This window comes from Streptomyces sp. NRRL F-4489, from assembly GCF_001509485.1.
Taxonomy (GTDB): domain Bacteria; phylum Actinomycetota; class Actinomycetes; order Streptomycetales; family Streptomycetaceae; genus Streptomyces.
Genome location: NZ_LLZI01000101.1, coordinates 1 through 57671, shown reverse-complemented (window position 1 = coordinate 57671; position 57671 = coordinate 1). Strand labels below are relative to the sequence as shown.

Annotated in this window: 39 protein-coding genes and 1 pseudogene (1 of these 40 running past the window's edge); 24 read left to right on the top strand and 16 right to left on the bottom strand. The window is 72.2% G+C overall.

Annotated elements, in window-relative coordinates:
* From ADL22_RS10165 to ADL22_RS10150, 4 genes are all read left to right on the top strand, one after another.
* Positions 1–466, top strand: the end of a protein-coding gene (locus ADL22_RS10165; RefSeq protein ID WP_079063995.1) for a DUF4349 domain-containing protein. It extends 608 nt beyond the left edge of the window; 466 of the gene's 1074 nt are visible here — the last part of the coding sequence; its start codon lies off the left edge, out of view; its stop codon occupies positions 464–466.
* 137 nt (positions 467–603) lie between these two features.
* On the top strand, positions 604–1812 hold the full coding sequence (locus ADL22_RS10160; RefSeq protein ID WP_066975989.1) for a thiolase family protein: 1209 nt from the start codon (positions 604–606) through the stop codon (positions 1810–1812).
* A gap of 221 nt (positions 1813–2033) precedes the next feature.
* Positions 2034–3491: an aldehyde dehydrogenase family protein gene (locus tag ADL22_RS10155; protein ID WP_066975987.1), complete on the top strand. Its 1458-nt coding sequence runs from the start codon at positions 2034–2036 to the stop codon at positions 3489–3491.
* Positions 3492–3678: 187 nt separating this feature from the next.
* Entirely contained in the window at positions 3679–5064 is a 1386-nt protein-coding gene (locus tag ADL22_RS10150) for an FAD-dependent oxidoreductase (protein WP_066975985.1), read from the top strand.
* Between the two features lie 29 nt (positions 5065–5093).
* Here ADL22_RS10150 and hemE read toward each other — a convergent pair whose 3' ends face one another.
* The gene (gene hemE / locus ADL22_RS10145) at positions 5094–6161 is read right to left on the bottom strand and encodes a uroporphyrinogen decarboxylase (RefSeq protein WP_066975982.1); all 1068 of its coding nucleotides are present in this window, start codon (positions 6159–6161) and stop codon (positions 5094–5096) included.
* 102 nt (positions 6162–6263) lie between these two features.
* Between hemE and ADL22_RS10140 the strand changes: the two genes are divergently transcribed.
* The 6 genes from ADL22_RS10140 (at position 6264) to ADL22_RS10115 (ending at position 13337) form a co-directional block, all read left to right on the top strand.
* Positions 6264–6920 (top strand): DUF3000 domain-containing protein, encoded by a 657-nt coding sequence (locus ADL22_RS10140; protein WP_066975980.1) that lies wholly within the window; start codon positions 6264–6266, stop codon positions 6918–6920.
* 321 nt (positions 6921–7241) lie between these two features.
* Positions 7242–7904, top strand: coding sequence for a response regulator transcription factor (locus ADL22_RS10135; RefSeq protein WP_066975978.1), 663 nt, complete (start codon positions 7242–7244; stop codon positions 7902–7904).
* A gap of 82 nt (positions 7905–7986) precedes the next feature.
* Entirely contained in the window at positions 7987–9261 is a 1275-nt protein-coding gene (locus ADL22_RS10130) for a ribonuclease D (RefSeq protein WP_079063994.1), read from the top strand.
* Between the two features lie 227 nt (positions 9262–9488).
* Positions 9489–10706, top strand: a complete 1218-nt coding sequence (locus ADL22_RS10125) for a thiolase family protein (RefSeq protein ID WP_066975973.1) — start codon at positions 9489–9491, stop codon at positions 10704–10706.
* Positions 10703–12835: a 3-hydroxyacyl-CoA dehydrogenase NAD-binding domain-containing protein gene (locus ADL22_RS10120; protein ID WP_066975971.1), complete on the top strand. Its 2133-nt coding sequence runs from the start codon at positions 10703–10705 to the stop codon at positions 12833–12835. Before ADL22_RS10125 ends, ADL22_RS10120 begins: the two co-directional genes overlap by 4 nt.
* A 103-nt stretch (positions 12836–12938) precedes the next feature.
* Complete coding sequence (locus ADL22_RS10115) at positions 12939–13337, top strand: NTP pyrophosphohydrolase (protein ID WP_066975968.1); 399 nt, start codon at positions 12939–12941, stop codon at positions 13335–13337.
* Positions 13338–13373: 36 nt separating this feature from the next.
* Here the strand turns inward: ADL22_RS10115 and ADL22_RS10110 are convergent, their stop codons facing one another.
* The 9 genes from ADL22_RS10110 to ngcE form a co-directional block, all read right to left on the bottom strand.
* Positions 13374–14951, bottom strand: coding sequence for an amino acid permease (locus ADL22_RS10110; protein WP_079063993.1), 1578 nt, complete (start codon positions 14949–14951; stop codon positions 13374–13376).
* A gap of 239 nt (positions 14952–15190) precedes the next feature.
* The gene (dxs, locus tag ADL22_RS10105; RefSeq protein WP_066975966.1) at positions 15191–17116 is read right to left on the bottom strand and encodes a 1-deoxy-D-xylulose-5-phosphate synthase; all 1926 of its coding nucleotides are present in this window, start codon (positions 17114–17116) and stop codon (positions 15191–15193) included.
* 273 nt (positions 17117–17389) lie between these two features.
* Positions 17390–18664 carry a sugar ABC transporter permease gene (locus ADL22_RS10100; RefSeq protein WP_066975964.1) on the bottom strand — a complete coding sequence of 425 codons (1275 nt, stop codon included), beginning with the start codon at positions 18662–18664 and terminating at the stop codon, positions 17390–17392.
* Positions 18661–19467 (bottom strand): ATP-binding cassette domain-containing protein, encoded by an 807-nt coding sequence (locus tag ADL22_RS10095; RefSeq protein ID WP_079063992.1) that lies wholly within the window; start codon positions 19465–19467, stop codon positions 18661–18663. The genes ADL22_RS10100 and ADL22_RS10095 overlap by 4 nt, the downstream gene beginning before the upstream one ends.
* A gap of 108 nt (positions 19468–19575) precedes the next feature.
* A complete protein-coding gene (locus tag ADL22_RS10090) occupies positions 19576–20667 on the bottom strand; it encodes a substrate-binding domain-containing protein (protein WP_066975958.1) in 1092 nt (363 codons plus the stop codon).
* 162 nt (positions 20668–20829) lie between these two features.
* Positions 20830–22029, bottom strand: a complete 1200-nt coding sequence (locus ADL22_RS10085; RefSeq protein WP_066975956.1) for an ROK family transcriptional regulator — start codon at positions 22027–22029, stop codon at positions 20830–20832.
* A 192-nt stretch (positions 22030–22221) separates the two neighbouring features.
* Positions 22222–23100 (bottom strand): carbohydrate ABC transporter permease, encoded by an 879-nt coding sequence (locus ADL22_RS10080; protein WP_066975954.1) that lies wholly within the window; start codon positions 23098–23100, stop codon positions 22222–22224.
* Positions 23101–23111: 11 nt separating this feature from the next.
* Positions 23112–24035 carry a carbohydrate ABC transporter permease gene (locus tag ADL22_RS10075; protein WP_066975953.1) on the bottom strand — a complete coding sequence of 308 codons (924 nt, stop codon included), beginning with the start codon at positions 24033–24035 and terminating at the stop codon, positions 23112–23114.
* A 61-nt stretch (positions 24036–24096) separates the two neighbouring features.
* Positions 24097–25533, bottom strand: a complete 1437-nt coding sequence (ngcE, locus tag ADL22_RS10070; RefSeq protein ID WP_066975951.1) for an N-acetylglucosamine/diacetylchitobiose ABC transporter substrate-binding protein — start codon at positions 25531–25533, stop codon at positions 24097–24099.
* Positions 25534–26076: 543 nt separating this feature from the next.
* Here ngcE and ADL22_RS10065 point away from each other — a divergent pair.
* The gene (locus ADL22_RS10065; protein ID WP_066975949.1) at positions 26077–29463 is read left to right on the top strand and encodes a GH92 family glycosyl hydrolase; all 3387 of its coding nucleotides are present in this window, start codon (positions 26077–26079) and stop codon (positions 29461–29463) included.
* 82 nt (positions 29464–29545) lie between these two features.
* Positions 29546–30502: an FG-GAP repeat domain-containing protein gene (locus tag ADL22_RS10060; RefSeq protein WP_066975948.1), complete on the top strand. Its 957-nt coding sequence runs from the start codon at positions 29546–29548 to the stop codon at positions 30500–30502.
* Positions 30503–30618: 116 nt separating this feature from the next.
* On the opposite strand, the gene acnA is transcribed toward ADL22_RS10060, so the two are convergent.
* Positions 30619–33333: an aconitate hydratase AcnA gene (acnA, locus tag ADL22_RS10055; protein WP_066975946.1), complete on the bottom strand. Its 2715-nt coding sequence runs from the start codon at positions 33331–33333 to the stop codon at positions 30619–30621.
* Between the two features lie 563 nt (positions 33334–33896).
* Between acnA and ADL22_RS10050 the strand changes: the two are divergent.
* The 3 genes and pseudogenes from ADL22_RS10050 (at position 33897) to ADL22_RS10040 (ending at position 36722) form a co-directional block, all read left to right on the top strand.
* A pseudogene (locus tag ADL22_RS10050) lies at positions 33897–34626 on the top strand (dienelactone hydrolase family protein).
* Positions 34627–35151: 525 nt separating this feature from the next.
* Positions 35152–35811 carry a DUF1707 SHOCT-like domain-containing protein gene (locus tag ADL22_RS10045; protein ID WP_066975944.1) on the top strand — a complete coding sequence of 220 codons (660 nt, stop codon included), beginning with the start codon at positions 35152–35154 and terminating at the stop codon, positions 35809–35811.
* 260 nt (positions 35812–36071) lie between these two features.
* Positions 36072–36722 (top strand): hypothetical protein, encoded by a 651-nt coding sequence (locus ADL22_RS10040; RefSeq protein WP_079063991.1) that lies wholly within the window; start codon positions 36072–36074, stop codon positions 36720–36722.
* Positions 36723–36822: 100 nt separating this feature from the next.
* Here ADL22_RS10040 and ADL22_RS10035 read toward each other — a convergent pair whose 3' ends face one another.
* Both ADL22_RS10035 and ADL22_RS10030 read right to left on the bottom strand, forming a co-directional pair.
* Positions 36823–37182 carry a GntR family transcriptional regulator gene (locus tag ADL22_RS10035; RefSeq protein WP_066975941.1) on the bottom strand — a complete coding sequence of 120 codons (360 nt, stop codon included), beginning with the start codon at positions 37180–37182 and terminating at the stop codon, positions 36823–36825.
* A gap of 1 nt (position 37183) precedes the next feature.
* On the bottom strand, positions 37184–38179 hold the full coding sequence (locus tag ADL22_RS10030) for a DUF1648 domain-containing protein (RefSeq protein WP_066975939.1): 996 nt from the start codon (positions 38177–38179) through the stop codon (positions 37184–37186).
* A gap of 112 nt (positions 38180–38291) precedes the next feature.
* Between ADL22_RS10030 and ADL22_RS10025 the strand changes: the two genes are divergently transcribed.
* The 4 genes from ADL22_RS10025 to ADL22_RS10010 all read left to right on the top strand — a co-directional run bounded on the left by ADL22_RS10025 (position 38292) and on the right by ADL22_RS10010 (position 47908).
* A complete protein-coding gene (locus tag ADL22_RS10025; RefSeq protein ID WP_066975937.1) occupies positions 38292–39821 on the top strand; it encodes a helix-turn-helix domain-containing protein in 1530 nt (509 codons plus the stop codon).
* A 1108-nt stretch (positions 39822–40929) separates the two neighbouring features.
* A complete protein-coding gene (locus tag ADL22_RS10020; RefSeq protein ID WP_079063988.1) occupies positions 40930–45576 on the top strand; it encodes an AAA domain-containing protein in 4647 nt (1548 codons plus the stop codon).
* Entirely contained in the window at positions 45573–46412 is an 840-nt protein-coding gene (locus ADL22_RS10015; protein ID WP_066975932.1) for a hypothetical protein, read from the top strand. Before ADL22_RS10020 ends, ADL22_RS10015 begins: the two co-directional genes overlap by 4 nt.
* A 140-nt stretch (positions 46413–46552) precedes the next feature.
* Positions 46553–47908 (top strand): hypothetical protein, encoded by a 1356-nt coding sequence (locus tag ADL22_RS10010; RefSeq protein WP_066975930.1) that lies wholly within the window; start codon positions 46553–46555, stop codon positions 47906–47908.
* Between the two features lie 711 nt (positions 47909–48619).
* Here the strand turns inward: ADL22_RS10010 and ADL22_RS10005 are convergent.
* Entirely contained in the window at positions 48620–49771 is a 1152-nt protein-coding gene (locus ADL22_RS10005) for an acyl-CoA dehydrogenase family protein (protein ID WP_066975928.1), read from the bottom strand.
* A gap of 170 nt (positions 49772–49941) precedes the next feature.
* On the opposite strand from ADL22_RS10005, the gene ADL22_RS10000 reads away from it, so the two are divergent.
* Together ADL22_RS10000 and ADL22_RS09995 are read left to right on the top strand one after the other, a co-directional pair.
* The gene (locus ADL22_RS10000; RefSeq protein ID WP_066975926.1) at positions 49942–51549 is read left to right on the top strand and encodes an AMP-binding protein; all 1608 of its coding nucleotides are present in this window, start codon (positions 49942–49944) and stop codon (positions 51547–51549) included.
* Between the two features lie 4 nt (positions 51550–51553).
* Positions 51554–52423, top strand: a complete 870-nt coding sequence (locus ADL22_RS09995; RefSeq protein ID WP_066975925.1) for a PaaX family transcriptional regulator C-terminal domain-containing protein — start codon at positions 51554–51556, stop codon at positions 52421–52423.
* A gap of 208 nt (positions 52424–52631) precedes the next feature.
* Here ADL22_RS09995 and ADL22_RS09990 read toward each other — a convergent pair whose 3' ends face one another.
* The gene (locus tag ADL22_RS09990; RefSeq protein ID WP_234430625.1) at positions 52632–53393 is read right to left on the bottom strand and encodes an HAD family hydrolase; all 762 of its coding nucleotides are present in this window, start codon (positions 53391–53393) and stop codon (positions 52632–52634) included.
* Between the two features lie 483 nt (positions 53394–53876).
* On the opposite strand from ADL22_RS09990, the gene ADL22_RS09985 reads away from it, so the two are divergent.
* Positions 53877–54530: a TetR/AcrR family transcriptional regulator gene (locus ADL22_RS09985; protein ID WP_066975921.1), complete on the top strand. Its 654-nt coding sequence runs from the start codon at positions 53877–53879 to the stop codon at positions 54528–54530.
* A gap of 61 nt (positions 54531–54591) precedes the next feature.
* Here the strand turns inward: ADL22_RS09985 and ADL22_RS09980 are convergent, their stop codons facing one another.
* A complete protein-coding gene (locus ADL22_RS09980) occupies positions 54592–55623 on the bottom strand; it encodes an MDR family NADP-dependent oxidoreductase (RefSeq protein WP_066975919.1) in 1032 nt (343 codons plus the stop codon).
* Positions 55624–55820: 197 nt separating this feature from the next.
* On the opposite strand from ADL22_RS09980, the gene ADL22_RS09975 reads away from it, so the two are divergent.
* Positions 55821–56438, top strand: coding sequence for a ScbR family autoregulator-binding transcription factor (locus tag ADL22_RS09975; protein ID WP_066975917.1), 618 nt, complete (start codon positions 55821–55823; stop codon positions 56436–56438).
* Positions 56439–56585: 147 nt separating this feature from the next.
* Entirely contained in the window at positions 56586–57572 is a 987-nt protein-coding gene (locus ADL22_RS09970) for a ScbA/BarX family gamma-butyrolactone biosynthesis protein (RefSeq protein WP_079063985.1), read from the top strand.
* The last annotated feature ends 99 nt before the right edge of the window (positions 57573–57671 follow it).

Here is a 57671-nt window from a genome sequence, read left to right as displayed (position 1 = left end):
CCTGGAGGCCGAACTGAGCAGCCGGGAGGCGAACCTGGAGTCCCTGGAGGCCCAGCTCGCGTCCCTGAAGGACAGCACCGGCGCGGCCACCGTCACGCTGCTGCTGCGGCAGCCCGGCGCGACCGAGGATCCGTCGCCGGACCGCGGCACCTCGTTCGGCGACGCGCTCGCGGACGCCTGGCACGCCTTCACCGGCGCGGCCCGCTGGGTCCTGGTGGCGCTCGCGGCGGTCCTGCCGTTCGCGCTGGCGGGCGGGGGGCTGTACGCGCTGTGGCGGGCGGTGCGGGGGCGCCTCCCGGGAGGCGCGCGGCGGCGGGCGCGGGGGAAGCGGGGCGGGGCGGCGAACGGCCCCGGGACGCCCGGCGCGACCGGCACGCCCGCCGAGCACCGGACGGCCGACCAGCCCATGACGCCGCACGAGGCCCCCGCCCCCGGCGAGCCCCAGGGTGACCGATCACCCCGTTGACAGCGGGCGGCGGCGGGCAAAGACTCGGGGCGGCGGGCGGCGATCTTCGTCCGTCCGCCGCCCGAGCCCGGTACCGCGAGGACGGCCCGCGCAGCGCGCGCGGCGCCGGACCGCGACGACAGCGAGGACGCAGCCTGATGACCGAGCCACACGCGGGTGAGACCGTGCGGGACGTCTACATCGTCGACGCGGTACGGACACCGGTCGGCAAATACGGCGGCGCGCTGGCCGGCATCCGCCCCGACGACCTCGCCGCCCACGTGGTGCGCGCCCTGGTCGACCGCACCCCCGGGCTCGACCCGGCCCGGATCGACGACGTGTACTTCGGCGACGCCAACGGCGCGGGCGAGGACAACCGCAACGTGGCGCGGATGGCGGTGCTGCTGGCCGGGCTGCCGGCGACCGTCCCGGGCGTCACGGTCAACCGCCTGTGCGGGTCCGGCCTGGAGGCGGTCATCCAGGCGGCCCGCGCCATCGCGCACGGCGACGCGGAGATCGCGCTGGCCGGCGGGGTGGAGTCGATGAGCCGGGCGCCGTACGTGCTGCGCAAACCGGACCGGGCGTTCCCCGCGGGCCATCAGGAGATGTTCTCCTCCACGCTCGGCTGGCGGATGGTCAATCCGCGGATGGCCCCGGAGTGGACGGTGTCGCTGGGCGAGGGCGCCGAGCTGGTCGCCGACACGCACGGCATCACCCGGGAGCAGCAGGACGTGTTCGCGCTGGCCAGCCATCAGAAGGCGGTCCGGGCCTGGGCGGCGGGGGCCTACGACGCCGAGGTGGTGCCGCTGCCCGACGTGGACCTCCTCCGCGACGAGACGGTCCGGGAGAACTCCTCGCTCGGCGCGCTGTCGAAGCTGAAGCCGGTCTTCCGGCCGGAGGGCGGCACGGTCACCGCCGGGAACTCCTCCCCGCTCAACGACGGCGCCGCGGCGCTGCTCCTGGTGAGCGAGGAAGGGCTGCGGGCCACCGGGCGCGAGCCGCTGGCCCGGATCCGGGCCAGCGCGGTGACCGGGATCGAGCCGCAGCTGTTCGGGCTGGGGCCGGTCGAGGCGGTCCGCCGGGCGCTGGTCCGGGCCGGGCGGGGCTTCGGCGACCTCGCGGTCTGCGAGCTGAACGAGGCGTTCGCGGCCCAGGCGCTGGGCTGCCTCGCCCAGTGGCCGGAACTCGACCCCACGCTGGTCAATCCGCGCGGCGGCGCCATCGCCATCGGCCATCCGCTGGGCGCCTCCGGGGCCCGGCTCGCCGGCGCGGTCGCCCACCAGCTCGCCGCCCGCGGCGCGGGCACCGGCCTGGCGGCCCTGTGCATCGGCGTCGGCCAGGGCCTGGCGCTGGTACTGGAGCGCTGAGGGGCGGGACGGAACGCCGGGGAGCCGGGGCGCGCGCTGTGAACCGCGCGCCGGTTCCCCGTTTCGGCGCGCGCCCGGCGCCGCCATCGGGCACACTCGTCCAGCAATCAACTACTCCCCTTGATCAACCACTCCCGTTGATCAACCACCCCTTCGGTCAACCGTCCCCGTTGATCAAAGGTGGTTGACCAACTGTCCCCGTTCTCCCGGAGGTTGGCGCGATGGCCCTGCTCGAACCCAAGGACTGGAACTCCCTGCGCGGCGGTCCGGCCGAGGCGGTGGAGCCCGCGACGGGCGCGGTGCTGGGCGAGCTGACGCTGGCCGCGCCCGCCGATGTCGCGGACGCCGCGGTCGCGGCCGCGGCGGCGCAGCGGGACTGGGCGCGCAGACCGTACACCGAGCGGGCCGCGGTGCTGCGCCGGGCCGGCGATCTGATCCACCGGCACGCCGCGGAGATCGGCGAATGGCTCGTACGGGAGGCCGGCAGCGTCCGCGGCAAGGCCGAGTTCGAGATCCGCACCGCGGCCGAGGAGTGCTACGAGGCCGCCGCGCTGGCCCACCGCCCGCTCGGCGAGGTGCTGCCCTCGGGCGCGCCCCGGCTGTCGTTCACCACCCGGATCCCGGCCGGGGTGGTCGGCGTGATCGCGCCGTTCAACGTCCCGCTCGTCCTGGCCATGCGCTCGGTGGCCCCGGCCCTGGCGCTGGGCAACGCCGTCGCCCTCAAGCCGGACCCGCGGACGGCGGTGTGCGGCGGGCACGTCCTGGCGGCGGTGTTCGCCGAGGCCGGGCTGCCGGAAGGGCTGCTGCACGTACTGCCGGGCGGCGCGGACGCCGGGCGGGCGCTGGTCGAGGACCCGCGGGTGCGGATCATCTCGTTCACCGGCTCGACCGCGGCCGGCCGCAGCGTCGGCGAGCTGGCGGCCCGGCACCTGAAGCGGGCCCACCTGGAGCTCGGCGGCAACAGCGCCTTCCTCGTCCTGGAGGACGCCGATCTGGACGCCGCGATGTCCACCGCCGCCTGGGCGTCCTTCTTCCACCAGGGGCAGGTGTGCATGACGGCCGGCCGCCACCTGGTGCACGCCGCTCGCTACGAGGAGTACGTGGAGCGGCTGGCGGCGAAGGCGGACGCGCTGACGGTCGGGGACCCGTTCCGCGCGGAGGTCCACCTCGGCCCGGTCATCGACCGCGGACAGCTGGGGAAGATCGACGCGCTGGTACGGGAGAGCGCCGCGGCGGGCGTCCGGATCGCCGCCGGCGGCACCCACGAGGAGCTGTTCTACCGGCCCACGGTGCTCGCCGACGCCCGCCCGGCCGCCGATGGTCCGGGCACGGTGGGCGCCAGCCCCGCCTACGGGCAGGAGGTGTTCGGCCCGGTGGCGCCGGTCCGGGCCTTCCGGGACCTCGACGAGGCGGTGGCGCTGGCCAACGAGTCCGCCTACGGGCTGGCGCTGGGCATCGTCACCCGGGACGCGGCCCGCGCCCTGGAGCTGGCCGACCGGATCCCGACCGGGCTGCTGCACATCAACGACCAGACGGTGAACGACGAGCCGGTGGCGGCGTTCGGCGGACTGGCCGATTCCGGGACCGGCTCCCGCTTCGGCGGGGCGGCCAACCTCGACGCGTTCACCGAGACCCGCTGGACGACGGTCCGCGCCACCCCGGCCGGCTACCCGTTCTGACCCCGCCGCCGGTCCGGTCGGCGGTGCGCGCCCGGCCCCGGTCCGCGATCATGAAACTGGGCGAAACCCGCACGTATACCACCACCACCGAGCGGTAACGATCACCTGCGTACGCAAACGAACCCAAACGAACCGAAGCGCCCGCACCCCCACGCAAGCGCACACACCCCCGACGAAAGGACCCCTCATGGCGGCCCCCGAGCGGCTCGTGGTCATCGGCGGTGACGCGGCGGGCATGGCCGCCGCCTCGCAGGCCCGCCGGCTCAAGGACCCGGACGCGCTGCGCATCACCGCGTTCGAGCGGGGCCACTTCACCTCGTACTCCGCGTGCGGGATCCCGTACTGGGTCGGCGGCGCGGTGGACGGGCCGGACGCGCTGATCGCCCGGACCGCCAAGGAGCACCGGTCCCGGGACATCGATCTGCGGCTGCGCACCGAGGTCACCGAGCTGGACCTGGACCGGGGCCGGGTGCGCACCCGGGCGCTGGACGACGGCGGCCGGGAGGAGTGGACCGGCTTCGACAAGCTGGTGCTCGCCACCGGGGCGCGGCCGCTGCGCCCGCCGCTGCCGGGCATCGACGCCCCGGGCGTGTACGGCGTGCAGACGCTGGACGACGGGCAGGCGGTGCTGCGCGGGCTGGCGGGCGCGCCGGGCCGCCGGGCGGTGGTCATCGGCGCCGGCTACATCGGCGTGGAGATGGCCGAGGCGCTGGTCCACCGCGGGTACGAGGTGACGGTGCTGGAGAAGAGCGACCAGCCGATGTCCACGCTCGACCCGGACATGGGCGCGCTGGTGCACACCGCGATGCGCGGGATGGGCATCGAGGTGGTGACGGGCGCGCAGGTCACCGAGGTGCTGACCGGCGACGGCGGGCGGGCCCGCGCGGTGGCCACCGAGGACGCCGAGTACCCGGCCGACATCGTGGTGCTGGGGATGGGCGTGCGCCCGGAGACCGCGCTGGCCAAGGCGGCCGGGCTGCCGCTGGGCGCGTCCGGGGGCCTGCGCACGGACCTGGCGCTGCGGGTCGCCGGCCAGGAGAACGTCTGGGCCGGCGGCGACTGCGTCGAGGTGCGCGATCTGATCACCGGCGAGCCCCGGCACATCCCGCTGGGCACCCACGCCAACAAGCACGGCCAGGTCATCGGCGCCAACGTGGCCGGCGGCTACGCCACCTTCCCCGGGGTCGTCGGCACCGCCGTCAGCAAGGTCTGCGATCTGGAGATCGCCCGCACCGGGCTGCTGGAGAGCCAGGCGCGGGCGGCGGGGCTCCGCTTCACGGCCGTCACCATCGAGTCGACCAGCCGCGCCGGCTACTACCCGGGCGCCCGTCCGATGCACGTCAAGATGCTCGCCGAGCGGCGCACCGGCCGGCTGCTGGGCGTGCAGATCGTCGGGCGGGAGGGCGCGGGCAAGCGGGTGGACGTCGCCGCGGTGGCGCTCACCGCCGGGATGACGGTGGAGGCGATGACCGCGCTCGACCTCGGCTACGCGCCGCCGTTCTCGCCGGTGTGGGACCCGGTGCTGGTGGCGGCCCGCAAGGCCGCCGCGGCGGTGCGGGCGGCGGGGGCCTGACCCGTACGGGCTTACGCCCCCGCCCGCCCTCAGCGCGCGGTCTGGGTGTGGACGTACTCCACGAGGCGGGTCAGCGCGTCCGGGTCGGTGTCCGGCAGGACGCCGTGGCCGAGGTTGAAGACGTGGCCGGGGAGGCCGGCGGCGGTGTCCAGGACCTCGCGGGCCTTGGCCTCGACGGCTTCCCGGGGGGCGAAGAGGACGGCCGGGTCGAGGTTGCCCTGGATCGCCTTGCCGGGGCCGGCCCGGCGGGCCGCCTCGTCCAGCGGCACCCGCCAGTCCGCGCCGACCACGTCCGCGCCGGCCTCGCCCATCAGGCCCAGCAGCTCGCCGGTGCCGACGCCGAAGTGGATGCGCGGGACGCCGTAGGAGGCGACCGCGTCGAAGACCTTGGCGGAGGCCGGCAGCACCGAGCGCCGGTAGTCGGCCGGGGCGAGCGCGCCGACCCAGGAGTCGAAGAGCTGCACGGCGCTCGCGCCGGCCTCGATCTGGACCTTCAGGAAGGCGGCGGTGATGTCCGCGAGCCGGTCGAGCAGGTCGGCCCACAGCTGCGGGTCGCCGTACATCAGGGCCTTGGTGTGCTCGTGGTTGCGGGACGGGCCGCCCTCGACGAGGTAGCTGGCGAGGGTGAACGGGGCGCCGGCGAAGCCGATGAGCGGGGTGGCGCCGAGCTCGCGGGTGAGCAGGCCGATGGCCTCGGTGACGTAGGGGACGTCGGAGGGGTCCAGCGGACGCAGCCGCTCCAGGTCGGCGCGGCTGCGGATGGGGTCGGCCACCACCGGGCCGACGCCGGGCTTGATGTCGAGGTCGACGCCGATGGCCTTCAGCGGCACCACGATGTCGCTGAAGTAGATGGCGGCGTCCACGCCGTGCCGGCGGACGGGCTGCAGCGTGATCTCGGTGACCAGCTCGGGCCGCATACAGGAGTCGAGCATCGCGATGCCCTCGCGGACCTTGCGGTACTCGGGCAGCGAACGCCCGGCCTGGCGCATGAACCACACCGGCGTGTGCGGCACCGGCTCGCGCCGGCAGGCCCGGAGGAATGCCGAGTCGTACGTAGCGGTCTGCTGCTGGCCCTTGGGGGCGTCGTTGGCGCTCACGCGGCAAATCTTCGCACGCTCCCCGCGGCACCTCCGAATGGGCGACGCGCGCACCGGGTGTCCTCCCCGTATGAACGCCGTCTTCCGCCTACCCTTCCGGGCATGGCTGCGGCTCACGAACACCTCGCGGACAGCGCGGACGAGACCCCGATCCCCTTCCGTCAGGCGGTCGAGGCGCTCCGCGCGGCACGACTGCGGCCGGAGATCGAGACCGGCCCGACGCCCGCCCCCAAACGGCTCGCCCCGTACGCGTACGCGCTGGAGGCGACGGTGGTGGAGCGCGGCGGCGGGCCGGGCGGGGAGGACCGCGATCTGGCGGACGGGCGGCTGGTGGTGCTGCACCAGCCGGCCGGCGACGAGACCTGGCAGGGCACGTTCCGGGTGGTGACGCTGGCCCGGGCGGAGCTGGAGCCGGAGATGGGCACCGATCCGCTGCTTCCGGACGTGTCATGGTCCTGGCTGACGGGGGCGCTGGAGGCGCGCGGGGTGCGCTACGGCGCGCCGAGCGGCACGGTCACCCGGGCCGGGTCGCACTACTTCGGCGGGCTGGCGCCGCGCGAGCCGGCGACCCAGATCGAGATCCGGGCGTCGTGGACGCCGGCCGAGGGGCCGGGCGGGGTGCCGGACCTGGCGGCGCACCTGGCGGCCTGGTGCGATCTGCTGTGCCAGGTGGCGGGGCTGCCGCCGGCGCCGCTGGACGCGGCCCCGGGCGGCGGGGTGGTGCCGCTGCCGCAGCGGCGCGGTCCGCAGGCCCGCTGAGCGGGAGAAAGAGCGGCGCAGCACGCGGGGACATACGTACGGAGCGGTGTCGGATGCCGCGTGTCCGGGAGGCCGGGCGCGCGGCATCCGCCGTTTCCGGTTCCGGACGGCATCGCGTACGCCTGTGATCACCTCGATGTGCACTGCGTGCTCACCTTGATCGCTCACGCATCCGATTTGCCCGAATTGCCCCTAACTAAATCGTGATCAAAGTCTAAAGTCCCGCCGGTTTACTGCCGAAGAGGTCAGTGACCCTTCAAACACGGATCATTCCGGCTTTCCCCAGCCGGCTTCCGTCCCCGCCACTCCCCAGGAGGCCCGGTGTCAGTTCTCCTTGAGCAGCCTTCGAGCCTGGTCGCCTACCGCCCGAACAAGCCGACCGCCATGGTCGTCGTGGCCGACCCCCGCGTCCGCTCCACCGTCACCCGCCACCTGTGGGCCCTCGGCGTGCGCGACGTGATCGAGGCGTCGTCCATCGCGGAGGCCCGACCCCGCATCGGCAACCCGCGCGACATCTGCGTCGCCGACGTCCACCTTCCCGACGGCTCCGGCCTGACCCTGCTGTCCGAGACCCGGGCGGCCGGCTGGCCCAACGGGCTCGCGCTGTCCGCAGCGGACGACATCGGCGCGGTGCGCAACGCGCTGGCCGGCGGCGTCAAGGGCTACGTCGTCACCGGCACCCGCACCAACCTCGGCCTGCCGGGCCGGCCGGGCGCCGCCCCGATCGGCGCCAACGCCGCCCGGATGCAGCGCCGCCCGCCCGGCGCGCCGGGGCACCCCGGCGGCTACCGCGAGCTCTCCGGACGCGAGGTCGAGGTGTTGCGGCTGGTGGCGGAGGGCCAGTCCAACAAGGCGATCGGCGTCTCGATGGGGCTGTCCGCGCTGACCGTGAAGAGCCACCTCGCCCGGATCGCCCGCAAGCTCGGCACCGGCGACCGCGCCGGAATGGTGGCGGTCGCGCTGCGCACCGGCATCATCCACTGAAAACCCCACCGCTCACCCCGTCCCGCCCGTCGAGGGAAGATTCCCCCGACGGGCGACGCGCATCCACAGATACCCTTGACTGGTGACCGACGCCCAAAAGACCGCAGCAGACACGACACTGCGAGCACCCGGAGAATCGCCTCCCGATTCCCGACCGGCGCCGGTACCCCTACTGGAACCCCGCGAGGGCATCCCGCCGGTGACCGCGACCCCGGAGGCGTTCGCCGAGGTCGTCGCCGCCTTCGCGGCCGGCCGCGGCCCGGTCGCCGTGGACGCCGAGCGCGCCTCGGGCTACCGCTACGGCCAGCGCGCCTACCTCGTCCAGCTGCGCCGCGAGGGCGCCGGCAGCGTCCTGATCGACCCGGTCGGCGTGCCCGACCTCTCCGCCCTCGGCGCGGCGATCTCCGATGCCGAGTGGGTGCTGCACGCCGCCACCCAGGACCTGCCCTGCCTGCGCGACATAGGGATGGTCCCGGACAAGCTGTTCGACACCGAGCTGGCCGGGCGGCTGGCCGGTTTCGCCCGGGTGGGCCTGGGCGCCATGGTGGAGAACGTCCTCGGCTACGCCCTGGAGAAGGGCCACTCGGCCGTCGACTGGTCCACCCGCCCGCTGCCCGAGCCCTGGCTGCGCTACGCCGCGCTCGACGTGGAGCTGCTGGTGGACCTCCGGGACGCGCTGGAGGCGGAGCTGACCCGGCAGGGGAAGCTGGAGTGGGCCCGGCAGGAGTTCGCGGCGATCGCCGCCGCTCCCCCGCCGCCGCCCCGCAAGGACCCCTGGCGCCGCACGTCCGGGATGCACAAGGTGCGCCGGCGCCGGCAGATGGCGGTGGTCCGGGAGCTGTGGACGCTGCGCGACCAGGTCGCCCAGCGGCGCGACGTCTCGCCCGGCAAGGTCCTCGGCGACGCGGCGATCATCGAGGCGGCGCTCGGCCTGCCGCCGAACGCCCACGCGCTGGCCGCGCTGCCCGGCTTCGGGCACCGGATGGGCCGGCGCCAGCTGGAGCAGTGGCAGGCCGCCGTGGACCGCGCCCGGGCGCTGCCGGACAGCGAGCTGCCGCAGCCCGGCCAGCCGCTCAACGGCCCCCCGCCGCCCCGCTCGTGGGCCGACAAGGACCCGGCCGCGGCGGCCCGGCTGACCGCCGCCCGGGCCGCGGTGACGGCGCTCGCCGAGCGGCTGAATCTGCCCCAGGAGAACCTCATCGCGCCGGACACGGTGCGCCGGCTGTGCTGGGAGCCGCCGGCCGGTCCGACCCCGGAGGCGGTCGCCGATGTCCTGGCCGGACACGGCGCCCGCCCCTGGCAGATCGAACTGACCGCGCCGGTCCTGACCGAGGCCCTGGTGGCCAACGGCTCCTGACCCGGTCCCGCTTCACCGCCCGACGGCCCCGGCCGCGCCCTTCCCCGGCGCGCCCGGGGCCGTTCGCGTGCGCGCACCCGGCGGGTTCCGGCCACCCGGCGGTGTGACGTTCGCCGCTCCGGGCGAGGGGGGTGTGCAGCATGGTTACCCGTAAGTAGCATGGGCGTGTGACGCGTCCTCGGGGCGCGCCCGCAGCAGTGCCATCCCGCACCTGGAGGAGAGCCAACGTGCCTCGTACCGCTAGGGACGTCGTCTTCGTCGACGGCGTCCGCACCCCGTTCGGCAAGGCGGGCCCGAAGGGCATCTACCACGAGACCCGCGCCGACGACCTCGTTGTGAAGTCCATCCGGGAGCTGCTGCGCCGCAACCCGAACCTGGACCCGGCGAAGATCGACGAGGTGGCCATCGCCGCGACCACGCAGATCGGCGACCAGGGCCTGACCCTCGGCCGCACCGCCGGCATCCTCGCCGGGCTGCCGCAGTCGGTCCCCGGCTACTCCATCGACCGGATGTGCGCCGGTGCGCTGACCGCGGTCACCACCACCGCCGGTTCCATCGCGTTCGGCGCGTACGACGCCGTCATCGCCGGCGGTGTCGAGCACATGGGCCGCCACCCGATGGGCGAGGGCGTCGACCCGAACCCGCGGTTCGTGTCCGAGAAGCTCGTCGACGAGTCCGCCCTGTTCATGGGCATGACCGCCGAGAATCTGCACGACCGCTACCCGTCCATCACCAAGCGGCGCGCCGACGAGTACGCCGTGCGCTCGCAGGAGAAGGCGGCGAAGGCGTACGCGAACGGGAAGATCCAGCAGGACCTCGTCCCGATCTCGGTGCGCAACACCAACTCCGAGGTCGGCGAGACCGGTTGGGGCCTGGTCACCGCCGACGAGCCGATGCGGCCGGGGACGACCCTGGAGAACCTCGCGGGGCTCAAGACGCCGTTCCGTACGCACGGGCGCGTCACGGCCGGTAACGCCGCGGGCCTCAACGACGGTGCCACCGCCTCGATCATCGCGTCCGAGGACTTCGCCCGGGAGCACGGCCTCCCGGTGAGGATGCGCCTGGTCTCCTACGCCTTCGCGGGCGTCGAGCCGGAGGTCATGGGCTACGGCCCGATCCCGGCCACGGAGAAGGCGCTCGCCAAGGCGGGTCTGTCGATCTCCGACATCGGCCTCTTCGAGATCAACGAGGCGTTCGCCGTCCAGGTCCTCGCGTTCCTGGAGCACTACGGCATCGCGGACGACGACGCGCGCGTCAACCAGTACGGCGGCGCGATCGCGTTCGGCCACCCGCTGGCCTCCTCGGGCGTGCGTCTGATGACGCAGCTGGCCCGCCAGTTCGAGGAGCAGCCCGAGGTCCGCTACGGCCTCACCACCATGTGCGTCGGCTTCGGCATGGGCGCGACGGTCATCTGGGAAAACCCGCACTTCCAGGGGGACAAGTGAGCACCACCACCGCCGAGCTCCTCAAGGGTGCCTCCGACCTCTTCCCCGACGAGGTCGTCACCTCCGCGCACGTACGCCACCTCGAACTGCCTTTCAACGCCGGTAAGTTCGCGCTGATCACGCTGGACAACGGCCTGGACCACACCAAGCCGACCACCTTCGGCCCGGCCTCGCTGGCGAACCTCAACGCCGCGATCGACCAGGTCGAGAAGGAGGCCGCCGAGGGCGGCATCGTCGGTGTCGGCGTCACCGGCAAGCCGTTCATCTTCGCGGTCGGCGCCGACCTCAAGGGCGTGGAGCTGCTCAAGCGGCACGAGGACGCGCTGGCCATCGGCAAGGGCGGCCACGACGTCTTCAAGCGGCTGTCCGGGCTCGCCGTGCCGACCTTCGCGTACTACAATGGCGCGGCGATGGGCGGCGGTGTCGAGGTCGGTCTGCACTGCACCTACCGCACGGTCTCCAAGGCGCTGCCCGCCTTCTCGCTGCCCGAGGTCTTCCTCGGCCTGGTGCCGGGCTGGGGCGGCTGCACGCTGCTGCCGAACCTCATCGGCGCGGACAAGGCCGTCTCGGTGATCATCGAGAACTCGCTCAACCAGAACAAGCAGCTCAAGGGGCAGCAGGTCTTCGAGCTCGGCATCGCCGACGCGCTGTTCGAGGGCGCGGACTTCCTGGAGCAGTCGCTGATCTGGACCGCGAACGTCCTCAAGGGCGACGTCGAGGTCGAGCGTCCGGTCGTCGACCGCGGTGAAGCCTGGGACCAGGCCGTCGCGCGCGGTAAGTTCATCGCCGACTCGAAGGTGCACGGCGCTGCCCCGGCGGCGTACCGCGCGCTCGACATCATCGCGGCGTCCAAGAACGGCGACCTGCAGAAGGGCTTCGACGCCGAGGACCAGGCGCTCGCCGACCTGATCATGGGCGGCGAACTGCGCGCCGGTATCTACGCGTTCAACCTCGTGCAGAAGCGCGCCAAGCGCCCGGCCGGTGCGCCGGACAAGAACCTCGCGCGCCCGGTCACCAAGGTCGGCGTCGTGGGCGCGGGCCTGATGGCCTCGCAGCTCGCGCTGCTCTTCCTGCGCCGCCTTGAGGTGCCGGTCGTGCTGACCGACATCGACCAGGAGCGCGTCGACAAGGGTGTGGGCTACGTCCACGCCGAGATCGACAAGCTGCTCGGCAAGGGCCGCATCAACCAGGACAAGGCCAACCGCCTCAAGGCGCTGGTCTCCGGTGTGCTGGACAAGGCCGAGGGCTTCGCGGACGCGGACTTCATCATCGAGGCCGTCTTCGAGGAGATCGGCGTCAAGCAGCAGGTCTTCGCCGAGGTGGAGGCCGTGGCCCCCGCCCACGCGATCCTGGCGACGAACACCTCGTCCCTCTCGGTGACCGAGATGGCGTCGAAGCTGAAGCACCCCGAGCGCGTGGTCGGCTTCCACTTCTTCAACCCGGTCGCGATCCTGCCGCTCCTGGAGATCGTGCGCGGCGAGCGGACCGACGACGCGGCGCTCGCGACGGCGTTCGGTGTCGCGAAGAAGCTGAAGAAGACCGCGGTGCTGGTCAAGGACGCCCCGGCGTTCGTCGTCAACCGCATCCTGACCCGCTTCATGGGCGAGATCCAGAACGTCATCGACGAGGGCACCCCGGTGGCCACCGCCGAGAAGGCCGTCGAGCCGCTCGGCCTGCCGATGTCGCCGCTGGTGCTGCTGGAGCTGGTCGGCCCGGCGATCGGCCTGCACGTCTCCGAGACGCTGCACGGCGCGTTCCCGGACCGCTTCACCGTCTCGCCGAACCTCAAGGCGGTCGTGGAGGCCGGCAAGCGCGGCTTCTACGTCTACGACTCCGGCAAGCCGGAGCTGGACCCGGAGGTCGCCGCGCTGCTGAAGCAGGGCGACGTGGTCCTCACCGAGGAGCAGGTCCGCGACCGGGTGCTGGACGCCGTCGCGCAGGAGATCCGGCTGATGCTGGACGAGGGCGTGGTGGCCGAGGCGCAGGACATCGACCTGTGCCTGATCACCGGCGCCGGCTGGCCCTTCCACCTGGGCGGCATCACGCCGTACCTGGACCGCGAGGGCGTCTCGGAGCGGGTGACGGGCAAGAAGTTCCTCGCCCCGGGCATCGCGAGCGTGCCCGCGTAGCGGACCCCGCGGCACGGCACAGGGCGCGCGGCCCGGCTCGGTGGAGCCGGCCGCGCGCCGTCGTGTGTACGGGCCCGCGCGGCGGCCGTGGCAGGCTGGCGGTATGGATTCCTTGGTCATTGTGGATGCCGCGAACGTCGTCGGCTCGGTGCCCGACGGCTGGTGGCGGGACCGCCGCGGCGCGGCCGAGCGGCTGCGGGACGGCCTGGTCCGCTACGCCGCCGCGGGCCTGCCCGGGCTGGCCGGGCCGCCGCTGGAGCTGGTGCTGGTGGTCGAGGGCGCGGCGCGCGGGGTGGACTCCGTCGAGGACGTGCGGGTGGTGGCGGCGGACGGCAGCGGCGACGACCGGATCGTCGCGCTGGTGGCCGAGGAGGGCGCCGGGCGGGACTGCCTGGTGGTCACCGCCGACCGCGGTCTGCGCGAGCGGGTCCAGGCGCTGGGCGCCCGTGTGGCGGGCCCGCGGACGGTGTGGGGCGGTTCGGGGCGCGGCGGGGCCTCGTAGCCGCCCGGAGCGGCGCCCGCGGGCCCTGACGCGCCGTTACGGGCGGCCGGCGGCCGCGTCCCGCCGGGCCCGCAGCCGGACGGCGAGCCGGCTGCGGTGGCGCCCGTAGAGGACGTACAGCACGACACCGGCGGCCATCCAGATCGCGAAGCGGATCCAGGTCTCGGCGGGCAGATTGAGCATCAGCCAGAGCGAGGCGAGCACCGACAGCACCGGGACGAACGGCACGAATGGCGTCCGGAAGGCGCGCGGCAGATCGGGCCGGGCCCGGCGCAGCAGCACCACGCCCACGGCGACCACCACGAACGCGAACAGCGTGCCGATGTTGACGAGTTCGGCCAGCACGTCGATGGAGGTGAAGCCGGAGACCACCGCGACGACCGCGCCGAGCAGGATGGTCGAGCGGTGCGGGGTGCCGAACTTCGGGTGCACGCGGGAGAAGAGCTGCGGCAGCAGCCCGTCCCGGCTCATCGCGAAGAACACCCGGCTCTGGCCGAGCAGCAGGATCATGCAGACCGAGGTCAGGCCGACCGCCGCGCCGAAGCTGATCAGGCCCGCGAAGAACGGGTACCCGACGTGCTTGAAGGCGTCCGCGAGCGGCGCGTCCACGGAGAGCGTGTCGTACTTCTCCATGCCGGTGACGACCACCGACACCGCGACGTAGAGCAGCGTGCAGAGGGCCAGGGAGCCGAGGATGCCGCGCGGTACGTCGCGCTGCGGATTGCGGGTCTCCTCGGCCGCGGTGGCCACGATGTCGAAGCCGATGAACGCGAAGAAGACCACCGCGGCGGCGGTGAAGATGCCCATCACGCCGAAGTTCGACGGGGTGAAGCCGAACATCAGCTGGGCGAGCGGCGCGGCCAGTCCGCCGCCGCCCGCGGTGGGCCGGCTCGGCGGGATGAACGGCTGGTAGTTGGCGCCGGTGACGAAGAACGCGCCGGCGACGACGACCAGCAGCACCACCGTCACCTTGACGCCGACGACGACCGACGTCACCCGGGAGGAGAGCTTCATGCCGAGCACCAGGACCGCGGTGATCACCAGCACCAGGACGCAGGCGAGCAGGTCGAAGCCGAACCGCCCGCCGTGGCTCCCGGACAGCACCGGCGGCAGGTGCAGCCCGGCGCTGTCCAGCAGCGAGCGGACGTAGCCGGACCAGCCGACGGAGACCACCGCGCAGCCCAGGGCCAGCTCCAGGATGAGGTCCCAGCCGATGATCCAGGCGGGCAGTTCGCCCAGCGACGCGTAGGCGAAGGTGTAGGCCGAGCCGGCGACCGGGACGGTGGAGGCGAACTCCGCGTAGCACAGCGCCGCCAGCGCGCAGACCACGCCGGCGACGACGAAGGAGACCGCGACGGCCGGGCCCGCCTGCTCCTTGGCGATCTTCCCGGTGAGCACGAAGATGCCGGTGCCGATGACCACGCCGACGCCGAAGACGGTCAGGTCGAGCGCCGAGAGGGACTTCTTGAGGGCGTGCTCGGGCTCCTCGGTGTCCCGGATCGACTGCTCGATCGTCTTGGTCCGCAGGACGCCGCGGTCCCGGCGCGTCTCCGCCCCTTGCCCGTGCGGCCCGGGCGCCGGTCCGTGTCCGTGTGGTCCGTGCTGTGTGCTCATGGGCGTACCTCCGCCTGGACGACCCTCGCAAATCACCTGAACTGCCCGAGTCTCCGCAATGTGGCGAAAGGGGCGGGGGCGGCGGGGCTTCAGGGGACGGGGATTCACCCGATGGGGTGGGCGGACGCGTGAACGCGGGGACGCGGGGGCACGTGGGCGCCCGGGAACGCCGAGGGGCCGGGCGGAGCATCCTCGCGGGATGTCCGGCCGGCCCCTCGGGCGGGCTGCAACGGCCCGGGTCAGTCGCTGGCGACCTCGGCGGCGGTGCGCCCGGCGTCCTCGTCGCGGTTGTCCATCTTGGCGACCAGGCCGGTGACCTGGCGGGCGATGTCCGGCGCGGTCAGGCCGATCTCCGCCATGACCTCCTTGCGGGAGGCGTGGTCCAGGAACCGCTCGGGGATGCCGAAGTCGCGCAGCGGCACATCCACCCCGGCGTCGCGGAGCGCCTGGGCGATGGCCGAACCGACGCCGCCGGTGCGGATGTTGTCCTCGACGGTGACCACCACGCGGTGCTCGGCCGCCAGGCCCGGCAGCGCCGGGTCGACCGGCTTGACCCAGCGGGGGTCCACGACGGTGGTGGAGATGCCCTGCTTGTCGAGGAGGGCGGCGATCTCCAGGCACATCGGGGCGAGCGCGCCGATGGACACCAGCAGCACGTCGGGCCGCCCGGTGGTGCCGGCCTCGCGCAGCACGTCCATCCCGCCGATCCGGCCGACCGCCTCGACGGCCGGGCCGACCGCGCCCTTGGAGTAGCGCACCACGGTGGGCGCGTCGTCCACCTCGACGGCCTCCCGCAGCTGGGCGCGGACCTGGTCGGCGTCGCGCGGCGCGGCCAGCCGCAGGCCGGGCACGACCTGGAGGATGGACATGTCCCACATGCCGTTGTGCGAGGCGCCGTCGGTGCCGGTGATCCCGGCGCGGTCCAGGACGAAGGTGACACCGCACCTGTGCAGCGCGACGTCCATCAGGACCTGGTCGAAGGCGCGGTTGAGGAAGGTGGCGTAGACCGCGAAGACCGGGTGCAGGCCGGCGGTGGCCATACCGGCCGCCGAGACCGCGGCGTGCTGCTCGGCGATGCCGACGTCGTAGACCCGGTCCGGGAACTCCTTGGCGAACTTCTCCAGGCCGACCGGCTGGAGCATGGCCGCGGTGATGGCGACGATGTCCTCGCGCTCCTTGCCGAGCGCGACCATCTCGTCGCCGAAGACGCCGGTCCAGTCCTTGCCGCCGGAGGACAGCGGCAGGCCGGTGTCCGGGTGGATCGGGCCGATGCCGTGGAAGCGGTCGGCCTCGTCCTGCTCGGCGGGCTTGTAGCCGCGGCCCTTCTCGGTGAGGCAGTGGACGATCACCGGGCCGCCGAACCGCTTGGCGCGGGTCAGCGCGGACTCCAGCGCCTCGATGTCGTGGCCGTCGATCGGGCCGACGTACTTCAGGCCCAGGTCCTCGAACATGCCCTGCGGGGCGATGAAGTCCTTCAGGCCCTTCTTGGCGCCGTGCAGGGTCTCGTAGAGCGGCTTCCCGACGACCGGGGTGCGCTCCAGGATGTCCTTGCCGCGGGCCAGGAAGCGCTCGTAGCCGTCGGTGGTGCGGAGGGTGGCGAGGTGGTTGGCGAGGCCGCCGATGGTCGGGGCGTAGGAGCGCTCGTTGTCGTTGACGACGATGACCAGCGGGCGGTCCTTGGCGGCGGCGATGTTGTTGAGCGCCTCCCAGGCCATACCGCCGGTGAGCGCGCCGTCACCGATGACCGCGACCACCCGGTCGTCGACGCCGCGGACCTCGTGGGCCTTGGCGATGCCCTCGGCCCAGCCCAGGACGGTGGAGGCGTGGCTGTTCTCGATGATGTCGTGCGCCGACTCGGCGCGGGAGGGGTAGCCGGAGAGGCCGCCCTTGGCCTTGAGGCGGGAGAAGTCCTGGCGGCCGGTCAGCAGCTTGTGGACGTAGGACTGGTGTCCCGTGTCCCACAGGACCTTGTCCTTCGGGGAGTGGAAGACGCGGTGCAGGGCGATGGTCAGTTCGACGACGCCGAGGTTCGGGCCGAGGTGTCCGCCGGTCTTGGAGACCGCGTCGACCAGGAAGCCCCGGATCTCCCCCGCCAGCTGCGTGAGCTGCTCGGGCGAGAGCCGGTCCAGGTCGCGCGGCCCCTTGATACGGGTCAGCAATGCCACCCCATGCCTCCTTGCTGCCGTAGGTCGAGCTTGCCGATCAGATGAGTCTAATGTCGCGCCCGCCGCCTGCGCGGCCGGGCCCGGCGATGCGTGTCACTCGGGTGAGAGCGGCCACGCGGCCCGGTTTCCGCCCGTCGCGGCGGGGTTCCGGGCGCGGCGCGGCCCCCGCCGGAAGCCGTCCGGCGGGGGCCGCCGCCCCGGGCGGTTCCCGAGACTGTTGCCGACCTATGACACATATCGCCCGGCGGCGCCGCGCACGGCCCCGGCCGCCGCCTACGTACGGCCGGCCGTCCGCTGGGTGCGCCGCGACACCGAGTCGATGACCACCGCGGCCAGCAGCACCGCGCCGGTGATCATGTACTGGATCTCGCTGGCCATGCCGACGAGGTTCAGGCCCTGCTGGATCGACTGGATGACCAGCATGCCCAGCAGCGCGGACCAGATCTTGCCGCGGCCGCCGAAGAGGCTGGTGCCGCCGATGACCGCCGCCGCGATCACGTTCATCAGGGTGTTGCCCGAGCCGAGGTTCTTGGTGGCGCCGCCCGAGAGGCTGGCGATGAACAGGCCGCCGAACGCGGCGAGCATCCCGGAGATCGCGAAGACCGTGATCCGGACCCGGTTGACGTTGATACCGGCCCGGCGGGCCGCCTCGGCGTTGCCGCCGACCGCGAAGATCCGCCGGCCGTAGCCGGTGCGGCGGACCACGAAGTCGGCGATCACCAGGACGGCGAGGAAGAGCACCAGGGCCAGCGGCAGGCCGCGGGCGCCGGACGGCTCGTTGAGCACGTACGCGACGGCGAAGGCGATCACCGCGACCACGCCGGTGCGCAGCAGGATCTCGCCGGGCGGCCGGTACGGCAGGGCGGCGGCCCGGCGGCGCCGGGCCTCCAGCAGCAGCGACCCGGCGTAGGCCAGCACCGCGATCAGCGCGAGACCGTAGGCATACGCCTTGTCCTCGAAGTAGTAGCCGGTGAGGTGCTCCACCACGCTGCCGCTGGGCGTGTTGATCGAGCCCTCCTTGCCCATCAGCCAGATCTGCAGGCCGCTCCAGCCGAGGAAGCCGGCCAGGGTGACGACGAAGGCCGGCACGCCCACCCGGGCGAAGAAGAAGCCGTGCAGGACGCCGATGACGGCGCCGGCCGCGACCGCGAGCAGCACCGCGAGCCAGTCGTTGACGCCGTGGTTGACGCTGAGCACGGCCCAGACCGCCGCGCCGACGCCCGCCACCGAGCCGACCGAGAGGTCGATCTCGCCGAGCAGCAGGACGAAGACGATGCCGACGGCCATGATGCCCATACCGGAGGTGTAGACCCCGATGTTGGTGAGGCTGTCGGCGGAGAGGAAGTGGCTGTTCTTGAGCTGGAAGACGACGGCGATGACGATCAGGCCGACGACGACCGGGAGGGAGCCCAGCTCGCCGCCGCGGATGCGGCGGGCGAATTCCCCGAGATAGCCGGAGAATCCTTTCTCCCGGACCAGCAGCCGGGGATCGACGGCGGGCGGCGCCGGGGTTCCGGGCGCGGCCTCGGTGGTCTGCTGCTCGCTCATGCCCGGGTCTCCTTCGCCGGCCGGTCGGTGCGCCGGCGGGCCGTGCGCCGGGTGACAGCGTTGTCGGAGGCGCCGGTGATGGCGGCGACGATCTCCTCGTGGGTGGTGTCCGCGACGTCGAAGACGCCGTTGTTGCGGCCCAGCCGCAGTACCGCGACCCGGTCCGCGACGGCCAGCACATCGGCCATGTTGTGGCTGATCAGGATGACCGCGAGATCGCGCTCGCGGAGCCGTTCGACCAGGTCGAGGACCTGCGCGGTCTGCTCGACGCCCAGCGCGGCGGTCGGCTCGTCCAGGATGACGACCTTCGGGTCGCCGATCAGCGCGCGGGCGATGGCGACGACCTGCCGCTGGCCGCCGGAGAGCGCGGCCACCGGGATCCGGACGCTGGGGATCCGGATGGACAGGGTGTCCAGCAGCTCCTTGGCCCGCTTCTCCATGGCGATCTCGTCCAGGACGCCGGCGGTGCGCAGTTCGCTGCCGAGGTAGAGGTTGGCGACCACGTCGAGGTTGTCGCAGAGCGCGAGGTCCTGGTAGACGGTGGCGACGCCGAGCTCCTGGGCGTCGTGCGGCTTGCCGATGCGGACCGGCGCGCCCTGCCATTCGAGGGTGCCCTCGTCCACCGGGTGGACGCCCGAAATGGTCTTGACGAGGGTGGACTTCCCGGCGCCGTTGTCGCCGACCAGGGCGACCACCTCACCGGCGTGGATCTCCAGCGTGACGTCGGTGAGCGCCTGGACGGCGCCGAACCGCTTGGAGACTTGGCGCAACGCCAGCACGGGCGGAGCGGACACGTGAATCATCTCCTTCGCCGCCGCGGCCGCGGCGGGAATGGTGGTGCGGGGGGTGTGCGGCCCCCGGCGCGGCGGCCGGCCGGGCCGGGGGCGGGATGCGGGGCGGCCGCGCCGCCGCTACTTGATGCCCGCCGCCGCGCAGGCCGCCGCGGTGTCGCCGGCGCACAGCCGGCTGACGGGGTAGACCTTGTCCTTGACGACCGTGGAGGCGATGTTGTCCTTCGTCACGATCTGGGCGTCGTAGAGCTTGGCGGGGATGCCCTTGACCTCGCCGCTGAGGCTGTCGACCTTGGTGGGCGCCAGCGCGCCGATCGCCTCGCCCTTGAGCAGCCGGACCGCGATCTCGGCGGTGGTGTCGGCCTGCGGCTGGATCTGCTTGTAGATGGTGAACGCCTGGTCGCCGCGGAGCACGCGCTGCAGGCCGGCCAGCTCGGAGTCCTGGCCGCCGACCGGGACGGTGATGCCCTGCTGCTTCAGGGCGGTGATGATGCCGCCGGCCATGCCGTCGTTGGCGGAGTAGACGCCCTGGAAGCCGTCCTTGCCGAGCGCGTCGATGGCGGCGCTCATCTTCTTGTTGGCCTCGTCCGAGGACCAGTCCGGGATGTCCTGCTCGTAGACGACCTTCTTGACCTGCTTGTCGAGGACGCTGTGGGCGCCGCGCTTGAAGAAGGGCGCGTTGGGGTCGGTCGGCGAGCCGTTGATCATGACGACGTTGCTGTCCTTGGCGCGGTCGCCGAGCGCCTTGACCAGCGCCTCGCCCTGGAGGCGGCCGATCTTCTCGTTGTCGTAGGAGACGTAGGCGGAGATCGCGCCCTCGGCCAGGCGGTCGTACGCGACGACCTTGACGCCCTGCTTGGCGGCCTGGTTCACCCAGGACTTGGTGGCCTTGTAGTCCACCGGGTCCAGGATGATCACCTTGACGCCCTGGGTGATCAGGGCGTCGAACTGCTTCTTCTGGTTCTGGGTGTCCTGGTCGGCGTTGTTGTACTTGACCTGGCAGTCGGGGCAGAGCGCCTCGATCTTCTTGGTGATCAGCGGGCGGTCGAAGGTCTCGTAGCGGGTGGTCTTGTTCTCCGGCAGCAGCAGGCCGATGGTCTTGCCGTCGCCGCCGCTCTTGCCGCCGTCGCCGGCCTTGCCGCAGGCGGCGACCGAGAGGGCCATCGAGACGGCGGCGGTGGCTATGACGACGCGGCGCGTCCACACATTCATGGGAATTGCCTCCCTGACATGGCCGCGTCGTTGCGGCCGAGGTGGCTGGAAGTCAACTCGGCCGCCAGGCGACCGTCAAGGAGTAAATCCTTAACGAGATGACAACGGTGCCATGCGTTATAGGTGTGAACGAAAAGGCCATCGGGCCTGCGCGGAAGCCGGTCAGACCGGGGCGGGCGCCTCCGCGTCCGGGGCGGTGTCCAGCAGGGACGAATCACCCATCTCGCTCAGGACGAGGGCGAGCGCGCCCAGCACCTCGGCGCGGCCCCCGAGAGTGCCGGGGACGATGCCCAACTGCCGTGCCGCGCTGGGGATCGCGTAGCGGGAGACCGACTCCCGGATCGGGCCGAGGACCAGCTCACCGGCCTCGGCCAGATCGCCGCCGAGCACCACCCGGCTGGGGTTGAGCAGATTGCAGAGGTTCGCCACGCCGCTGCCGATGTGGCGGCCCACGTCCGCGATCACCCGGCGGCAGCCCGGATCGCCCTCGCGGGCCAGCTGGACCACCCGCGCCATGGTCAGGTCGGGGCCGTGGCTGGGCTGGAGCAGCGGGAGGACGTAGCGGGCGGCGGTGAAGGTCTCCAGGCAGCCGCGGTTGCCGCAGCGGCACACCGGGCCGGACTCGTCCAGCGTGATGTGGCCGATCTCACCGGCCGTGCCGCCCGGTCCGCGGTAGATCTGGCCGCTGATCACCAGACCGGCGCCGACGCCGCTGGCGACCTTGATGTACGCCAGGTCCGCCGCGCCGCGGCCGCCGCCCCAGACCAGTTCGCCAAGGGCTCCGAGGTTGGCGTCGTTGTCGACGTGGACCGGGACGCCGAGCCGCCCGGACAGCTCCTCGCCGGGCTTCGTCCCGGCCCAGCCCGGCAGGATCGCGGTCGAGCCGAGGGTGCCGGACACCACGTCGATCGGGCCGGGGACGCCCAGGCCGACGCCGATGACCTTGGCGGGGCTGACGCCCGTCCGCGCGATCAGCCGGCTGACCAGCTGCTCGGCGCGGTCGAAGCCCTCGGCGGCGGAGGCGTCCACGTCGATCGGCTCGGCCTCCTCGGCGAGTACCTCGTGGGCGAGGTTGCCGACCGCCACCCGCAGGTGGGAGTGGCCGAAGTCGACGCCCACCACGATGCCGGCGTCCCCGGAGAGCGAGACGCTGCGGGCCCGGCGGCCGCCCGCCGAGGTGGGCGTCACCTCCACCGTGCCGCCGTCCTTCAACTCGCGAACGATGTTCGAGACGGTGGCCGCGGACAGCCCCGTGCTCCGGGCGATCTCCGCCTGGGTGAGCGAGCCCGCCATGCGCACCGCGCGGACCACCCGCTCCAGATTGGCCCGGTGCAGCGAGGACTGCGACCCCGGAGTCTCCATCGACTCATCCACTCCCGCCTGCGGGCGGGCAGTGCGCCGACTGCCCGCCGGCCGCACCCGCGTCATCGGGGGGCGGCTACCGAATTCAACATGTGAACTCTAAGCAGAACTCCGGTGGGGAAGTCCCGTCAAGGCGTTGACCACCGACCGGGCCCGGGCCGGGACCGGCCGCCGGCGGGGCCGTGCCGGGCGCTATTTGAGCGCCCCCGCGGTCAGTCCGGCCTGCACCTGCCGCTGGAAGATCACATAGACCAGCAGCACCGGCAGCATCGCGATCATCATGCCCGCCATCAGCCCGCCCCAGTCGCCCTGGTAGCCCTGCTGGAGCGCGAGGTTGGCCAGGCCCTGGGTGAGGACGTACTTGCTCTCGTCCTGGTTGAGGACCATCGGCAGCAGGTATTGGTTCCACTGCCCCAGGAAGTTGAAGATCCCCACGCTGATCAGGCCGGGCTTGGCCATCGGCAGCATGACCTGGAAGAACGTCCGGACGTGCGAGGCCCCGTCGATCATCGCCGCCTCCGCCACCGAGGTCGGCAGGGTGCGGAAGAACGCGGTCATGAAGAAGACCGTGAACGGCAGCGAATAGGCGATGTAGACCGCGATCAGGCCCTGGTACGTCGCCAGCAGCGGGATCCCGGGGAAGTCCCGCAGGACGAAGAAGAGCGGGATGACCAGCATGAAGACCGGGAAGGACATCCCGGCGACGAAGAGGTAGTAGATCAGGCGGTTGCCGGGGAAGTCGAAGCGGGCCAGGACGTAGCCGGCCATCGAGCCCAGCACCATCGTCCCGGTGAGCGAACCGCCCACCACGATAAGGGTGTTGAGGAACATCTTCCCGATGCTGGCCTTCTCCCAGGCGTTGGCCCAGTTCTCCAGGTGCGGCTTGCCCGGCAGCGACCACGGAGTGGTGAGGATGTCCCCGCTGCTCTTGAACGAGCTCCACAGCACCCACAGCAGCGGCAGCCCCACCATCAGCGCCCAGACGACGAGGATGCCGTGCGAGAAGACGTTGAGGGTGGTGCCCGCCTGGGTGCGGCGCGGCCGCGCCGCGGTGGTCTTGGTCGTCGTCATGCGCCCAGCCCCTAGAACTCGATCCGCTCACGGCGCGCGAAGCGCATCGTGAGGACGGCGAACAGCAGCGTGACGACGAGCATCGCCACGCCCATCGCGGCCGCGTAGCCGAACTGGCTGTCGCGGAAGGCGGTGAGGTAGAGGCGGAGCGGGACGACGTCGGTCGCGCCGTCCGGACCGCCCATGTTGACCGACATGATCTGCACCAGCGCGAAGGCGTCCATCGCGATGATTCCCATGTAGACCCAGCCCGTCTGCACGGTGTCCCACAGCAGCGGCAGGGTGATCCGGAAGAAGGTGTGCGAGCGGCCGGCGCCGTCCAGCAGCGCGGCCTCGTAGATCTCCCGGGGTATGGAGGCCATGGCGGCGGAGAACAGCACCACGTAGAAGCCGACATTGGCCCACACCATCACCACCATGATGCAGACCAGCGCCAGGCTCCCCTCCCCCAGCCAGGCGCTCTGGAAGGAATGCAGACCGACCGCGCCGAGCAGCGAGTTGAGCATGCCGTCGTGCGGATCGGGATTGTAGATGTTGAACCAGATCACCGAGATGATGGTGATCGAGATGACCTGCGGGAAGAAATAGACGAATTTGTAGAACGCCGCGCCGCGGACGCCGGTGACGACCGCGCCGCGCCGGGCCCGGCCGCCGACGTTCAGCATGAAGGCGAAGAAGAGGCCGAGCGCCAGCGTGGCGATCGGCACCGCCACCAGCATCACGATGTTGTGGCCGAGCGCGTTCCAGAATTCGTCGCTGTGCAGGAGTTTGGTGTAGTTGGCCAGCCCGACGCTCTTGGCGGTGCCGCGCAGGCCGCTCCATTCCGTGGTGGATATCTGGAACGCCTGGACGAACGGCGAGATCACGAAGATCCCGTAGATCAGCAGAGGCAGGGCCAGGAACCCCACGATGAATCGGTACTTGCCGTGGCGCATCGCTCCCCGGCCCTCCCTCGTCAGCGGTGGCACATGGCCGGAATCCCGGCCGGGAATCCGGTCAGGAAGCGCGGTGGAACTTGGTGACCGAATCGTCCTTGGCGACCTCGTCCGCGTATTGCTGGGCCTTCTTGATCCAGTCGGCGGCCTTCAGTTCACCGGTGAGCAGCTGGCTGGTGAGGCCGCCGAGCTTTTCGTCGGTCAGCTTCGGATACCACTCCTGGAGCTGGATCATCAGGAGGTTCTTCCCGCCGGCCTTGACGGCCTGGGCGGCGGACGCGAGCCCCGGTGAGAGCCGCATTCCGTCGGTCGCGCCCTGGACGGCGGTGAGCGACTTGACCTTGGTGGCGAAATTCTGCGCGTGCTTCCGGGAGACCAGAATGCGCAGGAGTTCCATCGCGCCGACCGGGTTCTTGCCGCCCTTGGCGACGATGAACGGCTCGCTGGGCTCGGCGCGCAGGGTGCCGTGCGGCATCCGGTCGCCGCTGCCGCCGTCGAGGAGCGCGCCGACCGCCATGCCGAAGTCGGCCGGGGTGGTGGGCGCGGCCTCGTTCTCCACCCAGGAGCCGTTGGGGATGAAGACCGCCTTGCCGCGGGTCCAGGCGGTCTGCGACTGAATGTGCGTCAGGCCCTGGCTGCCCTCCAGGAAATACCCCTTGGCGGCCAGTTCCTCGTAGTGGCCGATGACCTGCTTGACCGCGTCGTTGGAGGTCCAGGCGTTCGGTTCGAGGTTGTCGATGGCGATCCACTTGTCCAGACCGCCGATCTTGGCGATCTGCGCGAAGATGTTGAAGTGGACGTAGTACGGGTATTTCCCGGGGTACGTCCAGGGCGCGAGGCCGGCCTTCTTGATCTCCGCGCAGAGCGCCAGCATCTCGTCGAAGGAGGTGGGATACGTCCAGCCCCGGTCCTTCAGGAGCTTGGTGGAATACCACGTACCGTAGACGGTGAAGGCGTAGTAGAAGACGTCGAACGCGTCCTTGTGCTTGCCCTTTTCGATGGTGCTGGGATAGAGGGTGTCCCGGACCTTCTTCTTCGGGTCGTCCAGCGAGGGCGCGTCGAGCAGCGCGGTGAGGTCCTGCAACTGCCCCTGTGCGGACAGCTTGTTCATGTCCAGGTGGTCGGCGCCGGAGTTGTCGATCAGATCGGGCGGATTGCCGCCGGCGAAGCGCGGCTGGAGTTTCGGGCCGATCTGCTGGGTGCCGGTGTGCCGGACGGTGGTGCCGTAGGTTCTGTTGTAGTCGGCCTCGGCGTCCTTGGCGTAGTCGTCGCCCAGGCCGCCCTTGAAGATGAACGCCTCCATCGGCACGCCCTTCTTCACCCCGAGCGGATTCTGTGCCGAGGTCGCGCCCTTGTTCTTCGCGCCGGAGTCGTCGCCGCCGCCACCGCCGCCGGTGGCGCAGGACGTCAGGGCGCCGATGGCCGGTACGGAGAGAATTCCCAGGGCCGCCGCCCGCTTGACCAGATCGCGGCGGCCTACGTCAGAGGTGGATCCCATGCTCAAGTCCTCGCCTTCTTCAGGACTCAGGCGGTGTACCGGAGCCACCCCGGCACCGCGGGTCAGATGAAGCTGAGTTGTACGGGATGTGCACCGGGCGAGCCAGGGAAAGGCGGAGAATTCCGTTTCCGCCGTGCTTTCCCCCCGGATTCCGGCCAAGGCGCTCGGCGGCCGGTTTCGGTCGCCGACAGGTATAGTCCACTTCCGGCCGAACGGGCAAGATCGGGTACCGGGTTGGGCGGGAGTCTTTCCCTAGTTGAGACCTCGGCGGTATGCGCGGCGTACGGCCTGTTCCCGGAGCGCGGGCGGAGCGCGGGCGGAGTACGGGCCGGAGCGCGGCCCCCGCCCCGGCCCGCGCGACACGGCCGCCCCCGCCCCCCTCCGCACCCTTGACACACACCCCGCCGCGCCCCTTACTTATCTCTGCACGACGCAACTGACAACGATGTCAACCCCGTTGAGAGGGCCCGCGTGCGGCACAGACCCCGGCACCCACACCGGCACCGTCCACGGCACAGGATCGCCCGCCCCGCCGCCGCTCTCGTGGCGGCCGCCCTGCTCGTCCTCACCGCTCCCGGCGCCGCCCGCGCCGCCCCACCGCCGCCCCCGGCCGGCGCGATCGGCTTCCACACCTCCTTCGAGGCCGGCCAGCCCGCGCCGGACTGGACCGACACCGCCGAGACCGGCCCGGACGGCCGCCCCCGCACCTCCGGCGTGACCCCCGCGACCACCCCGGCCGCGCCCGGTATGAGCACCGCGCCCGGCAGCGGCCCGGACTCCTCCCCCACCGCGAAACCGCACGCCGGCTTCACCGGCACCCACGCGCTGCGCTACGCCGGCACCCACACCGCGGCCGGCCGGGCGTACGCGTACAACAAGCTCTTCGCGGTGCGCATCCCCGTCACCCCGGCGACCACGCTCGCGTACAAGGTCTTCCCGGAGCTGGCCGAGACCGACCTGGACTACCCGGCGACCCATATCGCGGTGGACCTGGCCTTCACGGACGGGACGTATCTGAGCGACCTGGGCGCAACGGATCAGAACGGCGCCCCGCTGACCCCGCAGGGCCAGGCCGCTGCCAAGACGTTCTACGCCAACCAGTGGAACGCCCGGGAGTCCCGGATCGGCGCGGTCGCCGCCGGCAAGACCATCGCCCGGATCCTGCTCGGCTACGACGCGCCCCGGGCGCCGCGCACCGCCCCCGCCTTCCGCGGCTGGCTCGACGACCTCGCGATCGGCCCGCGCGCCCCGGAGAAACCCCTCGCACACCTCTCCGACTACGCCGTCACCACCCGCGGCACGCTCTCCAGCGGCGGCTTCTCGCGCGGCAACACCTTCCCCGCCACCGCCGTCCCCAACGGCTTCACCTTCTGGACGCCGGTCACGAACGCCGGCTCCACCGACTGGCTGTACGAGTACGCCCGCCGCAACAACGCCGACAACCTCCCCACCCTCCAGGCGTTCGGCGCCAGCCACGAGCCGAGCCCGTGGATGGGCGACCGGCAGACCTTCCAGGTGATGCCGTCGGTGGCGGCCGGCACCCCGGACGCCTCGCGGACCGGCCGGGCGCTGCCGTTCCACCACGAGAACGAGTCCGCGCGGCCGTACCGCTACGGCGTCACCTTCGACAACGGCCTGCGGGCCGAGATCGCGCCCGCCGACCACGCCGCGCTGCTGCGCTTCACCTTCCCCGGCGCCGCCGCCAACCTCCTCTTCGACAACGTCAACGACAAGGGCGGCCTCACCCTGGACCCGGAGCGCGGGGTGGTCACCGGCTACTCCGACGTCCGCAGCGGGCTGTCGGCCGGCGCCACCCGGCTGTTCGTCTACGGCGAGGTGGACGCGCCGGTCACCGCGAGCGGGCGGCTCGCCGGGGGCGGCGGCCCGCACGTCACCGGCTATCTGAAGCTGCGGCCGGGCGCGGACCGCACGGTGACGCTGCGGCTGGCCACCTCGCTGATCGGCGTGGAGCAGGCCAAGGCCAACCTCGCCCGGGAGATCCCGCGCGGCACGTCCTTCGCCACCGCCGCCGCCCGGGCCCGCGCGCAGTGGGACGCCCTCCTGGGCCGGATCGAGGTGCGGGGGGCCACCCGCGACCAGCTGACCACCCTCTACTCCAGCCTCTACCGGCTCTACCTCTACCCCAACTCCGGTTCGGAGCAGGTCGGTTCGCGCGTCCGCTACGCCAGTCCGTTCTCCCCGCCGGCCGGCCCGGACACCCCCACGCACACCGGCGCGAGGATCGTGGACGGCGCGGTGTACGTCAACAACGGCTTCTGGGACACCTACCGCACCACCTGGCCCGCCTACTCCCTGCTCACCCCGGGGCGGGCCGGGCGGATGGCGGACGGGTTCGTCCAGCAGTACAAGGACGGCGGCTGGATCTCCCGCTGGTCCTCGCCCGGCTACGCGGACCTGATGACCGGCACCAGCTCCGATATCGCGTTCGCCGACGCCTACGTCAAGGGCGTGCGGTTCGACGCGGCGGCGGCGTACGAGGCGGCCGTGAAGAACGCCACCGTCGCCCCGCCGTCTCCCGGAGTGGGCCGCAAGGGCATGACCACCGCGCCGTTCCTCGGCTACGCCTCCACCGACACCCGCGAGGGCGCGTCCTGGGCGCTGGAGGGCTATCTCAACGACTTCGGCATCGCCCGGATGGGACAGGCCCTCTACGCGCGGACGCACAACCCGCGCTACAAGGAGGAGTCGGAATACTTCCTGGACCGGGCGCAGAACTACGTCCGGCTCTTCGACACCCGCGTGGGCTTCTTCCAGGGCCGGGACGCGAACGGCGCCTGGCGGCTGCCCCCGGACCGCTTCGACCCCCGGGTCTGGGGCCACGACTACACCGAGACCAACGCCTGGACGTTCGCCTTCGCCGCCCCGCAGGACACCCGCGGACTGGCCGCCCTCTACGGCGGCCGGGCCGGCCTGGCGAAGAAGCTGGACGCCTACTTCGGCACGCCGGAGACCGCGGAGCAGCGGTTCGCCGGCTCGTACGGCCAGGTCATCCACGAGATGACCGAGGCGCGCGATGTGCGGATGGGGATGTACGGGCACAGCAACCAGCCCGCGCACCACATCGCCTACCTCTACGACGCGGCCGGGCGGCCGTACGCGACGCAGGCCAAGGTGCGCGAGGTGCTGTCCCGGCTCTATCTGGGCAGCGAGATCGGGCAGGGGTATCCGGGCGACGAGGACAACGGCGAGATGTCCGCGTGGTACGTCTTCAGCGCCCTGGGCTTCTATCCGCTGGTGATGGGGCAGGGCGAGTACGCGGTGGGCTCCCCGCTGTTCACCCGGGCCACCGTCCATCTGGAGAACGGCCGCGACCTGGTGATCAGCGCACCGCGCAACAGCGCCCGGAACGTCTACGTCCAGGGCCTGCGGGTGAACGGGAAGCCGTGGAACTCGACCGCGCTGCCGCACGCGCTGCTGTCCCGCGGCGGGACGCTGGAGTTCGCCATGGGGCCGCGCCCGTCCGCCTGGGGCACCGGGCCGGACGCCGCGCCGTCCTCCATCGCCCGGGACGACCGGGTGCCGGCGCCGCCTCAGGACGCCACCACGCCGGCCGGCCCGCTCTTCGACGACTCCTCGGCCACCGCCGCGGAGTTCGCGTCGGTGGAGCTGCCGGTGGCCGGGCCGGTCCGGGCGGTGCGGTACACGCTCACCTCGGCGGACCGCTCGCGGGCGCCGGACGGCTGGGTGTTGGAAGGATCACAGGACGGAACAAGCTGGACGGAGCTGGACAGAAGGACGGGCCAGTCCTTCGCCTGGGACCGCCAGACGCGGGTCTTCTCGATCCGTTCGCCGGGTTCGTTCCGCCATTACCGATTGGTCTCGCGGCAAAAGGTTGTACTGGCCGAAGTCGAGCTTCTGGCCGCTCCGCCAAACGTATTGACAGGTGAAAAGGCCGTGAAAAGATCCTGACCTCCGGAGCATCGCGGCGCGCCCCCTTGGGGGCGCGCCGTCGCGCTCCCGGACCCATCCCGATACCCACACGGAGAACTACGTGGCAATACTCTCCGGCCGCACGCGCGGACGCGCCCTGTCCCGCCTCGCCACCGCGGCCATCGCCGTCGCGCTCGCCGGCACGGCCGCCGGCACGGCCGTCGCGGCAAACTCCCCGGGCGCGGCCGCCCGGAACGCCGTCCAGGCGGCCCCCAAGGCCCCGGCCAAGGCCCCCCAGGCCATCACCGGCGCCACCACCGGCACCACCGCGAACCCCACCGCGGCGGACCCGGTCTTCCCGCTCTTCGGCGTGGACTCCGCCAACGGCACGTACGTCTACTCGCCGGACGGCAACGGCGGCCTGACCGCCCGTGAGAAGATCGACGACCTCGGCGACGTCCGGCTCAACCAGCAGTCGCTGGACAACGACGGCGACGGCAACCCCGACGCGGTCTGGCTGTGGGACCCCAGCGGGGGCCTGACCTACAGCGACGACACCAACACCACCACCATCGGTGGCGGCTGGCAGATCTACGACAAGGTGCTCGCCCCCGGCAACCTCGGCGGCGCTCAGCCCTACGACATCATCGCCCGCGACCGCAGCGGCGTGCTGTGGCTCTACCTCGGCTACGCCGACGGCAAGGTCACCGCCCGCACCAAGATCGGCGGCGGCTGGCAGATCTACGACCAGATCGCCGGCAAGGGCGACCTGACGGGCGACGGCAAGGCCGACATCATCGCCCGCGAGAAGTCCACCGGTGACCTGTACCTCTACAAGGGCACCGGTGACCGCACCGCGCCGTTCTCGGCCCGCCAGAAGATCGGCACCGGCTGGGGCGGCTACAACGCCCTGGTCTCCACCGGCGACCTGAACCTCGACGGGAAGACCGACTTCCTGGCCCGGGACACCTCCGGCCGCCTCTTCGCCTACTACGGCACCGGCGACGCCGCGAGCCCGTACAAGGCGCGCGTCCAGATCGGCACCGGCTGGAACACCTACACCCGGCTGTTCTCCTGACCGGTCCGGGGCCCGGCCGGCAACCGTCGGCCGGGCCCCGGTGACCAGGGAACGCCACGAGGGCCGCACCCCCTTTCCGGGAGTGCGGCCCTCGGTCGTTGCCCGTGCCCTGCCGCTTACTTGCGGATCAGGCTGCGCAGCACGTACTGCATGATGCCGCCGTTGCGGTAGTAGTCCGCCTCACCGGGGGTGTCGATGCGGACCACCGCGTCGAACTCGACGCCGGTGTCGGTGCTGACCTTGACCGTGCGCGGCGTGGTGCCCTCGTTCAGCTCGGTGACACCGGAGATGGAGAAGGTCTCCTCGCCGGTCAGGCCGAGCGACTGCGCCGAGGCGCCCTCGGGGAACTGCAGCGGCAGCACGCCCATGCCGATGAGGTTGGAGCGGTGGATGCGCTCGTAGGACTCGGCGATGACGGCCTTGACGCCGAGCAGCGCGGTGCCCTTGGCCGCCCAGTCGCGGGACGAGCCGGAGCCGTACTCCTTGCCCGCCAGGACGACCAGCGGGATGCCGGCGGCCTGGTAGTTCTGCGAGGCGTCGTAGATGAACGACACCGGGGCGCCGTCCTGGGTGAAGTCGCGGGTGTAGCCGCCCTCGGTGCCCGGCGCGATCTGGTTGCGCAGGCGGATGTTGGCGAACGTCCCGCGGATCATCACCTCGTGGTTGCCACGGCGGGAACCGTAGGAGTTGAAGTCGCGGCGCTCCACACCGTGCTCGGTGAGGTACTGGCCGGCCGGGGTGTCGGCCTTGATGGCGCCGGCCGGGGAGATGTGGTCGGTGGTGACCGAGTCGCCCAGCTTGGCCAGCACCCGCGCGCCGGAGATGTCCTGGACCGGCGCCGGGTCCATCTGCATGCCCTCGAAGTACGGGGGCTTGCGGACGTAGGTGGACTCCGGGTCCCACTCGAAGGTGTTGCCGGTCGGGATCGGCAGCGCCTGCCACTGGGCGTCGCCGGCGAAGACGTCGGAGTAGGACTTGCTGAACATGTCCTCGCCGATGGCGCTGGCGACCACCTCGTTGACCTCGGCCTCGGTCGGCCAGATGTCCTTGAGGTGGACCGGGTTGCCGTCCTGGTCGGTGCCCAGCGCCTCCTTGGTGATGTCCACCTTCATGGAGCCGGCCAGGGCGTACGCGACGACCAGCGGCGGGGACGCCAGGTAGTTCATCTTGACGTCGGGGTTGATCCGGCCCTCGAAGTTGCGGTTGCCGGAGAGCACCGAGGTCACGGCCAGGTCGTGGTCGTTGACGGCCTTGGAGACCTCCTCCGGCAGCGGGCCGGAGTTGCCGATGCAGGTGGTGCAGCCGTAGCCGACGAGGTTGAAGCCGACCTTGTCGAGGTACGGGGTCAGGCCCGCCTTCTCGAAGTAGTCGGTGACGACCTTGGAGCCGGGCGCCAGCGTGGTCTTCACCCACGGCTTGCGGGTCAGGCCCTTCTCGACCGCCTTCTTGGCCACCAGCGCGGCGGCGACCATGACGTACGGGTTCGAGGTGTTGGTGCAGGAGGTGATGGCCGCGACGGTGACCGCGCCGTGGTCCAGCTCGTAGGTGGTGCCGTCGGGGGCGGTGACCGGGACCGGGTTGGTCGGCACGCCGTTGTGGCAGGCCGGCGCGTCGGAGGCCGGGAAGGACTCCATGCCCGCCTCGTCGACGGAGTCCACGTAGTTGCGGACGTCCAGCTTGAACTGCTCGGCGGCCTTGGACAGCTCGATGCGGTCCTGCGGGCGCTTCGGGCCGGCGATCGAGGGGACGACCGTCGAGAGGTCCAGCTCGAGCTTCTCGGAGAAGTCCGGCTCGGCCTTCGGGTCCAGCCAGAGGCCCTGCTGCTTGGCGTACGCCTCGACCAGCGCGACCTGCTGGTCGCTGCGGCCGGTCAGGCGCAGGTAGTTGAGGGTCTCGTCGTCGATCGGGAAGATCGCGGCGGTGGAGCCGAACTCCGGCGACATGTTGCCGATGGTGGCGCGGTTGGCCAGCGACGTGGCGGCCACGCCCTCGCCGTAGAACTCCACGAACTTGCCGACCACACCGTGCTTGCGCAGCATCTCGGTGATGGTGAGCACCAGGTCGGTGGCGGTGGTGCCGGGCTGCAGCTCACCGGTGAGCTTGAAGCCGACGACCCGCGGGATCAGCATGGAGACCGGCTGGCCGAGCATCGCGGCCTCGGCCTCGATGCCGCCGACGCCCCAGCCCAGCACACCGAGGCCGTTGACCATGGTGGTGTGCGAGTCGGTGCCGACGAGGGTGTCCGGGTACGCCTGGCCGCCGCGGACCATGACCGTACGGGCCAGGTGCTCGATGTTGACCTGGTGCACGATGCCGGTGCCCGGCGGTACGACCTTGAACTCGTCGAACGCGGTCTGGCCCCAGCGCAGGAACTGGTACCGCTCGCGGTTGCGGCCGTACTCCAGCTCCACGTTCTCCTTGAACGCCTCGCGGGTGCCGAACTTGTCGGCGATGACGGAGTGGTCGATGACCAGCTCGGCCGGCGCCAGCGGGTTGATCTTCGCCGGGTCGCCGCCCAGCTCCTTCACGGCCTCGCGCATGGTCGCCAGGTCCACGACGCACGGCACACCGGTGAAGTCCTGCATGATCACGCGGGCCGGCGTGAACTGGATCTCCTGGCTGGGCTGCGCCTGCGAGTCCCAGTTGCCGAGCGCCCGGATGTGGTCGGCGGTGATATTGGCGCCGTCCTCGGTGCGGAGCAGGTTCTCCAGCAGCACCTTGAGGCTGTAGGGCAGACGGGCCGAGCCCTCGACCTTGTCCAGCCTGAAGATCTCGTACGACTCGTCGCCCACCTGCAGCGTGCTGCGGGCGTCGAAGCTGTTCGCCGACACGACAGTCTCCTTCATGATTTCGCGCGTACCACCGCAATCCTGCCGTCACAGGTCCTTGCCGATCCGCTGAGGTATGCCTAAGTTAGGTACGCCTTACCAGCGAGACCCCGGTACGCCTCCCGGCAGATATCTCGATGTCGAGATAACTCTAGTACATCGCCGGTGCGAGGTCATGCCGTGACGTGGGTTGACCGCTCTCATCCGATCGAGGCGTTCACTCGGCGAACCCAGCCGTTCGGCCCCGTACGTCGAGCTGTCGTATGCGGACGCCGTAGGTCAGCGGCAGCGACGTCCGCCGCTGGACTGTGTTTCGCGGAAGACCGGCCGTCCAGGTCAGCCCCAACCCGGCGCGGCGACGGCCTCTGCCCGGCGGGTCAGGCTGTGCGGTTATGAATACCGGGACGGCATTGCGCCACACACGGATTGGCGACCCGGTGCCCTTCTGAGCGCCGTACGGGCCGATGCGGGCCCGCTACTCGGTCGAGGATCCGCCGCTGCCGCGCGGGCTCCGCCTCCGTCGTGTTGATCACAGGCTCCACACATCAACCACGACAGGAGAGTTCATGCCCGCCAAGACGCTTCGGATTCCCACCGCGGACGGCCAGGCCGACGCCTTCGCCCCCTTCCCGGACCACGGCGACCAGCACCCAGGGGTACTGATGTACCCGGACGGCTTCGGCATCCGGCCGGTGCTGCGGGAGATGGCCCGTGAACTGGCCGGGCACGTACGTGCTCGTTCCGAACCTCTTCCACCGGCACGGCCCGGCACCGGTGATCGGCCTTCCCGAGCACATCGGAGAAGAGGCCCGGCCGGCGCTGACGGCCCAGTTGATGCCCTTGATCGAGGCGCACACCGCCGAACGTGTCCTGAGCGACGCCGACGCCTACCTCACGTTCCTCACCGCCCAGCCCGAGGTCGCCGCCGGACCGGTCGCGGTGACCGGCTACTGCACAGGCGGCCTCCTGGCGGTGCGCACCGCCTCGGCCCACCCCGGGCAGGTGGCCGCCGTCGCCGCGTTCCACGGCCCCGTGGGCGCGGACGGGCCCGATGCTCTCGCCGGCCTCACCGCCCAGGTCCACTTCGGCCACGCCGAGAGCGACCTGACGCCCGAGGCCCTGGGCGAGCTCAACCGGGCCCTGGACGCCGCGGGTGTCGGCTACACCTCCGAGATCTGCCCAGGCACCGTCCACGGGTTCACCATGTCCGACACCGACGCCTTGGACCCCGCCGGACTGCGGCGCCACTGGGACCGCCTGCTCCCCCTCCTCAACCGCACACTGGCCAGCGACTGAAGCTCCGGCTCGGAAACCGAACCTGAAGCAGACGGCTGGGCGGGCCGCACCGATGCCGACGTGACTGACCCGTCGGCCCGCCCGGCCACCGAACGCCGGCCGGCCGGCGAGCAGCCCGACGCCGTCCGGGAACTCTCGGCCGGCACGGCCGAATCGCTCGCTCGCCGTCGCCGCGTCCCCGGCAAGCGGAGCATCCCAGGCCGCGATGGCTGCCTCAGCCGATCCAGTCCCCGCAGGTCAGCGGAGTCCACAGCGACTACCTTCGCTGAGACAGGACAGTGGGTGGGGAGTGCCGCGGGGGCGGGGCGGGCTTCGAGGGGTGGGCCACTCGGCGCTTTCGAGCCGGGTCACCCCGGTGACGTACGGCCGCCACCGGAGTGCACCGCATCGCGAACCGCCGCACCGGACACGGTTGTTGGCACGAGGCCGGCAGGGACCTCACCTGTATCGCGATATAGCGTTATTCTGCTCCTCGCGCCGCTGCCCGCGTCGCGCGGAGACGTTCGAGGGGACCAGGACGGAAGCATGTCAGCAGAGAACGCGCCCGCCGGGAAGCGCTCCGCCCCCGGCTCGCCGCCCGGGCTGCGGGCGTCGCACGCCGACCGCGACCGGGTGGTGGACGTCCTGCGCATCGCGGCCGGGGACGGGCTGCTGACCGCGGACGAGCTGGACGAGCGCCTGGAAGCCGCCCTGTCGGCGCGGACCCTGGGCGAACTGGCCGTGCTCACCGCCGATCTGCCGGCCGCGCCGGCCACCGCGGGCGGTACGGCGGCGGAAGTGAAGGACGTCGTCCGGATCGAGCAGGCGTTCAGCGGCCGGATCGAGCGGACGGGCCGCTGGATGCTGCCGCGGCGGCTGGAGCTCGCGGTCTCCTGGTGCGATGTGACGCTGGACCTCACCGAGGCCGTGATCACCCAGGACACCCTGCGGATCGACGTGGCCATGGGCGGGAAGACCCTGACGCTGGTCACCGGGCCGGGCATCGAGGTCGATACCGACGGCCTGACCCTGGTCCACTGCAAGCTCAGGCACCACCGCGTACCGGCGCCTTTGGGCACACCGACCAGGCTGCGCGTGGAGCTGGTCGGCCGGAAGGCGCACGGCAAGGTGGTGGTGCGGCCCCCGCGCCGGACGTTCGGGCAGTGGCTGCGGCGCAGGCCGGCGGCCGATTCGGCGGGGAACTGACGCCTGCTGGTGCGGGGGGGGAGGAGGCGGGCGGGCGCTTCGGGGCGCTCCGTCGTCCTCACGGGCCGCCTTGCGTATCGCCTTACCTACCGCCTTACGGACCGCTTCCCTCCCCCGCGAGGCTGAAGCCCCCCATTCCCGGGGTGGATGTGCCGCCCCCGCACCTCCGCGATGTTTGAACGGGCCGAGCGCCGCCCACCGGGTCGGCGGCACGGCCGCACCGGCCCCGCCCGCCGGCCGTTCGCACCAGGAGGCTTCCCATGACCGCTAGCCGTACAACTGCCCGCACCCTTGCCGCCCGGTTGCACGGCCGGACGGCGGCGGGCGTCCCCCGCTGGGCCGTGTGGGCCGCGTACGCCACCCCGCTGACGGTGCTGCCGGCCGGGCTCTGGCGGATTCTCGGCGTCGACCTGCGGCTGCCGCTCATGGCGCCCCCGGCGGACGGCAGCCCGCCGCCGGCGTGGTTCGGCGGCGAGTGGTGGTACGTCATCGCGCTGAGCGCGGTCAGCGAGGCGCTGGCGTTCCTGGCGGTCGGCCTGGTCAGCGAGTGGGGCGAGGTGTGGCCCCGGTGGATCCCGGTGTTGGGCGGCCGCCGGGTGCCGATCCTCGCGGCGGTCATCCCGGCCGGCCTGGGCGCGACGGCGAACACCCTGCTCTGGCCGTACGCGATGACGATGATCACCCTCGGCCGCCAGATCAACGGCTCCGTCAACCTCGGTGCGGTAACGCGCGGTTGGCAGGACCTCGTCTTCTACGCCGCGTACTGGCCGCTGGCCGCGTGGGGGCCGCTGCTGGGGCTGCTCACGGTGCACTACTACCGGCGGCGGCGGGCGGCCGGGACTGCAGAGTCCGCCGGGTCCGCCGGGGCGGAGGGGTTGCGTGGGGCCGAGGCGGGGCCGGGCGTGGCCTGACGGCCCGTTGGCCCGCTGGCCCGCTAGGAGCCCCGCGGGCACACCGCGCGCACCGGGCCCGTCAGGCGCACCGGGCGCACCGGGCACACCGACCCCGTCCTCATCGCCCCGTCAGCCCCATCCGCACCACCCCCACGATCTCCTCATCGGACATACCGAGGTCGCGGGCCTCGGCGATCAGGCGCTGGGCGGCCTCGCCGAGGCGGGCGCGGCCCGGGGAGGCGGTGCCGGTGACGACCGCGCCGCGGCCGCGGCGGAGTTCGATCAGCCCCTCCTCCCGCAGCCGCTGGTAACCGCGCAGCACCGTATGGACGTTGACGCCGAGCGAGGCGGCGAGGGCGCGGGCGGCGGGGAGCCGTTCACCGGCCCGTACGGACCCGTCGGCGAGGGCGCCGCGCACCGAGGCGGCGATCTGGTCGCCGAGCGGGACGGCCGAGCCGGGGTCGACGCGGAAGAGCATGTCAGTCCCCTTCTCCGGACCGCCGGCGGTCCAGGCAGGTGTTGAGCAGGGCGGCGGCGGTGGCGGCGTCGTCGACCGTCACCACGAACTCCCGGCCGCTGGTGAGCCGCAGCACCAGCGCCTCACCCGAACGGAGCAGCAGACCGCTGCCGCCGGGCCGGACGCGGTAGCCCCAGCCACCGTACTCGGCGAGCGCGGAGATCCGGCGGCTGGTCGCCTCCGCGACCTTCGCCAGCGGAATCCGGCGCAGCGGTACGGGCAGCAGCGCCGGGGTGAGGGTCAGGCCGCGCCGGTCCACCGTCACCCGCACGGAGCAGTGGACGCCGACCGATACGCCCCCGAGGATCAGGACCGCCCCGCCGACCCACCCGGCGCGCGCCCCGAGGACGGCGCCGCCGCACACCGTCACCAGGGCGAGGGCGGCCAGCGGGAGCGAGCTGACGGTACGCGACCAGCCGGCCCGGACGCCGGCGGGCAGGTCCAGGCGGCCGGCCGGCCCGGACGCCGCGGGCCGTCGCGCCGGATCCGCACCGGCCAGCAGCCAGCCCAGACCGCCGAGGACGGCGCCGCCCGCCAGCACCGCGGCCATCTGCCAGGCGGGCAGCCGGACCGCGTCCGGGGCACCGGCACCGGCGTTCCCGAGGAGCACCAGGGCCGCCGGGTAACCGAGCACCGGGGCGGTGAAGTAGGCCGTCGCGACCAGCAGGCGCCCGTTCGGCGGGGCCATCGGGAAGCGGGCCGGCACGCTGAAGCCGATGCCGAGGACGAGCAGGACCGCCAGGCACGCCAGCAGGAAGCCCGGCGCCGAGGAGTAGCCGTCCGGCCGGCCATCGGGCCCGAAGTGGGTGGCCAGCCGCTCCGGCAGCCGCCCGGCGGTGCCCGCGTAGAGCCCGCCCAGGACCAGGGTGACGACCAGGAACGGTAAGGCGGCGAGCCACCCCCGGGGATGGACGCGCGCGGACGGGGCAGACGACGCAGACGACGGGAATCGCTTCACATCAACCTCCAGTTGTTCGCATAGTACGAGAACAACCACGCGACACCAACCCCCGGAAGGGCCGCACCGCCCCCACAACGCACCCATCTCATATCTGAGATACGGTCACCCCATGGCAGACGACTACCTCGTACGCATCGGCAGGCTCATCCGTGACGCCCGGCAACACCGTGGCTGGACACAGGCGCAGCTCGCCGAGGCGCTCGGCACCAGCCAGAGTGCGGTCAACCGCATCGAGCGCGGCAACCAGAACATCAGCCTTGAGATGATCGCCCGCATCGGTGAAGCCCTGGACAGTGAAATCGTCTCGCTCGGATACGCCGGACCGATGCATCTGCGGGTGGTCGGCGGACGCCGGCTGTCCGGCAGCATCGACGTCAAGACGAGCAAGAACGCCTGTGTCGCGCTGCTCTGCGCGACGCTGCTCAACGCGGGCCGGACAACGCTGCGCCGGGTGGCCCGGATTGAGGAGGTGTACCGCATCCTGGAGGTGCTGGGCAGCATCGGCGTCCGCACCCGCTGGATCAACGACGGCAACGACCTGGAGATCGTGCCGCCGGCCCAACTCGACCTGAACGCCATGGACATGGAGGCGGCGCGGCGCACCCGCAGCGTCATCATGTTCCTCGGCCCGCTGCTGCACCGGATGGACCACTTCAAGCTGCCCTACGCCGGCGGCTGCGACCTCGGCACGCGGACCGTCACCCCGCACCTGACCGCGCTGCGCCACTTCGGCCTGGAGGTCACGGCGACCGACGGCACGTACCTCGCCGAGGTGGACCGGAGCGTCGTCCCCAAGCGCGCGATCGTCCTGACCGAACGCGGCGACACCGTCACCGAGAACGCCCTGCTGGCCGCCGCCCGGCACGACGGCGTCACGGTCATCCGCAACGCCTCCTCCAACTACATGGTCCAGGACCTCTGCTTCTTCCTGGAGGAGCTGGGCGTCCGGGTCGACGGCATCGGCACCACCACGCTCACCGTCCACGGCACGCCCCGCATCGACCGCGACGTCGACTTCGCGCCGTCCGAGGACCCGGTCGAGGCGATGAGCCTGCTGGCGGCTGCCGTCGTCACCGAGTCCGAACTCACCATCCGCCGGGTGCCGGTGGAGTTCCTGGAGATCGAGCTGGCCGTCCTGGAGGAGATGGGCCTGGACCACGAGCGCGGCGCCGAATACCGCGCGGACAACGGCCGCACCCGCCTGGTCGACCTGACCGTGCGCCCCTCCAAGCTCCAGGCCCCCCTCGACAAGATCCACCCGATGCCGTTCCCGGGCCTGAACATCGACAACGTCCCCTTCTTCGCGGCCATCGCCGCCACCGCCCAGGGCCAGACCCTCATCCACGACTGGGTCTACGACAACCGCGCCATCTACCTCACCGACCTCACCCGCCTCGGCGCCCAGGTCAAACTCCTCGACCCGCACCGCGTCCTGGTCGACGGCCCCACCCGCTGGCGCTCCGCCGAGATGATGTGCCCCCCCGCCCTCCGCCCGGCCGTCGTCGTCCTCCTCGCCATGATGGCCGCCGAGGGCACCTCCGTCCTCCGCAACGTCTACGTCATCAACCGCGGCTACGAGGACCTCGCCGCCCGCCTCAACTCCATCGGGGCTCAGATCGAGATCTTTCGGGACATCTGACTCGCGGGTACGGCCGCACCTGTGGCGGTTGGCCAGGACCGGCAGCGGCCGGTGAGGAGCGCTAGCCGCATGCGCGTCGCCTCACCGGCCGCGACGGCATCGTCGGCGCGAGTGCGGTCCTCTTGGCGGCGGCTCTTTAGGCCAGCAGGTCAAGGTGTGATCCGCGGTTGGACGCATCGGGCGACAGCGCTTGGGCAGGACTTATTGCGCGGCGTCACACGTCTCGCAACGACTGACCGCGGCAAGGCTGGTGTTGCCCTCGGTCGCCCGGAGCGGGTTGGTGGCCGACAGCCGTCGCCACGCTCCCGGAGTGGGTTCGGAAACCCAGCCGAACATCGGGGCCTGGATATGGCTGACACTGAGGTGAAAACAGCCGGGTAGGTGCGCTTTGCCCCGCTTATGGATAATGATTGCCCCCTTCGGCCAACCACTCCATGCCGATCCGCTCACGATAAAAGGGTCACTGGCACTGGGTGTGCGGTGCCCTGGAGCGCATTCAGCACAGTTGTGCAGTTCATGGCGTTCGCAATACCACACGTCAATCCCCCTGCGCGGTTCATTCGGGTAACCAGCCGAAGGTTACCGAGTAACACAATTAAGCGTCTAATTGCCGGCCTACGACGTCGACTCTTCACGCTGAGTCGACGATTGACCCTGAGGCCGCCATCGGGACAGCGGTCGGCGCTGGTGAAGCAGGAGGACCTGTCGCCGACGAGGACGAGGGCAGCGGCTTTGCGGGGCCGACATGCTCGAGGTGTCAGTGAGGCCAGCGCACCTGGCCCGCCGCGGACGCCGACGACGAACGCCCTGGAGCGTCCGGCCATCCTCCTCGGCGGCCTCTTCGACGGTCTCACGCGCCATTGCGGAGCGTCTTCCTGGCTTGATTTATTCGACAGCACATCAGCAGATTTCGATAGGCGCTCCAGTGCCCCTTCCGATTCGGTGGAAGCGGTATGGGCAAAGACGCCCATTCAGCTGCCGACTGCCGACTGGCGCCGAGACGAGAAAACGCACAGGGGATTACATCGCGCCATTCTCCTGGAAAGCATTGCCGCCGTGGACGGTCGCCCCCATCCTGAAACGTTCGCCACGAGCCGAGGGGAGCAAGGTGAACGAGCCGCAACGTGCCGCGAACCATCCTGATGCCATCGGTCAGACCGCCGGGCTGATCGGATTTCTCAAAGAGGTTGTGCAGAGCAGCCACAACCGCCTACGCGACGACCGCCGCTCACGGGAACGCCTGTGGCTGGCGAACTTGCCCGCCTCTGTGCGACGCCCGTCGGACCGGATCGATGGCCTGTTGCTCACGCTCGAGCATGTTCCGCAGGCGGCGCCGCCGCCCCTGCCGGAGGTGTTGGACGGGTGGGTATCCGCGGAACGGTGCCAGGACGCGGACGGCGGTGACCCGCCGCTCGCGACCGAGGGACCTGGGCGAGAGCTGGTGCGGGCCGCAGACGATCGCCAGTGGTGGGAGGAGGCGGAAGATCACACCATCCGCCGTGACGAGGCGGCGGAAGTGCTGCGGGCTTACGGTCCGTGGCTTGATCGATGGCGGCGCTGGGCAGAGCGAGAGCGCGCGGAACGGCCTCTTCGCGAGCTGTACGAGCAGCTCTACCATTGGCATCAGAAGCTGACCCAGCAAGACGATCAGCTCGAACTCGTCCTGGCCGCCGGGTTGCTGACCTGGAGCGACCCGCGTGGTGACACCGTCCACCGACACCTGCTCACCCATCGGGTCGAGACTTCGGTGGACCGCAAGACCGCCCGGCTGACGGTCCGGCTCATGGCGGAAGGAGCCGTACGACTCGAAGATCAGGCGTTTCTCGACACCGATGACGGCTGGGCTCCGGAGCGCTCGGCCGCCCTCTCGGAGGAGATCGCCGCCCTGTCACTGCACCTGCTCGCTTCGGAGACCCTGGAGCAGCTGGCCCAATGGCAGGAGCGCGTACTGCAGCGTCCGGTGGCGTTCAGCGCCGAGTGGCAGCCGCCACGTGAGCCGGAGGTAGGCGCCCGGCTCACCTACGCGCCGGCGCTTGTCCTGCGCCCGCGAGACCGAAACGCCCTGCTGTCCTTCTACGACCGCATCGCGGACAGCGTGGCCTCGGAAGGGCACGCGCCCCTGGCGCTGGCTCAGCTGGTGATGACGTTGAGCGCCGAGGAACGTGTGAACTGGGATGGCCGCGAGATTCCGCCCCTCTTCGGGGACGACCCGCTCTTCCCGGGGAAAACCAACGAACGGCAGCGGAGCGTCCTGCGGCGGCTTGAGCACGAGACAGGCGTGGTGGTGCAAGGCCCGCCCGGTACCGGCAAGACCCACACGATCGCCAACTTGGTGTCCGCGCTGGTGGCCCAGGGGCAGAGGGTGCTGGTCACCAGCGCACGCGACCAGGCGCTCACCGTCCTTCGGGACAAGCTTCCGCCTGCCGTGCGGGATCTGTGCGTCCTCCTGCTCAGCTCCGCGCGGCAGGACGGCGCAAGCGAACTGGAACGCACGATCAACGCCCTGACCGACCAGGTCGCCGCCAGCGACCCCGAACAGCTGGAGGACGAGATCCGCCGGCTCTCCGCACGCCGGGAAGAGGTGCGGGGACGGATCAGCACGCTCACCGAGGAAGTGATCGCGCTGAGGGAGGCGGAGGTCTACCGGCACCCGGAAATCGCCCCCGGTTACGTCGGCACCCTCGCCGCGATCGTGCGGCGCGTCCGCGAGAACGCCGAACGGCACTCCTGGATCGGTGTGGTCCCGGACGACGGACCGACCTCGTCCGTTCCCCCGCTCTCCCCCGCCCAGGCGGCAGAATTGCTGAGCCTGCTGCGCGATGGCGCGGCAGAGCCCCGCGCGGGCGGCACTCTGCCGGACCCGGACACCCTGCCTTCTCCTGAGGAGCTGGCCCAGGCCCTCGGAGCCGGCCATATCACCGATGACGGCCTGTCCGACGAGGCGGTGGGCATGCGGGATGACCTCGCGCGGACCGACGCCGCCCTCACCGACCAGCTGACGTCACTCGTGGGCGACTGTCGCACGGCCCTGCACCACCTCGGTCTGCCGCCGTCGGCCGGCCAGTGGGATACGGAGCGGTGGACCACCAAGGCGCTTTCGGACCGCCTTTCCCGCGAGAACGCCGCTCTCTGGCAGCGCGTCACCGCTCTTGCGGAACAACTCGCCGAAATCTCCGAGCAGTTCGACAAACAGGGCATGAAGCGCGTCACCGTGCCGGAACCGCTTTCCGCTGAGCAAGCCGACGCGATGCTCGCTACGGGATCCGCACTCCGGGAGTATCTCGCCACGGGCGGGAAACTGCGCCGCCGTGGCCGCTTCCGTGCCGCAAAGGCGCAAAAGGCGGCCCAAGAACTCCTCGACACCTGCAAGGTGAACGGCCACTCGCCCGAGACGCTGGAGGATCTCGATGCCGTCCTTGCCCACCTGGGTGCCTATTGCGTGGTGGCCACGCTCGCGGAGCGATGGTCCCACGTCGGAGTTCCCATAGCGGAAGGACCGGTGGAGCTCCGCCTAGCCGCTCTCACCGAGGCATACGCGCGCCTTGACCACATCAATGCCTTCGGCGCTGCCCGTGAGCGCATCGACGAACTCCTTGTACGTCACGGCCTGCACGTTGCTCTCACTTCCCGCGCGGCGTGGCAGGACTTCACCGATGCCCTTGCGGCACTCGCCGGTCGGCGGGCGGCAGACGAGGCCACGGCTCAGTTGGCCGAGTGGGAGGAGCGACTCCGCGCACCGGTGGAAGGTTCCCACCCCGCCGCCGAAGCGCTGGCTGCCGCCGTGGCGATTCGTGAGCAGGACATCGACCGCTACGCCAAGGAACTCGACGCGTTGCGGGAGGCGCACCACCGGGAGGACCGCCGGCGGCGCTGCGGCGTGCTGCTGGACGGCTTGCGCAGAGCCCATCCCTTGCTCGCCGATCAGCTGACGCGGGATCCCGGTGACCCGGCATGGGAGGCACGGCTGACCTCGCTTGCCGAGGCATGGGCCTGGGCGGTGGCCTCCGCGTTCGTCAACCGCCAGCGCACGTGTGGACGAGAACGCCGGCTCGAGGGGGAACTGGCCCAGTACGAGCGGAATCTCGAAGACATCACCGGCGAGCTCGCCGCCATGTCCGGTCGGTTGCTGTGTCTGAAGCGCATGACGCAGGAGCAGCGGTCCGCACTCCAGGCGTACCGCAACCACATGGCCTCGCTCGGCAAGGGGAAGAGCCGCAACGCGGGCCGTTACCGTGCCGCAGCGAACGATGCCATGAGGATGGCGCAAGGCGCGGTACCCGCATGGGTCATGCCCATCTCCCGGGTGGCCGAGACGGTGCTTCCCAAGCGGGACGCGTTCGACGTCGTCATCATCGACGAGGCCAGCCAGGCCGGTATGGACGCGCTGTTCCTGCTGTGGCTCGCGCCCCGCGTGATCGTCGTCGGTGACGACAAGCAGTGCGCGCCCGCGCTCAGCGCCATGGGCCGGCACCAGGCGATCCATGACCGGTTGGTCTCCCACCTTCCTGACATGAAGCCCGCCTTGCGCACGCTCTACGGCCCCGCCACCAATCTGTATCAGCTGCTGTCCACGTTCTTCCCGAATGTGATCCGGCTGGAGGAGCACTTCCGGTGCATGCCGGAGATCATCGGCTGGTCCTCTCAGACCTTCTACAACAACAAGCTGCAGCCGCTGCGCCAGTACGGGGGCGAGCGCCTCGATCCGCTCGTGACGCACTTCGTCGAGGGGGCTGTCGCCCAGGGGCGCGACAGCCGACTCCGCAACCAGAAGGAGGCCGAGGCCATCGCGGATTGTCTGGCCCAGCTCGTGGAGGATCCCGCCTACCGGGACAAGACCATGGGCGTGATCACGCTCCAGGGCCCGGTCGGCCAGGTGAAACTCCTGGAACAGCTGATCAACGAGCGTATCCCGGCACCGGTACGCGAGCGCCACCGGATCCGTGTGGGCAACCCTGCTTCGTTCCAGGGTGACGAACGGCACGTCATCCTGCTGTCGATGGTGGTCACCGAGCCTCCCCGCATCGCGGGCGGTGCGCGCAGCGAACAGCAGGCTTACAACGTCGCCGCCTCCCGCGCGCAGGACCAGATGCGGCTCTTCTACTCGGTCCCACCGGACCGCCTCAAGAAGGAAGACCTCCGGCTCAACCTCCTCGCGTACATGGAGAATCCGCCCGCCGCGCTCGCCGACGCGGACGACATCGGAGAAGTGTCGAGCACGATTCCGCAGAAACCCTTTGAATCGCTCTTCGAGCAGGAGGTCTATCTGCGCGTCAAGGGTCGCGGATATCACGTCATCCCGCAGTACCCGGCCGGAAACAAACGCATCGACCTCGTTGTCGTGGGCGCACGAGGGCGTCTGGCCGTGGAGTGCGACGGCGACCGGTACCACTCGACGCCCGAGCAGATCCGGCACGATCAGCGACGCGACCGCGAACTGCAGCGCGTGGGCTGGACGTTCTGGCGCATCCGGGAGAGCGAGTTCCGATTCGACCCCGATGAAGCACTGGCCGGCCTGTGGGGAGAGCTGGACCGGCTGGGAATCCACCCGGCCGACTTCGGTGGCGCCGGCGGACGAACGCGGTCGGGTGCCGCATCGAGCGGCGCGCCCTGGACACCGCTCGATCTCTCCGCCGATGAGGATCCGGCGGAGGGCGCGGCGGACTCCCCGGACGGCCCCGACCTCACGGATCCCACCGCTGCGCTCACCACGACCGAAGAAGACGAAGCCAACGAAAGGACGGAAGGCCCGGCATGACCCCGCAGCCCCCGCTCGGCATCTTGGACGCCAATACGCTCGAGGAACTGTCCCGCGTCATCTGCGGTGACGACAATCTCTACTACCGCAAGGGCTTCGAGATCGCCCGGTTCCTGGAGCACGCCGGTTGGCAGCGGGTGCCGGAGTACGACGGCGAGTACCGCAGGCAGTGGACCCTCGCCCGGCTCACCGAGCGCCGGGAGGATCCCACCGAGCTGGAGAAGGTCCTGCTCCGACTCGCCGACCCCCGCGAGTACCTCGACGAACCCGACCAGCTCCCCGCCGTCATCACCGCGGTCAACGCCTTCCTCGTTCACGAGGGAGCGCGCCTGGAGAACCCCGGCGGGCGCCCCCGCGTCGTCCCCTGCGATCCCTCTCTCGCCCACCCGGGTAGCCAGGGCCCGGTCGAGCTCAGGGCAGTCATGACGGACCTCATCAGAGACCGGACCATGGCGGCACTGCTCCAGCACCGCTTGGACGAGGCACGCACGTGCTACGCCAACGGGGCCCATGTGGCCGCGATCATCATGCTCGGCAGCCTTCTCGAAGGCGTGCTGGTGCATGTGGTGCAGGAACGCGATGCTTCGCTCCTCGGCCGGACGTCTCCGGACCGGGTGAACCTGGACACCTTGATCAAGACCTGCCATGACTCCGGCTGGATCGGCGCCGATGTCGAGCGCTTCTGCCATGAGCTGCGCAGGTACCGGAACTTCGTCCACCCGCGCGCCGAAATCCGCGAGGCGCACGCGCCCGATCGCGACACGCTGGACATGTGCTGGCCCGTGGTGAACGCGGTCCTGAACGACCTCGCCGACTCTCAGCAAAAGGCTGCCTGACCGAATTCTCCGTGGGCGGATGTGCAGACACGTCCGCACATTCGCCCACGCGCTCAAGTCCCGCCTTCGAATGCCCGATTCTCTCGCCCGGATTCCGGCCTTACTTCAGGCCGGCCGCGGCCGATACCAGGGGGAGCAGCGTGAAGAAGTCCGCATCAGAAGTGCTGAGAGAGCTCTCTCAGCAGTCGCACGTCGCCATCCACTCCAGTCCGGGACTGGTGGGCAGTGTGGAAGCCGCGGCGGCGGACGATGACAAGAAACGCAAGGAGAATGAGCTCGACGCCCTGCGGCGGAAGCCGGAACTTCAGCCACTGCGCGTAGGGGAGACCGGGTCCCTCGGACTGACCCCATGGGAGGTATTGCACACGCTGGGCCGCGCAATGGCGTTGTCGCGCCGGGGTGCGGGGCGCGGTCTCGCAGAGCACTGGGGTGCGCTGAAGTACACCCAGGCACTGACCGGCGGACCCGACTCGTTCATGAAGCTGTCCGCCGAAGGCCGCGACACCGCGGACTACTACAAGGCTCTCCAGTCCGGAGAACTCGGCATCGGATTCGCTCTGGCACTGGCCCAGCGCATCCTGCTCCACCGCTACCCCGACCACGTCGTCTCGATCGTGCCGGCGGACACGGCGCTGCGCGCCGGCTGGGCTCTGACCAGCAGGGACAAGGGCCCGCGGCTGAGCTACCGGTACCGCCCAGACTTCTTCGCGGAGGTGTGGAAGCCGGGCGAGCCCTCCCGGGCCTTCCCGATCGCCTGCAAGGGCAACCACGGTAACGCCGCTATCTCCCATGGTCAGCTCGCATCCGCCTCGGCACACGTGGAGGCAGTGCACATCGGGGACTGGGACGAGACCCCCTCCCTGGTGTTCAGCACGGAGCTGCCGCTCGACGGTCCGCTGACTGTGCACACCCTCCACGCCGAGGGACGGGGCGGCTGGCTGACTGGTTCAGAACGTGCGCCGGGCGGCAGCCTGGACGACCCGCTCAAGGAAGAAAATCACTTCCCCGGCATCCAGCCGCCTGCCGAAGGCGACAAGACACGCGCACCCGAACCAGGCTTCCACGTCACCCCGGAGCGCTTCGACTGGTTCCGGCGGGTTATCGCACGCACAGCCGCGGCGGGGCTGACGGCGTTCGCGGGCGATGGTGAAGCAACCGCTCCCTACCTTTCCACCCGCCAGGGCCAGCGCCGCTTCACCGGCACCGCACATGCCGCGACCGGCAGCGTTCAGGACGCGCAGCACACGCTCCTCGGAATGCGCTTCGTCGGCACGGACCACGTCTTCCGGCTGAACAGGACCCGGGTGGAGGCGTTCTCCGGCGTAGACGCCACGCTCTTCGGCCACCTCGCGAATGGACGCGTGGAGCAGTACCGCGGCGAGGTCTACGCCAGGCGGTCCGCGTGGCCGCAGGCCGGACGGGACCCCAAGTGGGGTGGCCCTGTCTCGGTCCAGCCGGACGGGTCCGTGCTCGCCATGCGCCTGCTCGCGGGCTGAGCTCCCGGGGTACCCGGGCAGGGGCCTGACTCCTTGGGCGGAGCGGGCCCCTGACCCGTGTCCGGAGGTTGTGCCGGAACGGCTTTCGGGGACCGTCCGGACATCGCTGGGTACCGCTCATGCGGTGCGCACGGCCGCTGCGTTGGCCACCCCGCATTGTCAGTGGCGGTCGGTACCGTCGAGTTTTGAGCCGAGGAATACCCGGCCCCGTCCCTGGGGTGCTCCCCCTTCACGCCGAGGATGCTCGTGACTTACGTACGCCCGCACTACCGTCGTGATGGCACTTACGTCAAAGGCCACAACCGCCGTGCCCGACCCCGCGCCGCGCAACCCCCTGCGGCATCCCGACGCGCGAACCTGCGTCCTGCTCCCGTGCCGCGGCCGGTCCCCACCGGCCCGACGACCCGGGTCCGTTCCTACTACCGCTCGGACGGCACCCGTGTGCGCGGGCACCGCCGGTCCATCAGCCCTCGCACCCTCGCCGTGTCTGCGGGGACCGGAGGAGGCGGGCTCCTGCTGTTGCTGGTGCTGCTGGCCGCGGCCGGCGGGCCGGGCACAGCCGGTAAGGCCCCTGTCGCCCCGACGCCATCGCACTCGGCACCGGTCTCAGCGACGCACCGCCCGTAGGGCTCTCCCGCACGAGGTCGGTGAGGGCAATGACTCGAAGCCAACCACGAAGGGCTCGGGAAGTTTGCCAAGGACCGACATGCGTCACCTGTCCCTTTCCCTCACCCCCACCCCCCGATAAAGCTCCTTGGCGATAATCGACCGCTGCACCTCCGTAGCCCCCTCGTAGATGCGGGGGGCGCGGACCTCGCGGTAGAGGTGTTCGAGGGGGTGGCCTCGGCGGAGGGCTCGGGCGCCGTGGAGTTGGAGGGCGGCGTCGACGACCTCTTGGGCGGTTTCGGTGGCGAGGAGTTTGGCCATCGCGGCGCGGCGGGCGATGGCGGGGTCGCCGCGGTCGTAGGCGGCGGCCGCGGCGTAGACGAGGAGGCGGGCGGCCTCGGTGCGGGTGGCCAGGTCGGCGAGGCGGTGGCCGACGGACTGGAGGTCCTTCAGGGGGCCGCCGAAGGCGGTGCGGGTTGCGGTGTGCGCCAGCGCGGCGTCCAGGGCGGCCTGCGCCATGCCGACCGCGAAGGCGCCGACGCTGGGGCGGAAGAGGTTCAGGGTGCGCATCGCCACGCCGAAGCCGCCGCCCACCTCGCCGACCACGTCCGCGGCGGTGACCGGGGTGCCGTCGAAGACGAGGGTGCCGATGGGGTGCGGGCTGAGCATGTCCAGGGGTTCGCCGCCGAGGCCGGGGCGGCCGGCGGGGACGAGGAAGGCGGTGATGCCGCGGGCGCCGGCCGGGCCGCCGGTGCGGGCGAAGACGGTGGTGACGTCGGCGTCGGGCGCGTTGGAGATCCAGCACTTCTCGCCGGTGAGCCGCCAGCGGCCGGGGCCGTCCGGCTCGGCGGCCAGGGTGAGCGCGGCGGCGTCCGATCCGGCCTCGGGCTCGCTCAGCGCGAAGGCCGCCACCGCGCGCCCGGACGTCACCTCCGACAGCCAGCGGGCCCGTTGGGCGTCCGTCCCGGACTGCACCACCGGGCAGAGCCCCAGCCCCTGGAGCGCCAGGGCGGTCTCCGCCTCGGTGCACTCGCGGGCCAGGGACTCGCGCAGCAGGCAGAGGTCCAGGGCGCGCGGGCTGCCGCCGTCGGGGAACAGGCGGGCCAGTAGGCCCAGTTCTCCGAGGGCGGTGAGGAGCGGGCGGTTGATCCGGCCCGGTTCGCCGCGCTCGGCGAGCGGCCGGAGCCGTTCGGCCGCCAGGGCGCGCAGCCGCGCGCACCACTGCTCGTCGTCCGGTCCCAGTGCGAATGCGGTCACGAGGCGGCTCCCCTGGTAGCGGTGGTCGGCGCGGCCGGCGGCCGGCCGACGGTATCGCGGACTGTTGACTGCCGTCACGAAGACGTTACGCTGACGGGGATCCGTACGGCACCCCATCTCCACCCCTCCCGGCCGCCCCGCGGCCACCGGCCCAAGGGGGCGCACCCCGCATGGAGTTACGGTCCTCGGCCCATACCGACACCTTCACCCGCGACGGCCTGCCGCCGCCCGAGCAGTGGCCGCACCTCACCGACCTGGGCTATCCCGACCGGCTCAACTGCGGCGCGGAGCTGCTGGACGCCACCCTCGCCCGGATGGGCGCGGACCGGCCCGCGTTCCTCGGGGCCGGCGGCGAGGTGTGGACCTACGGGGAACTGCGGGCCCGGGTCGACGCGATCGCCCACACGCTGTCCGGTCCGCTCGGCGTCGTCCCGGGCAACCGCGTCCTGCTGCGCGGCCCGACCTCGCCGTGGCTGGCCGCCTGCTGGCTCGCGGTGATGAAGGCCGGCGCGGTGGCGGTGACGGTGCTGGCGGCGCACCGGCCCGGTGAACTCGCCACGATCTGCCGGCTGGCCCGGGTCGGGCACGCGCTGTGCGACGTCCGCTCGGTGGGCGATCTGGCCCTGGCCGGGGTGCCGGGCCTGCGGATCACCACGTTCGGCGGCGACGCCCCGGACGACCTGGTCCGCTGCGCCCGGCCCGGCGGCGCGCCGTACGAGGCGGTGCCGACCGCCTCCGACGACGTGGCGCTGATCGCCTTCACCTCGGGCACCACCGGGCGCCCCAAGGGCTGCCTGCACTTCCACCGCGATGTGCTGGCGATCGCCGACACCTTCTCCGCGCGGGTGCTGCGGCCCCGCCCGGACGACGTGTTCGCCGGCAGTCCGCCGCTCGGCTTCACCTTCGGGCTCGGCGGGCTGGTGGTCTTCCCGCTGCGGGCCGGCGCGTCGGCGTACCTCGCGGAGTGGGGCGGCCCGGAGCGGCTGCTCGGCGATATCGCGGCCCGCCGCCTCTCGGTCCTGTTCACCGCGCCCACCGCCTACCGGGCGATGCTGCCGAAGCTCGCCGGGTACGACGTGTCCTCGCTGCGCCGCTGCGTGTCGGCGGGCGAGAACCTGCCCGCCGCGACCTGGCGCGCCTGGTACGAGGCGACCGGGCTGCGCATCATCAACGGGATCGGCGCCACGGAGCTGCTGCACATCTTCCTCTCCGCCGCCGACGACGCGATCCGGCCCGGGACGACGGGGCTGCCGGTGCCCGGTTACGAGGCCCGGGTGGTCGGGCCGGACGGGCGGCCGGTGCCGGACGGCGAGCCGGGCCTGCTGGCGGTGCGCGGCCCGACCGGCTGCCGCTATCTCGCCGACCCGCGCCAGACCGCGTACGTCCGGGACGGCTGGAACCTCACCGGTGATACGTACATCCGGGAGCGCGACGGGTATTTCCGGTATGTCGCCCGCGCCGACGACATGATCGTCTCGGCCGGGTACAACATCGCGGGGCCGGAGGTGGAGGACGCGCTGCTGCGCCACCCGGACGTCGCCGAGGCGGCGGTGGTCGGCCGGCCCGACGAGGAGCGCGGGGAGGTGGTCGTCGCCCATGTGGTGCTGCGGGACGGCGTACCGCCCGGGGAGGAGACCGCGGCGGCGCTGCGGGCGTTCGTCAAGACCCGGATAGCGCCCTACAAGTGCCCCCGGGAGCTGGTGTTCCGCGACGCGCTGCCGCGCACCCCCACGGGCAAGATCCAGCGCTTCCGGCTGCGCGACGGCGCTCTAGAGTGATCCGGTGAGCGACGCACCCGACCGGCCGACCCCGCGATCCCTGATCGTCTCGTTCTACGGGGCCTACGGGCGCGGCCCGGACGGCGCGGACGGCCTGCCCGGCCCCGTCCCGGTGGCCGCGCTGATCCGGCTGCTCGGCGTCCTCGGGGTGGATCCGCCGTCGGTGCGCTCGGCGGTCTCCCGGCTCAAGCGCCGCGGGCTGCTGACCGCGGAGCGCACGACCGGCGGCGCCGCGGCGTACGGGCTGTCCGAGGCGGGCCGGGAGCTGCTCGCGGACGGCGACCGCCGGATCTTCGGCCGGCCCGCCGCCGGGCGGCCGGAGGGCTGGGTGCTGGCCGTCTTCTCGGTGCCCGAGGAGGAGCGGCACAAGCGCCATCTGCTGCGCTCCCGGCTGTCCCGGCTGGGCTTCGGCACCGCAGCGCCCGGGGTGTGGATCGCCCCCGCGCACCTCCTGGAGGAGACCCGGCACACCCTGGAGCGGCTCCAACTGGCGGGCTACGTCGAGCTGTTCAGCGGTACCCACGCCGGTTTCACGCCCACCGCGCGGGCGGTGGCGCGCTGGTGGGACCTGGACGCGCTGGCCGCCCGGCACCGCGCCTTCCTGGCCGCGCACGAACCGGTCCTGGCCCGCTGGTCGGGCCGCCGCGCGATACCCCCCGAGGCGGCCTACCGCGACTACCTCCCGGCCCTGGACGCCTGGCGCCGGCTGCCCTACGCGGATCCCGGTCTGCCCTCTCCCCTCCTGCCGGAGGACTGGCCGGGTGGCCGCGCCGCCGAGGTCTTCGGCCGGCTGCACGCGCTGCTCCGGGCGGCCGGCGCCCGCTACGTCCACGAGGTGGCCGGCGGGCCGCCCGGCGCCCGGGACGGCGGCTGAACTCCCCCGCGCGCCGCCCCTTCTTCCCCCTTCGCCGCCCGCTGCCCCCTGCGCGGGCCGCGTTCCCCCTGGCCGGGCGGCCCCTGTCCGAGGAGGCCCCCTGCGTCCTCGTCCGCCCGGCTGTCCCGCGTACGGACCCACGTCCCCTGTATCCGGCCGCGGCCCCGGTGTCCCCCTTGGGCCGCGGGCGGCCCCTGTGCCCCCGGTGTCAGCGGCGGCGCTGGTACGCGCCCACCGGGACAGCGGCGGCGCGCGGCCGGGCCGGCACGGCGGCCGCCGGACGCGGCCGGGCGGCGGCGATCACCGACACCACGTCCTTGAACGAACCGCACATCCGCGTCCCGGCGACCGCGGCCAGCTCCCCGAACGTGCCGCTGCCGTAGGTGACCGCGACCGGCTCCATGCGCGCGGTCACCGCCATCCGCATGTCCCCGACGGTGTCCCCCACGTACGCGCTCTGCCAGGCCGGGACGCCCAGCCGGCCGGCCGCGCGCAGCACCAGCTCCGGGTGCGGTTTGCCGCGCCGGACCATGTCCTGCCCGACGACCGGGCCGACCAGGTCGCGGATGCCCATCACATCCAGCAGGGCCTCGGCGCTGCGGGTCGTCTTGGAGGTGGCGACGGCGAGTTCGACACCGTGGGCGCGCAGCGCGGACAGCCCGGCCGTCACTCCGGGGTAGAGCAGCTGCGGGCCCTGGCACAGGACCTCGTAGGCGAACAGCTCGCGGTAGCGGGAGATGGCGGCCTGGACCCGGCCGTCGTCCTCGGGGCGGCCGAGCAGCCGGCCGAACGCGGCGGCCGGGGGCTTGCCGATGGCGGCGGCCGCCTGCCGCGCGGTCACCGAACAGCCCTGCTCCGCGGCCACCTTGACCAGCAGCTTGCTGATCGCGGGCAGGGTGTTGGCGAGGGTGCCGTCCAGATCGAAGACGGCGGCCCTGATCGTCTCGCCGCCGGCGCTCCGCGCTCTCACAGGACGTTCGCCGACTTCCATTGATACGCGCATGGATGGGGACCTTTCGGGTTCCGATGGGGTGCGGGGGCTGGGGTGTCTGTGCGGGCTCAGCTGGTCGGGCGGGCCTGCGGTCGACGACTGGGGCGGCAGAGGCGGTCTCGCCGTGGCGCACCGCTGTCCAAGGGCGGTACGCGACCGTCGAAGCGGCGGCAACGGAAGGGATCGTCCCGTTTACCGCCTTCGGAGATTTAAAAACCGCCTGCGCTGTTTGTCAATGCGCCTTTGCTCGTCCCTGACGGGTCGACAAGCGCCGCGACTCCGGGCCAGACTGGTTACCGGCGGTCGGACCGCAGAAGCGGAATCCGGGCCACCGCCGGGCGGCGGCTTCACGACAGGGCCGGACGGATCCGGCCAATTGCCCTGAGCATAGCGAACCGCATGGTTGGTTTTCTCTGTACACTGCACACACGTTGCAGTCGTACGAGAGACGGGACGGACACCGTGCCCACGCAGCATCGCGCCATCCAGAGCCGCCAGGCGCTCATCCGCTCGGCCGCAGAGACCTTCCTGGAAAAGGGAGTGCCCGCCGCGGGCATGGTCGAGATCAGCCGGCGGGCCCGCCTCAGCAAGGGAGCGCTGTACTTCCACTTCACGTCCAAGGACGATCTGACCCTCGCGGTCCGGGACACCGCGCTGGCCACCCTCAGCGAGATCGAGGAGGGCTTCCTGCGCTCCCCCGAGCCGCTGACCGTCGCCGTGCGGGACTTCGCCGTGGAGCTGTTCGACCGGGTGCAGTCGGACGCGGTGCTGCGGGCCGGTCTGCGGCTGCGCCCGGAGACCGCGCCGGGTCTGGACATCCACGCCCTGGAGCAGCGCTGGTACGCGCTCTTCCTCGACAAGGCGGTGACCTGCGGCACCGGCGGGGTGGCCGGCGGCGGGGACGGGCTCGCCGGCCCGCGCCCCTCGGACGCCGAACCGCGCCGCACCGCCCAGCTGCTGACGTCGGTGGTGGTCGGGCTGCTGCACCTGGGCGGCGCGGACCGGACGTGGTGGGACGCGGAGGCGGTCACCGGTCTGTGGGGCCTGCTGGCGGCGCCGTCCGACCGCGCCATGGCGGGCGGCATCCCGGCGCCCGCGCAGGTGCCGGCCGGCTGACCGCCCGCCGCGTGCATGCGCCGGCCGGCGGCCCGCGCCGCGCCCCCGCCCCGCGCCGGGCTCACACCTCCACGAGGACGGACCCGAGGTGGCGTCCCCGGGTGAGCTCGCACAGCGCCCGCGGCGCCTGCTCGATGCCCCGGAGCACGGTGTGCGGGAAGACCAGCGAGCCGTCCCGCAGCCCGCGGCCGAACTCCGCGGTCCACTCGGCCGGCAGGTCGGGGTGCGCGTACAGCCCGAAACCGCGCAGCGCGACCCGGCGGGTGATGAGCACCGCCGCGTCCAGTTCGACCGGGCAGGACAGCCCGCCGCCCCCGCCCAGCTGGCTGGAGAGCGCGCCGACGAGGGCGAAGCGGGCGTCCGGACGGGCCAGGGCGAGCGCCGCGCGCAGCTGCTCCCCGCCGACGGTGTCCAGCAGTACGTCGATCCCCTCCGGCGCCGCGGCCCGCAGCTGCTCCTCGATCGGGCCGGCGCCGCGGAGGACCGTGGCGTCGTAGCCCAGCTCCGCCCGCAGCCGGTCCGCCTTGGCCGCCGAGCCGGTGCTGCCGATCACCCGGCCGGCGCCGAGCCGGCGGGCCAGCTGCCCGGCCAGGCTGCCCACCCCGCCGGCCGCCCCGCTGACGAAGACGGTGTCGCCCTCGCGCACCCCGGCGGCGCGGCGCAGCGCGCCCCAGGCGGTGGCGCCCTGGGAGAGGTGCGCGGCCGGGAAGGGCAGCGCGTCCGGCGCGAGCGGGCGCACCCGGTCGCGGTCGACGGCCGCGAACTCCCGCCAGCCCAGCGGGTGCTGGACGAGGTCGCCGGGCGCGAGGCCGCCGCCGGGCGCGGCCACCACCTCGCCGATCGCGGCGCCCCACAGCGGCCGCCCCGGCTCGAACGACGGCATCGGCAGCCGCGCGGCGGTCATCTGCGTCCGCATCGCCGCGGTGACCGCCATCAGGCGGGTGCGCACCAGGACCTGACCCGGCCCGGGGCGCGGTACCGGGACCTCCGCCACCGTGAAGTGACACTCCGTCAGCTCTTCGTCGCCGGCGCGGCGGGCCAGCCGCACCTCCCGGTGGACGGCGGGCAGGCCGGGGGCGGCGGGATCGGTCATGGGTCTGCTCCTCGGGCACGTACGGCGGCACCACGGGGCACCGCTCCGCCGGGGTGCGGGCACCGGCCGGAGGGCCGCGCCCGACCCGCGAGGACCGCATGGTTGACAACTTTATGATGCGGAAACAGGCTGCGCGGCCACGGCAGTGGGACGCACCCCAGGCACAACAACTCCACGAGAGCATACGGAGGACGAGCGTGGTCAAGCAGGAGCGGGCGGCGCGCACCCGGCGCGCCGTCCTGGAGGCCGCGGCCCACGTCATCGGTGCCCGCGGCTACCAGGCAGCCACCATGGCGGAGATCGTCGAGCGGGCGGGGGTGACCAAAGGGGCCGTCTACTTCCACTTCCGCTCCAAGGACGCGCTGGCGCGCGCGGTCATCCGGGAGCAGGCCGGACCGTTCGTCCCACCGGTCAGCGCCTCCCGCCTCCAGGACGCCATCGACTTCACGCACCGGGTGGCCCTGGCGCTGCGCAGCGACCCGCTGCTCCAGGCCGGCACCCGGATCGCGGTGGAGACCACGTTCAGCGACCACCCGCTCGCCCCGTACGAGGTGTGGACGGACACCCTCACCGGGATGTTCACCGAGGCGCACGCCCACGGGGAATTACTGCCCGGCGTGGTGCCGGAGCGGGCCGCCGAGCTGTTCGTCTCGGCCTACATGGGCGTGCAGCTCTTCTCCCGCGCGGCGACCAACCGCGCCGACCTCCCCGAGCGCGTCACGGCGCTGTGGCGGCACATCCTGCCGGGCCTGGCCTCGCCCGGCGCGCTGGGCCATCTGGATCCGCACGGACGCGCGGTGCGGCTCGCCGTGTGAGCGTTCCGGCCCGTCGCCCTGTGGGGGGAACGGTCCGCCCGGCACTGGAAAACAAACCACATGGTTCGTATCTTGGGATGCCGGGCCGGAGACCGGAGTTGAGTCCGCGGGGGCGCCGGTGACCGCCGCCCGCCAGAAAGGACGCCTATGGCCAGCGCCATTCTCACCCCGCACGCCCGCGAGCCGTTCGGCGGCGGGCCCGGACAGCCGGCGGGCGGAAACCGACCGCCGGCGGCCCTCCCGCAGCCCGGGGAGCGCGGTCCCGCCGCCGCGGTCTCCGGCGTCTTCCTGACCGACTGGCGGCGCGGCGGGCCGGGCAGCTGGCTGGTCTCCGCCCGGTGGCCGGCCGCCCACGGCTTCTACGGGGCGGCGCACGGGCTGCCCGACCCGCTGCTGCTGATCGAGACGGTGCGGCAGGCGGGGATATTCCTGAGCCATGTCGCCCACGGGGTGCCGCTGGACCACCCGCTCACCTGGCGGCGGGTCCGCTGCGACCTCCGGCCCCGGGCGCTGCCCGCCGCCGGCACCCCGGCCGACATCCAACTGGAGGTCACCGACCGGGAGGTGGTGCGCCGACGGAAGCGGCTGGCCGGCGTGGAGCAGGAGTTCCGGATCCGGTACGACGGCGAGGAGGTGGCGGTGGCGGCGCTGGCGTACTCCTGCCACAGCCCGGCGGGCTACCGGCGGCTGCGCGGCGCGTACGGCGACATCGCGCTGGCCAACGCCCGCCGGCTGCCGCCGCCGGGGCCGGTCGCGCCGCACCTGGTGGGCCGGGAGCGGGCCGGGGACGTGGTGCTGGCCCCCGCGGACCGGCCGGACCGCTGGCAGCTGCGGGTGGACACCGCGCACCCGGTGCTCTTCGACCACCCGGTGGACCACGTCCCGGGGATGCTGATGGTCGAGGCGGTGCGGCAGGCCGCGCGGGCCGCGGTGTCCGGCCCGTCGCTGCCGGTCGCGCTGGACTGCGCCTTCGAGCGGTACGCGGAACTGGACGCGCCGTGCTGGGTACGGGCCCGCGCCGGGGCGGCGGCGGCCGGGGACGGGCGGCGGGAGGTGGCGGTGGGCGCCGAGCAGCACGGCAAGCGGGTGCTGGAGGCGCGGGTGGCCAGTGTGCCGGTGGGGCCGGGGGGCTGACGGGGCCGGAGGGGCTGGCGGGCCTGGCGGGGCTGGGGGGGGTGGGGGGGGGGGGGGGCGGGGGGGGGCCCCCGGGGCGGCCCCCCCCCCCCCCGCCCC

What these genes read in the sequence shown, in the direction of transcription:
- ADL22_RS10110 (WP_079063993.1), bottom strand. Translation starts at nt 14,951, where the DNA reads ATGAGCACACAGCACGGACCACACGGACACGGACCGGCGCCCGGGCCG.
- ADL22_RS10080 (WP_066975954.1), bottom strand. Translation starts at nt 23,100, where the DNA reads ATGACGACGACCAAGACCACCGCGGCGCGGCCGCGCCGCACCCAGGCG.
- ADL22_RS10035 (WP_066975941.1), bottom strand. Translation starts at nt 37,182, where the DNA reads ATGCTCTTCCGCGTCGACCCCGGCTCGGCCGTCCCGCTCGGCGACCAG.
- ADL22_RS10000 (WP_066975926.1), top strand. Translation starts at nt 49,942, where the DNA reads ATGGAGTTACGGTCCTCGGCCCATACCGACACCTTCACCCGCGACGGC.
- ADL22_RS10090 (WP_066975958.1), bottom strand. Translation starts at nt 20,667, where the DNA reads ATGAATGTGTGGACGCGCCGCGTCGTCATAGCCACCGCCGCCGTCTCG.
- ADL22_RS10155 (WP_066975987.1), top strand. Translation starts at nt 2,034, where the DNA reads ATGGCCCTGCTCGAACCCAAGGACTGGAACTCCCTGCGCGGCGGTCCG.
- ADL22_RS10075 (WP_066975953.1), bottom strand. Translation starts at nt 24,035, where the DNA reads ATGCGCCACGGCAAGTACCGATTCATCGTGGGGTTCCTGGCCCTGCCT.
- ADL22_RS10045 (WP_066975944.1), top strand. Translation starts at nt 35,152, where the DNA reads ATGTCAGCAGAGAACGCGCCCGCCGGGAAGCGCTCCGCCCCCGGCTCG.
- ADL22_RS10015 (WP_066975932.1), top strand. Translation starts at nt 45,573, where the DNA reads ATGACCCCGCAGCCCCCGCTCGGCATCTTGGACGCCAATACGCTCGAG.
- ADL22_RS10115 (WP_066975968.1), top strand. Translation starts at nt 12,939, where the DNA reads ATGGATTCCTTGGTCATTGTGGATGCCGCGAACGTCGTCGGCTCGGTG.
- ADL22_RS10025 (WP_066975937.1), top strand. Translation starts at nt 38,292, where the DNA reads ATGGCAGACGACTACCTCGTACGCATCGGCAGGCTCATCCGTGACGCC.
- ADL22_RS10040 (WP_079063991.1), top strand. Translation starts at nt 36,072, where the DNA reads ATGACCGCTAGCCGTACAACTGCCCGCACCCTTGCCGCCCGGTTGCAC.
- ADL22_RS10160 (WP_066975989.1), top strand. Translation starts at nt 604, where the DNA reads ATGACCGAGCCACACGCGGGTGAGACCGTGCGGGACGTCTACATCGTC.
- ngcE (WP_066975951.1), bottom strand. Translation starts at nt 25,533, where the DNA reads ATGGGATCCACCTCTGACGTAGGCCGCCGCGATCTGGTCAAGCGGGCG.
- ADL22_RS10085 (WP_066975956.1), bottom strand. Translation starts at nt 22,029, where the DNA reads ATGGAGACTCCGGGGTCGCAGTCCTCGCTGCACCGGGCCAATCTGGAG.
- ADL22_RS10150 (WP_066975985.1), top strand. Translation starts at nt 3,679, where the DNA reads ATGGCGGCCCCCGAGCGGCTCGTGGTCATCGGCGGTGACGCGGCGGGC.
- ADL22_RS09970 (WP_079063985.1), top strand. Translation starts at nt 56,586, where the DNA reads ATGGCCAGCGCCATTCTCACCCCGCACGCCCGCGAGCCGTTCGGCGGC.
- ADL22_RS09980 (WP_066975919.1), bottom strand. Translation starts at nt 55,623, where the DNA reads ATGACCGATCCCGCCGCCCCCGGCCTGCCCGCCGTCCACCGGGAGGTG.
- ADL22_RS10140 (WP_066975980.1), top strand. Translation starts at nt 6,264, where the DNA reads ATGGCTGCGGCTCACGAACACCTCGCGGACAGCGCGGACGAGACCCCG.
- ADL22_RS10100 (WP_066975964.1), bottom strand. Translation starts at nt 18,664, where the DNA reads ATGAGCGAGCAGCAGACCACCGAGGCCGCGCCCGGAACCCCGGCGCCG.
- ADL22_RS10095 (WP_079063992.1), bottom strand. Translation starts at nt 19,467, where the DNA reads ATGATTCACGTGTCCGCTCCGCCCGTGCTGGCGTTGCGCCAAGTCTCC.